Raw genomic sequence first — 57,671 nt, 5'->3', positions numbered from 1 at the left:
ACCGACGGTCATCACGCCGAAGATCATCCAGGACAGCCGCTTCCGTCGAATGAAATAGCCAAATGCAAACACCATCGCTAAAGGGATGATCAACTGGCCAATCATTTCTACCATGTTTGACAAATAAGAGGGGTTTTCAAACGGATGGGCCGAGTTGACGCCAAAAAACCCGCCGCCGTTCGTGCCAACATGCTTGATCGGAACGAAAGCGGCTGCGGGCCCCCGTGATACTTCCACAGTGTTGCCCTCCAGGCTGACAATGGTGTCTTTTCCCTCAAAGGTCATCGGTGTTCCATCAAACGCCAGAATGACGGCAATCACAAAGGAAACCGGCAGCAGTATGCGCGTGCACGACTTCACGAAGAAATCGTAAAAATTACCCAGACTGGATGAGGTCTTCTCCCTGAATGCCCTGAATACGACGGCAGCGGCGGCCATCCCGGTGCCGGCACTGACAAATTGCAGGAACATCAGCCAGAACTGGCCCAGGTAACTCAGACCGGTCTCGCCAGAATAGTGTTGCAGGTTGCAGTTTACCACAAACGATATGACTGTATTGAATGCCAAATCTGCAGACATGCTTGGGTTCCGGTCGGGGTTCAGCGACAAACTACCCTGTGTCATGAGTATCAGCATCCCCAACAGGAACCACACCATATTGATGGTCAGCATCGCCACCATGTGCTGCTTCCAATCCATCGGTAAGCGCGGGTCTATACGACTGGTCCTATAAAATAGTTTTTCAATGGGATTGAAGATCGGGTCGAGTCCTGTTCTTTCCCCGCCGTATACTTTCGCGATGTATTTTCCAAAAGGAATCGCGAGAACGATTGCGGCAATGAACATCACGACAACCCCTATTAATTCGGTATTCATTTTCTCTTAATTTTTAATTTTCTTAATTTTTAATTTAATGTGCATATGTTACTTTGTAATAGGCCAAAAGAAGCAGGGCAACCGCAAAAAGGATAATTGCAATTGCTGCCAGCCAACGTTCTTGTTTAGCTTTGTTCATGGCCATCAAAATTTCTCGGGTCTCAACAGAACATACAGGATGTATGTGAAAACCGCTATCGCCAGTAGAAATAAAAGAATCATGGTTCTTATTTTTAATTAATTTTTACCAACAGCATTAGAAGACTCAGCGTTAGGAAAAGCACTGCCGCAATGATCTTTGCCACCGCCGTAACAACGATTTCCCGTTTCGTCCAATGCTCCTGTTCATTTTTGCCCATTCCAATTTTCCAGTATTGTTTTTAGGTAGGCCTGCCTGAGTTCCTTTGGAAAAAGGGCCATGTGTGCCTTTAGTGAGCCAGGTGATTCCTGGGACGCCAGGACAGACAGGAATTCGTTTTCGATAGCATTTCGGTCGTGCAGGCAACCTCCTGTGTAAAGTAAATTCACGACTTTTAATGCCTCCAGCGCATCCGCGCGTTCGGTAGCGTCACCCACGATTTTCCGCAGAAATAGATCCGCGGCTTCGCGAAGCGCTTTATAATCGTCAACCGGGTCGGTGCCGGTCAACGCTGCGGGTATCCATTCCCGCAGCGTTCTAATGATCTTTGTTTCGCAATCCATGAGTTCAGATGTTTTTGAAAAAATCGATAGCCTTGAAGAACAGCGCAAAACATGCGAGCCCGGCTACCACCAGTAATACTGTTAACATAATGCTTATTGAATAATTGCTGATGACTCTAATAGTAACTCCGACCGCGATGAATACAAGGAAGAAGTACATGAGGCAGTCAAATGGTCTGATCTTCTGGTATGCCTTGACCGTCTTCCTGAGTTCCGCAACAGTCTTCTTCCTTTCCATTACATCCGTTCGTTCAATACCCGGTTCTGCACGGTAAATACCGAATACAGGTTGGCGGGCATATGTTCTCGTATTCGCTCCCAATCCCAGTTTGTGCATTGATTGCGCAGGCCATTGAAAGAACGCACAAACACATTGGCGATGGTTTCCCGTATTGCGCCATCCCCGCGGCCGTACATCCAGCCGACCAGGTTCATGCAGCGCAGGACTTTATCGAGCTGCTTGTCCCTCACCATGTCACGCATGTAGTTAACCACCGCCTGCATCACCCCGGCCACGTTCTCTTTTGAACGGATGTGGCTGATTTCATCCCGGATGTCCGGCAGCTCACTCGCCACAATAAACGAGAATTCTTTCTTATTGATAGTTTCCATATCTTTTAATTTTGCAGTCCCTTATACCAATTGCACACCAATGGTGACAAGCATCTTACAACAAGCTATCAATCAGCGAGAAATATTTTCGGAACCAAAATCAACCAATAAAAAACCCTATCAAAATGATAGGGTGTTTATCAGGATAATAAGATGTTGCGTGGATAACGCTACCGGGGAATAGAAATGGCGTATTCCTCTATTTTGCGGTAAAGCGTTGCGATGCTGACTTCCAGCAAACGGGCGGCTTCTGCCTTGTTGCCCGCGGTGTGATTAAGGACTTTCTGGATCTGCAGTTTTTCTGCCCCGGCCAGCGAGAATGCGGATAGGGATGGTTTTAACGGCGAGGCCTCGGATTGGATAAACTCGTACGGCAAGCTATCGGCATGAAGGATATTGCCGTCGCTCAGGATGATGCTACGTTCGATCACGTTCTTTAATTCGCGGATATTCCCTTTCCATGGATGCGCTTTCAACGCTTGCAAATAACCATCAGAAAGGACTGTTTCTCGCTTATTCAATTTTGCGGTAAACACGCCGACAAAATACTCGGCCAGCATAACGATGTCTTGGGGGCGTTCCCGCAAAGGGGGCAAGTTAATCGTAAAAATAGACAGTCGGTAATAGAGGTCGCTTCTGAAGTGGCCCTGATCGATTTCCGTTTCAAGGTTTCTGTTCGTTGCCGCAACTATGCGCACATCTACCCGCGTGGGGACGGTATCCCCCACCATCAGGAACTCCCCTGTTTCCAGTACACGCAGCAACTTCGCCTGCAAATCATAGGACATCTCGCCGATTTCATCCAGAAAAATCGTCCCTCCATCCGCTTCCGAGAACAACCCTTTCTTATCTTTCGATGCTCCGGTAAAAGCGCCCTCACGGTGGCCGAACAGCTCGCTTTCCAGCAGTTCTCGGCTGAATGCCGAACAATTAACAGCGACAAATGGCTGTCTGCTTCGATTTCCTGCGTGATGGATCGCCTGCGCAAACACCTCTTTCCCGGTTCCGGTTTCGCCGAGCAACAGCACGGTGGTATCCGTTTGGGCCACTTTTTTCCCGAGGTCGATTGCTTCCAGTATCTGTCTCGAGCTACCGATGATGTTGTCAAAGGAGTATCGCTGCCCGACCCGTCGTTCCAATTGTTGCACGCGTTTGGCGAGCAGTACTTTTTCGTAAGCCCGATTGATCAGCGGGATAATCCGGTTATTGTCGTTCCCTTTGGTAATGTAATCGAATGCACCATCTTTGATGGCCTGCACCCCATCCGGAATGTTACCGTAAGCGGTAAGCAGGATAATCTCCGTAAGCGGTTGGATCTGCTTTACCTCGCTGATAAACTCCACGCCGTTTCCATCGGATAGCTTGACGTCGCATAAGACCACTTCGTATTGCGTTTTGGCAAGCTTCTGTCGGGCAATCTTTAATGTGCCTGCCTGTTCAACCTGGAATCCCTCACCCTGCACACCAATAATTCTGGCCAGCAGATTCCGGAGTTTTTCCTCGTCGTCGATCAATAAAAGCCGTTTCATACTTTTACAAAGGTAACGTAATTTTCTCCATTACCGGATTTCGTCCCTCAATAGCAACACCGGTGTCTTCGGTTGGTGGATGATTGCTTTTGCCAGGCTTTTGTGCATTAGCTTTTCGAAGAAACTGCGGCCTCCGACCAGGGTAAGTACCGTCAACGAGGCGTTGTGTCTGCCAAGTATCTCATCCACCAGTGCTATGCTTTCTCGGCCGTGAACTAGTTCACTGTCCAATTGAACCGGAGAAGCCATGCTTCCCAATCGCTCTTTCCAGGCTTCCAGTTTTTGTCTGTCCTCTTCTGTCGGCGGCGTACTTTCCTCATGGATGTGCACGAGGGTGCATTTCCATATCAGATCACCAAACAATGTTACCAGCCACTTAAGGGTTTCATTGTCCGCTTCCTGGTAATCCGTAAAGAAGGTGACTTTTTCCGGTTTGATGTCAACCGCATTCAAAGGCATAATCAGTATCGGTACACTGGCCACTTTCGCCACATCGTAGGTATTGCTCCCAAGCAAACCCATTTTCACGCCGGATGCACCATGTGTACCCATGATAATCAATACGTTCTTGTTCTCAGCGATGAAGCGTTCAACGGCATCGGTGAGGTCTGCTTTCACTATGCCTGTAGAAATCTGGGGGCTGTCTTTATCCAATCCGAGCGCTTCAAGGAAACCGCTCATGCCTTTTTGCGCGCCCGCTTCTGCCCGCTGTTCATCTGTCCGGTTGGCCAGTTCGCTTTGAAAGGCCGAATGAAATGCCATATAGGCGTGCAAAAGATACACTTTGCAAACCATGGTTTCGCTTAATTTCAGTGCGTATTGGGCTGCTTTCACTGCATTAGGTGAGAAATCGGTTGGTACCAATATTACTTTTTCCATGCTGCGCATTTTAATTTATTAAAAACTTCTGTATTTGCTTTTCAACTTCAATTCGGCAATCATCAATCCAGATCATGTGTCCCCAAGGATTTTCAAGTAGGACAAGCTGAGCATGCGGTATATATTCTTTTGCATGTCGGGCATGCTGGACGGCAACACTTGCGTCGTACTTGCTATGCAGGATTAGTGTCGGGCAATCCACCCGGGTTAGTGATTCCTGGTCCACTTCCTGTTTAAGATCGTTGAGAAAACCTCGGCCGGAATCGTAGACACTGAGTGCGGCAGCCAACCGGAAAGCCTCCGGCCGGCTGATAAGATGCCTCGATTGGGTTGAAAACTCCCTGAAAAACAATCTACCAAGTAGCATGGGCGCGTCACTTGCCATGAAGCGTACGAATAGCCACGCAACTGATTGGATAGGCGGACGGAAGAGGCGCTTAGCCAGCCGATATTTCCTGTCTTTCTGCCCAAGCCAGGTTGTGGTTACCGAGGAAGCAAGAATCAGTTTCTGCACGCGGTCATTATTTTTTGCGGCAAAAGCGATCGCTGAAGGCCCTCCGGCGGAAGCCGCATACAAGATGACTCGGTGGATGCTCAACCCGTCTAGCAGCGCCGCCATCAATGTCGCCGTTGCCGCAGCGGATTCATTGTGTTGAAGGGAGGTTTTGCCATAGCCCGGCCGGGATGGTGTAATTAATTCATATTTACTGGGATCAAAGCCCAGGTGATACAGCCGGTCTATCGCGTTGGAATGCCCGCCATGAAAAAACAGTACAGGCTGGCCGCTTCCATAGCGCGTGTATTCAACGGTTCCTTTATCCGTTTCGAAGTATTGCCTAGCTAAGTGGTTCATTCGAGCTTATCCGGTGTTTTCTTGCAATGCGCGATAACAATAAGGCGCCTAGAATTCCCGATAAGAATGAGGCTACCAACACAGAAAATTTTGCCTCAGCCATCAGCAATTCCTGCCCGGTAAAAGAAAGGAGCGCGATGAAGATGGACATTGTGAAGCCTATACCCGCCAAAAACCCGACGCCGATAATATGTGACCATGTTGCTTTTTCGGGCATGGTACATAGCCGCAGTTTGACCGCAAGCCAGGAAATAACGGTTATGCCCACGGGTTTACCGATGGCGAGGCCCAGTATGATGCCCAGCCCAAGTGGCGTAAACAGCCCATGGAACATTTCTTCCTGAAACCTGATATTGGTGTTTGCAAGGGCAAAAATGGGCATGATGACGAAATTCACCGGCTTGACCAGCAGGTGTTCCAGCTTTTCAAGGGGCGACTCCTTAGCATCTGGGGTTGTAGGGAGCGTCATCGCGACCAGCACGCCCGCTATCGTGGCATGTATGCCGGAATGGTGTACGAAGTACCAGATAAAAAGGCCCGGTATCAGGTATAGATAGATGCGTTTCACGCCGAGCCGGTTGAATAGCAGTAACAGTGCGAATAAGCCCACGGCATAGAGCAGGTAGGTGAAATGCAATTCGGAGGTATAGAAAACCGCGATGACCAGTATTGCCACCAGGTCATCCACGATCGCCAATGCGGCCAGAAAAATCTTCAGGGAAGCCGGTACTTTCTTTCCGAGCATGGTGATGATCGCCAAAGCAAATGCGATATCCGTCGCCATCGGTATGCCCCAGCCGGCCGCTGTCGGTGTGCCGGAATTGAAAAGTGTATAGATCGTGGCGGGAACCAGGACACCACCGATCGCTGCCAGAATGGGCAGTGCCGCCTTTTTGGGCGAGGACAGTTCACCCTCTACCAATTCCCGCTTGATTTCCAGGCCTACCATCAGGAAAAAAATGGCCATCAGCCCGTCGTTGATCCATAGCAACACGGAATATCGTAGGTGGAGCTGTTCGGTATGAATACCCCATTCACCCGTCAGGAAACGTTCAAAATGTACACCCAAAGGCGAATTGGCCACCACCAACGAAACAATGACGCAGCACAGAAGGATGATTCCCCCGGCGGAGCCGGATTTGAGGAATTCACGGAATGGACGTAAATTGATGATCGGGTTCATGGGGCTAAATTACCGAATCGAACAGGCAAAAGCAGGATTTCGCTGATTTCTTTATAAAATCTTTATACCTGAGTTCCTAACTTTGCGGCAACATAACCCCTGATTTGACCACGGTGAAAATCCATCCCTTTTGGCAATTTTTGATCGGCACGGCATCGATTGCCTTTCTGGCGCTGGGTTGTTACATGCTCGGCGATTCCATCGATCAATGGGCGGTGGCGCTGATCCTCCTCGCCGCGGTGTCCGTATTGGCTGTACTGTTTGATATCCTGCCTGTACTTGCTGCTGCGCTGTTGAGTGCTCTACTACTCAATATCTTTTTCATCGAGCCTGTTCCGGATTATAAAATCCGGGATACGGAAAGCGTACTCCTGTTTTTCATTTACCTGTTTATCGCGCTGGTCAATGCCGTACTCACGAACCGGCTGCGGAAACAGGAAAAAAAAATACGCGACCGGGAAGAAAAGGAAAAGACCATCAAACTCTATAATACGCTGCTCAACTCGCTTTCCCACGAACTGAAAACTCCCATCGCAACGATTATCGGAAGCGTCGACACCCTGAAGGAAATCGATCCGGAAATCGGCTCCCAACAGCGGATGGAAATTCTGGCTGAAATGGAAATCGCGGGTAACCGGCTCAATAACCAAGTGGAAAACCTGATGAACATGAGCAGGCTGGAAACGGGCACGCTGAAACTGAAGCGGGATTGGTGCGATGTCAATGAACTGATCTTTATGGTCATCCAGAAACTTCCTGCCACAGATACCATCCGTATCCGTTTTGAACCGGATGAATCCCTGCCGTTGGTGAAGCTGGACGGGGGATTAATTGAAACGGCCGTGTATGCATTGGTGCACAATGCTACCCGATACACCCCGAAACAGACGCCAATTGAAATAGTGACCACTTATAATAAAGAAAATAACCTGTTGATCGATGTGCTGGATAGCGGGCGGGGCATCCCCGAACCGGAAATAAGCCACGTATTCGAGAAGTTTTACCGGCTTCCCAATTCCGGAACGGGTGGTTCCGGATTGGGGCTATCCATCGCCAAAGGTTTCGTGGAAGCCCACGGCGGCACTGTTTGTGTGGCCAATCAGGCCCAAGGCGGTGCATTGTTCCGTATTATCCTTCCGGCCGAGGTCTCCAGATTACAGATATAAGCCCATGAACAAACCGACGGTACTGATCATCGACGATGAACCCCAGATACGGAAGCTACTGGAAATCAACCTTTCCAGCAAGGGATATACCGTCAGGCACGCCGAATCCGGAAAAGAAGGATTACTGCTGGCTTCCAGCCACTTTCCGGATGCGATCGTGCTGGATCTCGGATTGCCGGACATGAGCGGCCATGAGGTACTACGGCAGCTCCGTGAATGGTATAACAAGGCCATTGTGATCCTATCCGTACAGAACAGTGAAAACGATATCGTCAGCGCACTGGAAAACGGGGCAAACGACTACCTGACGAAACCATTCCGTGTGGGGGAGCTGCTGGCCAGGCTGCGCTCCGCCATCCGTCACAGCGATTCAAGCGTCGTGGTCCAGACCGTCGAGACGGGAAACCTGGAAATTGACCTCATGGCAAGGGTCGTCAGGCGGGGGGATGAAATCCTGAAACTTACATCGACGGAATACAACCTGCTGGCGCTGCTCGCCCGCAACGAGGGGCGGGTGCTCACGCACCAGTTCCTGCTGAAAGAGGTATGGGGCGTCAGTTTCCAATCGGAAACCCAATATTTACGGGTATTCATCGCCCAGATCAGGAAGAAGATCGAAGATGACCCGAACCGCCCGGCCCATATCATTACCGAAAGCGGCGTCGGTTATCGCTTTCAATAAACCACATAGGGATTCTTATCAGGCATCATGAGACAACATTCACACACCCACCCACTCACGGCAGCAGGGCTGCTTGTGGCACTGGGTATCATCTATGGTGACATCGGTACCTCACCGCTTTACGTTTTCAAGGCAATCGTCGGGCAGGAAGCGATCAGTGCTGACTTGGTATACGGAGGATTGTCCTGTATCTTCTGGACATTGACATTGCAGACCACCATCAAATATGTTATCATTACCCTCCGTGCCGATAACAAGGGTGAAGGGGGCATTCTTTCGCTGTTCTCGTTGGTACGGAAACGGGGGCTTTGGGTCGTTTTCCCGGCTATGCTCGGGGGTGCTGCCCTATTGGCTGACGGAATGATTACACCAGCGATCACGATATCCTCGGCCATTGAGGGGCTGGATATTTTTTTTCCCCACCTGCAGACCGTGCCCATCGTTCTGGTTATCGTCCTTGCGCTATTTTCCCTGCAGCGTTTCGGTACCGCCATTGTCGGCCGGCTGTTCGGACCGATCATGTTGCTCTGGTTTTCGATGCTGGCCGTGTTGGGCCTAGCCCATCTCGCGGGTGATTTTTCGGTATTAAGGGCAATAAGCCCGCATTATGCCATACAGACGATTGCAACCCATCCCAATGCGCTGCTGATCATCGGTGCGGTATTTCTCTGCACCACCGGCGCTGAAGCACTGTATTCCGACCTCGGCCACTGCGGCCTGAAAAACATCCGTATCTCCTGGATATTCGTGAAAGCCTGCCTGCTGCTTAACTATTTCGGGCAGGGTGCCTGGCTGCTCGGCCACGAAGGCGGCATACTTGACGGCAGCAATCCGTTTTATGCGGTGATGCCTGCATGGTTCTTGCCCTACGGTATTTCCACCGCCACCATAGCCGCCGTCATTGCCAGCCAAGCCATGATTTCCGGCGCGTTCACGCTGGTATCCGAGGCCGTGCGGCTGAACCTTTGGCCCAAAGTGCGGATTGTGCATCCCAACATGCTGAAAGGTCAATTGTATGTACCGTCGGCGAACTGGATACTGCTGATGGGCTGTGTACTGGTCATCCTGGTATTCCGTGAATCGGCCCGCATGGAAGCCGCATACGGACTGGCCATCAATATCAGCTTCATTGTTACCACCTTAATGATGACGGTTTTCCTTCTGCAGCGACGTGTGTCAAAGGTCCTAGCTTTCGGCTTCCTCGTAGTCTATCTGCTCATCGAGATTGTCTTTTTCGTGGGCAATGTATCGAAATTCTCACACGGTGGCTGGCTCACCCTGCTGATTACGGCCGTGGTGTTCACGGTGATGCTGTGCTGGTGGTGGGCACGGAAGATCAAGAACCGGCATACCCGGTTCGTGGATATCGGGAAATACCTCCCGATCATCTCCGAAATCGGCGGGGATACCTCCATCCCGCTTTACGCCTCCCAACTCGTCTACCTCACCAGTGCAAATTTCGAGTCAGAGATCGAGGAAAGTATCATCTATTCCATCATCCGGAAAAAGCCCAAACGGGCGGATGTGTACTGGCTGGTACATGTCGATGTGACGGATTCGCCCTACACGGGTGAATATGAAGTGACCCACTTGGTTCCGGGTAAGGTGATCCGGATCGATTTCCGGCTGGGTTTCCGTGACGAACAGCGCATCAGTATATTATTCCGTGAAGTCGTGGAGAATCTTGTCGAAAACGGCGAAGCGGATATTAAGAGTAATTTTGAGACGCTACGCCGACACAAACTGGACGGAGATTTCCGGTTCGTGGTACTGGAGCGTGTGCTGTCCGGATCCTCGGAATTCAACTTTCCGGAACGCATCGTACTCGATGGATACAGCATGTTGCGGACCTTCAGCCTTTCCGAAGAAAAAGGGTTCGGACTGGATTCCAGTTTTGTGACCGTGGAAAGGGTACCGCTGATGGTTCCCAATCAGACCGGAAAGGGCAGGCTGAAACGGGTGAAGTAAATCGGAATATCTCTAAAAAAATAGCGACATGTAATTTGATTGTTTTCACATGGATGTGGGACGACTGTTTGTATTCCGCTTTCCGGTGTTCTTTTTGCTTTGACGCGGTATCGACGGGCGTTGCCTACCGCTTCCGGTGGCTGGCGTTTTCGCACTGCGTTTCCTTCTTTTTTTCTGTTGGGGTGCTGGCGTAAGTTTCTCACCATTTTCTGCGGTTTCCATTTCCGCTTCGATTTTTTGTAATTCATCTACCATCAAGCTTTGTATGTCATGCTTGATTTTGAGGTAATTTTCCCGCACGTCTTCTTCCGTGATGGAAGCAACCTTTGGGATAGGTCTGTAAGCCGCTTCTTCCGCTGCAATGGCGGCATGGTCGTTTTGTATTTCGGCATGGAATATCTTTTGGGGAATCTTTTCTTCGGGATTGTCGGCCACCATGCCTACGAACGTACCGGAAGAAAGCGTCGATATTTTGGATGCGGGGATGGCATAGTCCAACTGCGTGGATTTGGTGAATGTGGTATCGCTGCTGCTCAGGGTACTGCTGGTACGCTCCTGTGCGATTTTGCCGAACGTTTCTGAAAGCGACTTTGCCGTCTCTCCGGTGGCTTGGCCACTGATGATGTTGCCGACTACACTGAATATGACATCGGCTGTTTCCCTGCCGTAATCCCGCTTTACCTGTTCCTGATTCTGGACTGCCAGGGTGATTGCGGCTAAATTTGACCTTGCAGTGGCCAGAAGTCCGTCGATGCCCGAACCCGACGTGCCGCCCACGTAAATCGTGGGAAATTCGTCGAACAATAGGGAACATTTCTGCTGGTCTTTCCTGTTCACCAGCTTAAACATGCGGGAAACATACAACGACAACACCGCCCCGTAAATCTGTATTTTTTGGGGGTTGTTGCCAAGGCAAAGGATTTTGGGGGATTTGGGATTGTTGATGTCGAGCGTGAAATCATTGCCGCTCAATACCCAATACAATTGGGGTGAGGACAAACGTCCAAGTCCGATTTTGGCCGACGCAATCTGCCCCTCAAGTTGCTCTTTTGCCTGATTTTGGTAGGCCAGCAAAAAGGGACTGATTAAAGCCTTTATTTCTTCTTGCCGGCTTAGTACCGCAAAAAGCGGGTCGTAGTCAACCTGCATCAGTTCCAGTGCGTGCGGCAGTGTGCAGTATATGCCGTCCTTGTATTTCCGCAGGTACCAGATGATGGCGGTCAGGAAATTGATTGGTGATTCCACGAAAAAATCCCCGATTTTGGTCGACCAGGACCTGTTGAGGCCGAGCATGATCGTCCGGCTGGCTTCGGTGGCATCGGTGATGTCTGTCATGCTCTGTGGGTCGAGTGGGTTGCATCGGTGTGTTTGGTTCAGGTTGTCAAAGTTAACGATGTAGAATTTTGGGGTTACGTGATATTTCTTCCGGTATTGCAGTAGCTTGTTATAGGTAATGCGTGTGAGGTCTGGATACTTGAAATCGTAGACGAACATCGTAAACCCTTTGCGTATGTGCTGGTCGATGATATGGCGTATCACGAAATATGATTTTCCTGCACCGGGGGTCCCGATCACGAGAAGGCCGCGAAATGGGTTGATAAAATTTAGCCAACTGTCGCGTAACTTGCCTTTGAGACTGTACTTGGCCGGAAGATTTATGGAGTATTCGTTTTCCAGCAGTTTTTCTTCCTGCGGGAAGGTTTCATTGTCCGTATTGAACGGGTCGTTTTGCAGGGCGAATTTGACAAGACGGGATAGGTGGGTGCCGCCCACGAGCGTGAGTAGGTAGCCCGTTGCAACGGTACCGATATAGCAAACGGCAAGGGTATCGGCTTGGAAAGGTAGGCGCAATGTGAGGACGCTGGCGAAGTAGCACACCACGCCAATGGCGATATGGACGGCGATGCCACGCCAACCGACTTTTTCATCTTTGCGGCCTTTTATACCCAATAGGGATATGGCAAGGAAAACCAGTGCTGCGAGCTTGGGTTTGGTCGTACCGTCGAACAGGCCCGTTGTGAGGAGGTTTGCCAAAAGGGTGTCCGCTATTTCCGCTGTGAATCCCCAATACCGGAATACGGGGTAACAGATAAGGTAGGTATGGATACCCAATACCGCTATGCTTATTAACCTGCTGAGGTCTGCGATTTTACGCAGGGATTGGATGTCTTCTCCGGTTTGCATGTTTCAATGGGGTTTGGGTTATCTGGATATTCGTCTGCCCTTTTTCTTCTTCTTTTTGGGGATGCGGGGCGCATAGTCGGGTGTGGTTTTGCCAAGTAGAGTTTCGAGTAGGTCTTTACCGTCGCCCGTTCCATATTTTTGCGGACGGCTCATTTCCAGTGCGGCTTTCAGATAGTTGGTTGGGCTTTTTACATGGTGCAGGAACGTCCCCAGGCGTGGACGTGGCAATGTTGTCTTGGCTTTTGGGATCAGTTTCTGTTTCGTGCCGTTGGGGATGTCCTTGGGGCCGAAAGTGCCGGATATGGATTTGGCACCGTATTCTTTTCCAAGGTCACTGCCATTGAATATGGTTTTGTTTACGTTGTCCACATAGGTGATGCCGTATAGCTGCCCTTGTTCGCTTTGCCGGAAGACCGCATGGATGCCCTGTTTTGCCAATTCGTTGATGAACGTGGGGTCGGTGAATTGGGTGTGGCTTTCCATCGCCTTGTCGATGTGCTGCTTAAGGCTATCTTTGTGTCGCTTGCGATTTTCAGCGTTGCGCTCGAATCGCTTTTCAAGATTGGCCAAGGTGGGTTTCCCGTATAGGGCACTGGCCTTGATGGGAATGCCTATCCGTTTGCCGTTTTCATCGGTAAGTGAGAATTGCAGGCCACCCCTTTCGTACATGCGAGAGCTTTCATTTCCACGGTGTGCCACGACGTTGTACTGGCTGAGCGCGGCATTGAGTTCGGCAAGGCTGGTAAAGCTATATTCTTTCACCACGGCACCCACAACATTGGTGATGGCCCGCTTGGTTTGGGATTTGCCGTAAATGGCCTTTTCAATTTCCACGGGTTTGATGCCATAACCTTGCTCTTGCTCTCGCCCCCGCGCTTTGACGAGTTTGTATTTTTCTTCGATTTCCTGCCTTGCTTCTTCCGACTTGGTACGCCCGATGTTATGGATGTCAATGCGTTTTCCGTTCGGCTGGATGTTTACCGTGGCGATATGGATGTGTGGATGGGCCGCATCGTGGTGGCGGTAGACGATATAGGGTTGGTCGCCAAAGTCGATACGTTCCATGTAGTCGATGGCTATCTGCTGCATTTTTTCGTCGTTGATTTTTTCGGCGGGGTCGAAATTGAGCGATATATGCAGCGTATTGGTTTTTACCCTGCCGTTGAGCATGGTGAGATGCTCGAATCGCTGCTTTTTCTGCTGCATGTCCATATCCGCTATTTCCCCCGCAAAGCCGCTTGCGAGGATGAGCCGTGCCACTCCTTCCTCTACCTTATGCTCGTTATAATGCAGCACACCACCGATGTCTTTTCCGCTTATGATTTTTGCAACCATAGCTTCGCCAGTTTTGAGATGAGTGCAAGGAGTTTATCTATCTTGGGTTCGATGCATTTGTATTCGTCGGTCGTCCTGATGTGATGGAAAATCCGCTCACTGTCGTTTTCACTGAGGTGGAAACGGTGGGTTTGCTGATTGATGTTGATACCGATGGCCTTGATTTCCTTGCGTATCAGTGCCATTTCCTCCATGGGGCCACTGAGCGAGATGTCGCGGTGCAAATAATTAATCCGCTCGCTGGAGAGGATCTTCCTTGCCACTTCGGCGATGCTTTGGCAATCACTTTCCCTGACCAGTTTTTCAAGCCGACGGTAGGTTTTTCCGTCCACCCTTGTACGGATGAAATGTTTCAGTAAACCATCTTGGTCATGTGCTTTTTTTCTTCCCATGTCATTGCCTTTTGGGGGATGTTCCGGACAGTTGCGAGTTCCGAAGCGACTGTCCCGACAATGGGTCGGCAAGAATTTTTGTGGACAAAAATACATCTTGCTCCCCCCACGCGGGGGGCCACCGCTCCCTAACGCAAGTGCCGGAACAGGCTGTTTGTGCATTGCTTTTTGGTCTGCGTATTATGGCAGTTCCGGTGTGTCCGTTAGGTCAATCTTTTCCACATCGGGGAGTGGTATGGATGCGCGGAGTACCTGCCGGATGCGTTGGCGTGGTGTGTCTTTCTTTCGTCTGAATTTGAGTGCGAAACTGTTTGCTGGATGGCGGTTGCCTCTGTTGCGTTTACGTGCGTGGTTGTTCATGGCTATCCTAATTTTGTTGAGTCAAAATTGCGCAGCCGGAATGGGGGAAATTGGGTACTTTTGGGGAGTACCGTGAAAAGTTTGAATATTCCAAGGAGCCAGAGGAAGACCTCTATGTTTTCGTTAAGTCATTATTTTGAGTAAGAAGATCAATCATATTTATGGTTATATTAGTGGCTATAATATATAGGAAAAATGATGCGTTACGAGGAATATATACCGGACTTGGAGTTTAGTAAGCATCCGGTTAATGCAATGACCGCCGTTAGAATTATGCAGTTCATGGATGGCTTGATTAGGAGAGGACCATCTGAATGGATTAGCCTACACTCATTTGTACAGAAATTGTGGTATGCCCAAGTATACTTCGACGAATCATGTTATTTAGCGATAATACATGAGTCTTACCACGCAAGCGGAACGGTTAATGTAGGCAAGGTGGACGACGATGATATGGTCACAAAAGCAAGGCAATTGGTCGATAAAATCGCCTATCCTGATATTCCGCAAATTGTAGAAGCACTTGGAAGCGATTCGTACCTGTTTGACAAGTTCACCTATGTAAGTCGTTTTACTAACAATAGCCTAAGTTTCCATCATATACAGGATGTAATATTAGATTATTTACGAAGATATGTGCATCCAGAAATGTGGCGTAGAAATCAAAGTAGGGTATTGGCAGCAATCCCTACACCGCCTAACTATGACATACAAAAAATTCTAAATAATATCTATGTCATTGAATCTATGAGTGGGATACAAGGCACTTGTTTTCATTTAGCAAACTACGGTTTAGTTACTTGTGAACATACCGTCGTTGATGATAGTTATGTTTTTAAAGCTGATGATTTAAAAAATAAATATCCAGTCAAAATCTTTAAAAAAAATGAAGTTATTGACTTAGCAATAATTCAAGCGGATGGTCTTGCCTTGGAAGACGGTCTACAAATCGGAGATAGCGACAAGGTTAAGTTAAACGACCACATGGCTGTGGCGGGCTTTCCAAATCATAACTATGGCGACACTGGAATCTTTTCACCAGGCCTGATAGTAGGTTTTAGGATGGCATCTTCAATCCGACGTATGCTTGTAAATACTCCTCTTATTGGAGGAAATAGTGGTGGACCAATCATTGGTGAAGGCAATAAGGTCATAGGTGTTGCGGTTACAGGTGCAGATAAAATGGAAAATGCTCCGTTGACAGAAAATCACGGTGTTATTCCTATATCTGCTTTAAATTTACTTTAGCATAGTTTCAAGTCAATCGTCTCCATCTTGATTCAAAATTTGAAACCGTTAACCGACAACTTCGAATGCGTCCTTTAATAGCTCTTGTAAACGCAACGTATATTTCTTGTTTTCAGTTAAACTCAGTAGATTACGAAGTTCTCGACCACTTTTTGTAAGTTGAATTAAGCATACTTGTTTTTCCGAGAAGTTTATTTTGGCTTCAATTCCAGCGTAATTTATAATCTCGACCATTGAATCAGGGAGCTGTCCATAATTCACGCGTAATGCTTCAGCAGATCTAATAAGTCGCAAGCCATCTAAATCGAATAAGTCATCATAGGAAATTTCATAATCTTCCAATGGCCCGATATTCTGAAATGGAAAAACGTTTGGATGAATAATGTAGCAACTTCTGCCATCGTCAATTGATAAATTGCAGAGTCGCTGAAATGAATTGCCTATATCTGATGTTAAAATAGAAAGAAGTTGAAGAGTATAAGGGCTTATACTTCCCGGGTTTACAATTTCCTTTGTAAGAATCTTTGATAATATTTCTTGAACATCTTCCTGTGTTTTTGTTTCCGATAAATTCCAGAATTGGGTTAACCAATCGTTATCTATTGTTCGGGTAGAATCGCTATCAGGATTAATGGTTTGTAGATTCTCGATTGTCTTTTGGGCCACTTGCTGACGGTTTAAATATTGCTTTATTATATTACGGCCAAAATGCTCTAAAGCAACATTAGCTAAGTCATTATCCGTATGAAATAACTTAGTAGCAGATTCGGCAGCAGCATTAATCATTTTGACTTCAGCATTCCCCTTAGCCTTAATGTTTTGCGATATACGTTCAAAATAAGCAACTGGAATTTCTGCACCACTGGAAATTATCTTGCCAAGACCGTTGGCCAAAGCAATAATTGCATTATTTTTTATTATTTCAGGTATAGATACACTTTTTATCAATTCCAAAAGACTTTTGTTAGTCTGCTCAGCCATTATTTCAAGTTTTTGTCCGGTAAAAATGCGAAATACTTTCTTGATAGTATTTATGATACCATAAATAAAATTGTCGCTATGTATATGTTGAATATAAGAAAAACTAATATAGTTAGCTTTTTTACCCATTATTTTGTTTGCGATAATGTATATTTGTATTACTTTCGCTTATTATGAGGGATAGCATTATTAGAACGGCATTTCATACCACCATTTTAAAAACGGCTCATCTTGATCAGGATACTTTTGTGATAGATGAACTTGGACTAAAAAATGGTGCAATTCGCGCGGATATTGCAGTTCTCAACGGAAGCCTTATTGGCTATGAAATCAAAACAGATCGAGATAATTTAAGCCGTCTGATTCCCCAAGTAGGTGTTTACAGTGAAATTTTTGACAAGGCATATATTATAACAGGAAAGCGGCATCTGAATAAAATCTTGGAAAAGGTTCCGAAGTGGTGGGGAATTTATTTGATAGAACAGGAAGACAAGGGATTATATAACTTCAACTGTTTACGTAAATCGGAAGTAAACGATCGTAAAAATGCTTACAGCATGGCTCAATTATTATGGAAAGAGGAAGTAATTAAAATACTGGAAGACTATTTTGATTGTGAACCGAAACAAAGTTGGACAAGGGATAAATTGTATACCCTGCTTGCTGAAAAATGCGATATTAACACCCTTGGCAACATTACGCTTGGTATCCTCAAGAATAGACAGGGGTGGAGAATAAATCGGCAACTACCTTTGTGAAATGATGGTTATTGCCAACCCAGTTCCATACAGTCGGATTCCCAGGTTTAGCATCGCCTAAGTAGCATTTTCTGATATATAAATCTCCTTCAGAATATGATTCTCCGAGATAGTATTCTGAAGTGCAAATTTCTCCAGCCTGTGAAATATACTGTTTAAAATCGTCTGGCTTGCTCAAAGCGGAACCCTTTATAATAAGCCAATTCCCCCCCGTCGTATATCTTATGTTTGCACTCCGTTTCATCTTCCTCGGATCAAATTCAAAATGCCCTGGCGTAACGATGCTATAATCACCAAAATTTATTTTGCGAGCATAGTCAGTCTGGCGCAGCCCTTCTTCAATGTGTCTATATAATTCCCAATCTAACCTTGTTACAATATTCAAACCTTTCTTCAATAAATCAGAACGAGGGAAAGCTCCCCCACATATTGTGAAGGATTTCCAAGCATGGAAGTTGGGAAAGGTTTCAAGTAATGCAATAATCCCTGCTGAAAAATCCATAGGTTGGGAAAAATCGGTAGGTTGGGAAGAATCAGAGCTTGCCAAATCAAAAATGAGGTGGCAACTCTCGCAATTTAACTCTAACCTTTTCAATAACCCATCCAGCTTATTAGCCAATGTAATATCCATTGCATCTTCAATTTTAAGCCTTATGCCAATTTCTTTAATTCCGTGCTTCTTAATAACACTGATTAGACCATTCATAGTTTGGACATTGTCATTAATATGAGCAATAGGCATCGGAAACAACGGTATAAGAAGTTTCTTTGCTATCTGTTCATATATATACTCCAACGGGGTTATTCCATTAACGAATTGCCCTCTCAACTGATAAGTATCAACGAACGAGTTACTTGAACACCATTTTTTTATGAATTTTTTAAGGCAAAAACCATGAAGGTGTTCTTCGAGGGTTTTGGGATTTTTCTTGCTCTCATTGTCGTATTCCAAATTACTAATTTCGAAAAGAGGACATATATGCTTTTTGGTAAATTTATCCAATTTAAAAAGGGCTGTGAATTCCCCCTCTTTTGATTTTAATATTGGTAAATAGAATTCAGGGTTCATAATTCAATAATTTATCGCGTTTATAAAGCACTTTCTCACTTTTCCTTGTCCTATTAATTCATTGAATATAAAAAATGAATTTCTTTCTTTTCTTAACCGACCAGCGATTAGCGCAGGATTAATATTCAAGGAATTAGCCAAATTAATGATTCCTTTCTCCGTAGGGTTAAATCGGATTAACGATTTCTTCCATAAGTCATTTGATATTAGGGCATTCAACGCATAATCATCAGCCTCTTTTTCTATTCCATCGACATTGGCATCGAGATCGTCAAAGATTACATTGACCGTATCATTTAAATGGAGGTATATATGGGCAATTTCGTGGAAAAGTACAAACCAAAAATTATCAAGCCGATCATATCTGAGTGTCATAGCTATAATCGGCGAATCATTTTCAAAGGTCATTGCCGCTCCATCGAGATACGTTCCTTCAAGAGATTGTTCTATGATAAATCTTATTCCGCTTTCTCTTAAATATTCTGCGGCCAATAATGGCCCATTAGCTTCTTTGCTCAATTCTCTGAGTTTACTCAACCAATCTTCATTTATTATATCACTTGCATATTTTCTGGAAACTTTTTGAGTTTTAGCCTTAGATATAACTCTCGCATACCAGGCATCTAACGCAAAATCATTAAATTTTCCGTCCGTCCTAACCGATTTCTTTGTTAAAGCGTGGGGGGTAAATTCCATATCTGCTGACTTGTAGAGATTCTCCAGCAAAGTTTGGGCATGTATCGTCGCATCATTCAGAGAACCGACAAAACCACTAAACCAATTACGTTGATACATCTGTTTGAACGGATAATTCTTTATGTCAAATTTCTCCCGTTGGGGCATATCCGTCAGTTGTACATCCGCACTCACTTTTACTCCTAAAGCCGAAGCTATCTTCAACAGTGTCTTTAGGCTTGCCGAGCTATATCGTTCAGCCTCGTACTTTTGAATCTGCTGCATTTTAACTCCAAGTTTCTCCGCAAGTTCAGCTTGGGTAAGGCCATTAGCAATCCTCGATTTTATTAATGCTAACGGCAAGCCTGAAAGGTCATGGATTTCGGCCATAACCACACGTCCAGCCTTTAAGTCTTCGTATTCCCTTACTTCTTCCAATAAATCATTGAGTTGTGACTCGATTGCTGATTTATACGCTTCAAGTATTTTAGGATGGGTATTTTCCGCATTTTCAGATGCAACGGAAAATGCATCAAGCGCAGTCTGAAAATTTTCAATTTGAGACTTGGAAATCTTATATTGTCTGTCGTTGGTAATCATCATTCCCCCTTATTTTAAGTAATTTTGCAACCTTACTATTCCTTTCCTCATACCAGAAATCTTATCTATCTGAAAAAAATCAAGAAAGGGCTTCCCCGAATTACCCTCTATCATTAACGTTGGAAAAAATTCGCCAAAATATTTTTCCTTCTGCTCTTTTCTTCCGTGCTCGAATGTCAAAAACACAGGATCCAAAATATTCGGGTCTACGTTATCGGTATCCCAACACAGCTCATAATCATTAGGCAGAGGTTTTTCCGTCACATAACTCCCGTCTAAGAAAACTTGGGGACTTCCAGCCTCAAACAAATTTTGGAGTGCGGCCTTTAGTCCATCGAATAAATATATTCTTCTTTCGTTTATTGCAAATCTTCTTTCAATATCAAGAATGCTCGCATCCCAAATGCCCGGCGGTAACACTGGCCATATTAGTCCCGAGCCATGCGTAAAATCAGGAATCATAAACACAATTATTTTGTTGTGTTAACAAAGGTAGTTAACATTTTCCAATTTCTCAAATTAATTTTCTTGTTATCAAGCAAAATATATAATGCAAAAACGCACTTTTACTTTTTACTTTGATTCATCATCTCTATCACATCCTCGTATCGGTAAAACATCAGTCCTCCCACTTTACTAAAACGCAGGGTGCCTTTGCGTCTTAAACTTTGGAGTGTACCGGGCGATATACCCAACAGCTTGCGTACCTCATAGCTTTTTAGCCACTCCTTCTGTTCTTTTGGTTTTTGCGGCCTGTACATCGGCCTACACAATTCAGCGAATAATTCCCGCTTGAATTGCTCCAAATCCTCTTTCGTTACAAATTCTACCGTTGCCATAGTATTGCTTTTTCATGCAATACTGGCGATACGGATTGGTGCGCTTTGGTGACTTTTGGGTACTACCCAAAAATATAATGGGGCAGGACGTTTATTGTTACCCCGTCGCCTGTAACGTTCGCGGGTGCATTTTCCCTTTGAGTGCTTTCATATCGTTGCTCACTTTTTTGACCTTTACTTTTGCGTATATCTGCGTTGTCCGGATACTGCCGTGTCCGAGCATGTGACTTACCGTTTCTATCGGCACGCCGTTTTCGAGTGTCACGGTGGTGGCGAACGTATGCCTTGCTAAATGGTACGTGACCTTTTTGGTTATCTTGGCGGCTTTCGCAAGGATTTTCAAAATACGGTTCATCGTCTGGTTGGTGTAGCGTGGGAATACCGTTCCGTTGTTCAGGGCAGCCGGATGGTTCCAGTATTTTTCCATCAGTTCCACCGCTTCGGGTAGCATCAGGATGTGGAATTTCCTTTCCGTTGATTTCACGGTCTTTTTGCGCACCATCGTTATCCACCATTCTCCGTCTTTGTCCTTTTTAATATCCGCTCTGGTCAAAGCGGTGATTTCGGCATAGGCAAGTCCCGTGTAGCAACTGAACACGAACATATCCCTGACGATGACATGGCTTGGCTGTTCAGCCCTGACATTCCTGAAACGTTCCAATTCGTTCGCGTCGAGGCAATCCCTGTCCTTTGGGATGATGTAGTACTCGTAACCCTCGTAGGGGTTGGCTGGCATCCATCCGTTTTTCAGTGCGATGGTTATTATCTTCCTGAGCCGCTCCATGTGCTTCATCACCGTGTTGTGCGTACATTTCTTCTGCCCTTTTTCGGGTTTCTTTAGACGCAGGTAAAGGTCGAACTCGGCAATGAACCTTGGCGTAAGCCGCGCCAATGAGATATCTTCTCGTTTCATTTTCTTTTGCAGGAACTCCTTGACGAATTTCTTGGTTGAGCGGTAGTTTTTCATCGTACCCTCTTCGAGCGTCGGGCCGATTTCCGTTTCGTGGTAGTTAATGAGCCATAGGAGCGTATGGGCTTCCTCGTCGCCCCCCTCGTATTTGGCCTTTACTTCCTCTGCCGTTGCCGCCTTGTAGCGGTAAACGAGGTCGTCGTAGGCCGAGTTGAGGCCGTTGCGCACCTGGCGCATCTTTTCCCTTGTGTCCACGTCCTCCTGTTCATTGCCGTCAAGCCGCTGCTCTTTCTGGTGCCAAGCCGAAATTGCGACGCGCCTTTTGAGCGACAACTGCGTGGATAGACTGTTGACCGTGATTCGAGCGAAAAGCGGCGCTGTGCCGTTGCTCTCTTTGTCCTTTTTGATGAAAAAGGACACTCCGAAAGTGTTTTGGGTAACCATAGCTTTTACCTTTCTTTTTTCCCTGCCCCCCGGTCGCTGGAATTGACGGGCAAAACCAAAACGCACCAAAAGGCATCAAAATAAATTTAAACAACTGAAAAACAGTTATTTATACCCAAAAAAAGTTAAAGCTACGTATTTGAAACGGGGTTAAGAATAGGGTAAAAACACCTTGCTATCCTTTGCCCCAGACTGATACAGGGTAAAAATAAAAAATCCCCTAAATGATTCATTTAGAGGATTTTTGGTGTCTTTTGACACCCATGTTGTCGGGGTGGCAGGATTCGAACCTACGACCTCCTGCTCCCAAAGCAGGCGCGATACCGGGCTACGCTACACCCCGAACTTTATTTTTTGCCGGTTTAAAGGAGGCCTCGGACTTTCGACCTTCCCGACTCATAGTCGGGACGCGATACCGGGCTACGCTACACCCCCTGTTCCCGTAAGGGTTTGCAAAGGTAAAAATTAAATCTAAATTCCAAAAAACCTTTCAAATTCTTTTTTTAAAAACAACTTCCGTATTCAAAAAATAATCACTAATATTGCAGCTCGATTTTTACGGGATAATAATCGTCATTAATTACTCAAAATCATGGATTTAGTAAAATTTGTAGAAGAGCAAGCGGTAACGAAAAATGAGGTTCCCGCATTTAAGGCTGGGGATACCGTTAGCGTTCACTATAAAATTCGCGAAGGGAATAAAGAGCGTATTCAGATTTATCAAGGTGTTGTCATTCAGCGTAATAGTGTGGGAGTCAACCAAACCTTCACGGTGCGTAAAATTTCCAACGGTGTAGGCGTGGAGCGTATTTTCCCAATTAACTCACCTAATATCGAGAAGATTGAAATAAACAGCTACGGAAAAGTACGTCGTTCAAAATTATATTACTTACGTGGACTTACCGGCAAAGCGGCACGTATTAAATCGAAAAGATTTTAATAATCCTCTTTAGCTTACGATAAAAAGCCGCCTTCAATAGGCGGCTTTTTTTATGCCTAATTTCTTCTTTTCTTTCGTTTCTATCTTGTGCTTGTCGCAGCGATTTAGTGTTGACTTAAACTCCCAACCGTTAGAGGAAGCAGCAGCTGACAGGGGATTACTCCTCCGCCATCCAAGCGTATCCCCGAGAGCATTCAACCGGCGGAAGTATTCATCAGGATCTATATTTTTCTATTTTCGTCTATCAGTAAAACTGTAGGGAAGTAGGGGTTCACTTCCCATTCCGTGGATAACAAGCAGGTGATGGATTGTTACGAAAAGACAATTAGCGTCATCTTTTTTGAATAGCTAAAATTGCCCGTACTTAACAAGTTGCTGACCAGAAGATAATTTTCTGCAAGTATAGATTTATCAGTTGATTCACAATAGGTTGTATGATTTGTATAAAGTTGCTATGCTAACTTTAATTAAATTTTATATTTTATTATTAACCAAATAATTATTGAATTTATATATACTGTTAATTTACACTAAACAAATAAGATTTTATCGGTCTATAAGACGGGTTCGAAGTGTAAAAAAATGTTAAAAAAAGTAAGGTATTCAAATAAATTGCTTTATTTGCACAATTACTAATTATGTATGAGAAGTGCTGGCGGTAGGAATCGAGCCGTCAACCAATTCAAATTAGTCACGGGATCAACTTTTGAGTACGCGAACTACCTATAGTAAGAAATGATTTTTAAAAAGAATGTACTTGCACTGGTTGTGCTGGTTGTGATTGTATTGGGTGCCAGTTTCATTTTTCTTTCGTCTTTTGATACTAAATCCGAAGACCTATCGCCCACGGCACCCCACATTGCTGAGCACGAAGTAAGTGCTAGCTTACTGTACGGTTTACCCATAACAGGATATACCATTGAAACTAGCGCCGTAAAGCGCAACGAGTTCTTGTCAGACATTCTCCAACGGTATCATGTGGACCTTCCAACCATTTCAATCCTAGCAGATAAGTCCAAGTCAATATATGACGTACGTAAGATTGGGGCAGGACACGATTATACAGTTTTTACAGATGCTACAGGTAAAGCCGCATATTTTGTATATCAACCCAATCCAATCGACTATGTGGTATATGATTTAAGGGATAGTATTTCTGTCCGGAAAGCTCAGAAGGCTGTGGACACTAAAATTGAAACAGTGTCAGGTGCCATTCAAAGTTCCTTATATGAGACACTGGAAGCAAATGGTGCTAGTCCTGATTTGGCGGTTCAATTAGCAGAGATATACGGATGGGCCGTTAACTTTTATCGAATCAATCGGGGTGATTGGTTTAAGCTGGTATACGAACGGAAGTACGTTGAAGGTAATCCAATAGGTCCGGGCAGAATTCAATCAGCGGTATTTGGCCACGGCGGAAAAGAATACCGTGCATTTTATTTTGAGCCGAATGATGGGCAACCGGGCGCATATTACGATGAAAACGGGAAGAGCCTCCGACGGACATTCCTGAAGGCACCCTTGAAGTATAGCCGTATATCGTCCCGCTTTACCATGCGGAGGTTTCATCCGGTCCAACGTCGATGGAAGGCTCATCTTGGAACAGATTTCGCTGCACCTCATGGTACGCCGATTGTGGCAACCGCGGCGGGTGTGGTAATTGAGTCTCAATACGGAGGAGGTAATGGGAATTATGTTAAAATTCAACATGATAATGTGTATACTACCCAATACCTGCATATGAGCAAACGGGCGGTGAGAAAAGGACAGCGGGTGTCTCAGGGGCAGGTAATTGGATATGTTGGCAGTACAGGATTGGCAACGGGACCCCATGTATGCTACCGTTTTTGGAAAAACGGTAGGCAGGTAGATGCATTAGCTCAAGTGTTCCCACCGTCTGAGCCGATTAAAAAAGAATATCAAGTGGCTTTTGAACGGGTTTTAAATGAAGGTCAGCAGAAGCTAGCTGCGATCGATGATAAAAAGCAAAGCAGCCTGGAAATCTATGGTGCCTTAGCATTTCGCATCGAGAACCTTTTTGAGTCAGAACCAGATGAGAATCGTATCTTGGAAGGTTTTTCAGCGCAGATACTTTAAAACTAAAACACATTAATAAAACCCCGGTGATTCACATCAGCGGGGTTTCTACTAACTAAACTAAACAACTATATAAAACAAACCATATATAGACCTTTGATTCGAGGACACATTTCTTTCCTGACGCTTCAAAGATATAAATTATTTAGAAAGATTATAAATAAAATTCAATCAATGAATTAATTTGTTGATTATCAATGTGTTTTTTTCTATACGTTTATAGTATAATCTGCTACTACCTGACGCCAGTCTTCACGTTCTGGAATCCCTGGCTTACGTTTGCCAAAGAATTGTGCGATGATATTACCGTCAGCATCGAATGCTTCAAGACTGGTTACAATACCATCTTTCGTTGGTTTTTTAACCAACCAAACACTTTCAATAGCGTCTTCGCGGAGGTGCATGTTGAATTCAGGATCTAGGATATTGAACCAGGGGCCTGTTTGTAGTAATTTCTTCGCTTTTCCGGTATGAATCTGAATGCAACCGCGGCTACCAATAAATACCATGATTTCCAGATCACGTTCCGATACTCCTTCGAGTATTCGCTTTAGTGAAGGAACGGAAATCTGTACGGCATACTCTTTTGGGGCCAATCGCATAGCTTGAAGTCGAGAGACTCCAAATTCGCGTAACATGCCGAAGAAATGATGGGTATCTTTTAGATCCATCCATGCCTGCTGGAAACCGGCGACATTAATCTCGCTGTCCGGACTTTCGGAAATGGATTTGTCTATCTCTTCGGTTTGCAGCGGCACATCTTGTTCGGGGGCCCTGTAGGTTGCAATCAGTGTCTCATAAGCCTGAACATCACTTTGTTCGGTAAGATAAATTTTGTGCACAGCTTTGCCATCTTTGTCAAAGAACTGGAAACTGCGACGGTCACCTTCTTGTACCGAAAAGCCAAAGTGCCAAGCGTTCATAAACAATCGGAGATCGATATCGGGATTGGCCACCAAACCGACGTGACCATTGAAAGAGGCCTTGGTATAAGTGCCTTGCCGTTCATGAACGGCATAGTCATTACGCGTAAGGGCCATAACATGCCCCAATGTGCTGATCTCGTTAAGTATTTCTTTAAACTCAGGTCTTAACCTTATGTTGGAATCGCCTATGGCTACTAAATCTGCCTCAGAAACACCTAATTGTTTAGCAGCATCGCGGATACGTACTTTTGGATTTTCGTTTTTGAATTGTTGGTATTGCTCCTTGAGCGATATCGTTGTATTTTCCATGTTAATGTTATTTACTTATTGTCTGTTCAGATAAAGTCATTGACGGAATTACCAGTGGGCACTTAAATTCATCGTCGTGAAACAGCCGTACCTGAATGTTAAATGCTTCGTGGATATTTTCGCAGGTAATAACCTCCTGTGGTTTTCCAAAGGCGACGCGCTTTCCCTTTTTCAAGATCATTATCTTATCTGCGTAACGCGATGCAAAATTAATGTCATGCAGGATGCTGATTACGCAATAGCCACGGTTGGCAAGGCCTCGGGCTAAGGAAAGAATCTGCTGTTGATAGAGCAAGTCCAGCCCATTGGTAGGTTCGTCCAGGAAAAGCAAGCCCTTGGGCTGGTCATAGATCTGGGCGATGACACGGGCTAGCTGAACCCGTTGCTGCTCGCCCCCCGAAAGGGTGTTATAGTCACGGTTGGCAAACTCGGTTATGCCAGTCTCTTCCATTGCGGTTTTGACGATCCGGAGGTCATCTTCCGTGGGTTTGTGGACGAAATGCGGATATCGACCCATCATGACCAGTTCATGCACTTTGAAAGAAATGGAAAGCGTATTGATCTGTGCCAAAACCGCCCGAAATTTGGCGAGTGCATCTAATTTGTATGTTTCAATGGACCGTTTACGGATATAGATGTCTCCTTTAGTGGGGGAAATCTCCTTACACAAGAGTTTGAGCAGGGTACTTTTTCCGGCCCCGTTGGCACCGATGACAGCCAACATTTCGCCCGGCTGCACATCGAAACTTATATTCTCAACTAGTTTTGCAGCACCAACAGCATAATGTATGTTTCTGACTTCGATCATTTATATTCAAATAACGAATATGCAGGAGATAAAGTTAGTTATTTTTAACGATACTAAATCAATAAATACCTCCACGTTTTCTTCGTTCGATTAAGATGATGTAAATAAATACCGGGGCCCCTATAATGGCGGTCAGTATGCCAATCGGTAATTCGGCTGGAGCGAATAGGGTGCGCGCAACCAGGTCGGCCAAGACCAGTACAGAAGCTCCCAACAAAGCGGATCCAGGTACGACCAGCCGGTGGTCTGCCGAAAATGCCATCCGTAGGATATGTGGAATTACCAGGCCAACAAAGCCAATCATACCGGATATGGCTACTGATGCACCGACCCCCAATGTTGCCATCACGATGATCAGTCTTTTTAATACCGTTACGTTGATGCCCATATGTCCAGCCTGTGATTCGCCCAATGCAAGTGCATTCAGCGACTTGCTAAAAAAAGGTAACACAACCAGCGAAACCGTTGCAAACGGCAGGACACCGGTGAGAGTCTGCCAGCTGGCTCCCCCTAGACTTCCCAATGTCCAAAAGGTAATGTTACGCAACTGGTCATCCGTAGCCATATAAGTCAGCAACCCGGTGAACGACCCCGCCAACGCGTTAATAGCAATGCCTGCCAGCAGCAATGTGGTGATGTCTGCCTTTCCGTTGCCAACTGCTAAGCGGTATACGGCAAATGTAGTAATGCAGGCACCAATAAAAGCGGCAATAGCTAGTGCGTGATAACCCAATGCAGCGGTCATGAAACTGAAGTACCGATGTTCCAAAACGATCATCATTACGGCGAATAGGGAAGCTCCGGAGGAAATTCCAATCAGCCCGGGCTCTGCCAGTGGGTTACGGAACAAGCCTTGCAAGGCGGAGCCCGCGATGGCTAACACACCACCTACAACTGCTCCCAAAAGGACACGTGGCAGACGGATGTTGAGTAATACGGCTTCCTGCTGACGGGTAAAATTGCCGGATGTACTTAATCCGCTATGGTGTGCAATAATGGACCACAGTTCCGAAGCACTTATTTTAACAGCACCTATGCATACGGATAACACGCATGCCCCGAACAGTAATAGTAGGAGTAAAACAAGTATAAGACCGTAGTTTTTCAATGTATTTTCTCTGCTAACTCGATAACTGCCTTGCCCAAACGCGGGCCGAAACCGGTAAGGAATTGACCATCCATTTCAACCACTTTCCTGTTTTTTCCGGCATTCGTCTCACTAATGCCTTGTACCTGCAGCAGTCCATCAATGCCACCCAAGCTGGACAATCCGCTGTCAAACAGTAAGATCACGTCCGGATTTGCGGCAATAACTGCTTCGGACGTTAATGGTTTGAAATCCTCAAATCCCTGTACAGCATTGATCCCGCCCGCTAATTGAATTATTTCATCCAGCTGTGTCCGTTGACCGGCTACCATCATAGTGCCCGTTCCACGGGCGTAAATAAACAGGACTTTGGGCTTGCCTTGTGCGTTAGCAGTCAGGGAATCCACATGTGCAAGATCGGCTTCCAATTCCCGAAGAAGCGAATCGCCTTTTGCCGCTTGCCCAAGGCTATCGGCTACTGTCCGGATTAGCCGTTTGGCGCCTTCCTTAGAATATTCATGCTCAAAGAGTAAAAATTTGGTGCCAGTAGCCTGGATTTGTTCGGCTACCTGGGGTTTTACAACATCAGAAATGCCAACAACCAGGTCCGGATCCAATGCCAACACACCTTCGGCAGAAATATCCCGGTTGTGTCCGATTTTGGGTTTTTGTTGAAGGCGGGCAGGGTAAGTGCTCGCTACATCTACCCCGACAATGTTATCTTCAAACCCCAAGCCAACGAGGATTTCGGAAAGTGTTCCATTCGTGGAGACAATTTTTGTAGAATCCGACAGACCGGATTCCGTTGTATGGGAGATGTTGCAGGCCATAAAGGCAACCGCAAAAAATATGACTCCCGCAATAAGGACGTTAGTATTCATGTAAGTGTCGATATGCATCAAATGCAGCTACCGTATCCGGGCTGCATTTGAATGGAATAAATATATATACGGATCGGTGAAAACTATCCACGTTTTACCAGTTGATATTCCAATTCGGGATATCCGCGCTTGCCGGCATCTTCCGCTGTAAAACTATTGAATTTCAACTTATAAATATTTCCGGCTACATCTTTAATTACATAGTAGCGGTCTTTTTTTGTGCCGGCTTCAACACCTGGTGTCGGTGAAGGAACGGTACGCCAATTTGCACCAATTACATTCTGGTTGCCCGAAAAGGATATGGAAGAGATGTTGGCTTCGCTGAAACTTGCATAAGCGATGTCTGTTTCCTTTACCATGGCACCTTGTACACCATTTAACGTGTTAAGTTTGATAAAATCTGAATTATTATATGGCACGGGGTCCGTGCCCAACATGGTGAAATATATGGTATATCCCCAGGAGAAATCCCATTCCGTTTTTGGCGGTTCTACATTGACAATGCCCCCGGTAAACGAGAAGTGTTTAAAGTTGTATTCACTGTCTTTCTGTATTTCAATGGTTTGGACGTTGGTTGCATCCAATTTCGCATACTGCACTGAATATCCATTCGTGGATTGGCTGATTTTTACTTTCCAGACATTTGCAGGGTCAACCGTAGCACCACCTACGGTGTTTACGATGTACACCGGATTCTCTCCAGTCGAGATCGCATCAATTGCCGTATTGTTGAGGTTTCCGGTGGTGTCGTCAATCAAATCAAATGATCCGATAAATTCATACGTTTCGTAATTTAATCCCAGCGCGAGTTCATTGACATCTACTTTGGCAGGTGTCACCGCATTAATGTCGGTTTCCTGTGTATTTAGGGCAGTAATTGCACCTTTCGAACTATTCAGAATTACCCGAAAATCGTTTCCGCAATAAAAGCCAAGATCCCACGATTCCCGCTTAGCAGAATCTTGCTTAGCTGCGCTGAGATCCACAAAAACGATGTTTTGGGCTGCGCTTCCGCCTACGCCACCGTTGAGCGTAAGTTCGGTGCCTTCAGATGGTGGAATGTCAGGAATTGTCTCCTCGTCGTCCGAGCATGACGTAAAAAAGACTGCTGCACCGATTGCAAAGGCCAGGTATTTGAAAAGATGTGTTTTTGTTTTCATGTTTTTGTTATTTATTTGAGATACAAAATTGCTGACATAACTTATTTGGACCATTGTACGTTGATGCCCAGGAAGAAAGAACGTCCGTAACTGATAGCTGTTGCACCGGGAGCTCCGCCATGTGCATCACCGGTTCCGGGGGACGTATTTCGTATGCGTGTCACGTCGAAGAGGTTTCGTACTCCACCCACCAACGTCAAGTGTTTAATTAATACCTTGTTGACGCTTAAGTCCATCGTATGGTAGGCCTCCGTTGCGGCCTTGAATAATTGATTGTTTCCGTCAATGATATAGTCGTATAGCTTTCCGTTTAGTTTATAAAACGCGTTAATGCCTAAACCCCATTTTGGAATCTGATAGAAGATATTTGCATTTACCTCTGGTTGCCATACAAGGGATGGTACGTCACTCAACGTATTGGATAGATCATCTTCCCGCGATATGTAAGAGAAACCGAAAGTAGCATCCAGGTCTTTCCAAACCAACTTATTTTCCCATGTGATGCCGGCAGTTTTAAAATGATCAATATTGGCGTAGGTATTGATCGAAGGGTCATCCGGTTTCCCCGAAATGGTAATTAGGTTTTCAAAACGGTTAAAAAAACCGCCTAGTGTACTGTTGACCAAGATGCTATGGCCAGTAAGTGGTTCCCATGATAGATAGGCGTTAAAGCTGTGTGAGTATTCAGCCTTTAGGTCTGTATTGCCTTCGATGGAATGATTCGAATCAAAGAATGTGAAATATAATTCGCGTAGTGCAGGTGCCCGGAAACCGCGTGCATAAGCCGCACGTATAGCCCAGTTATTACTGAAGTTGATCTTTGCATTCAATGAAGGAATTACCGGAGGGGCGTTATATACTGAATTTTTAGTGAACCGCAACCCCGGCCGTAAATGCAGCCATAACAACGGATTCCATTCTGACGAAACGAAGAATGCATAATCGGAAATACGCGGCTCGCCTGAGATGCGTTGTCCATTACCCTGTTGACTGTTAATTTCGATACCGGGTTGAAATTGCAATTTATCCGAAAACTGATACTGAACGGTGCCTCTGAAAAATACGGAATTGAATTTGACAAGATCCTGTTGCCCCGCTCCATCGGCTAATTCGGATGTTCCGTTGCGGAAATCGCGGAGGATAGATCGGGTTCGACGCCTATAGTCTTGGTAGGATGCTGATGCAGATAGATTCAGTTGATCTGAAAACTGCCAATCCGATTGCAGGCTGTGGTTATATCGTTTGGTGATATAATTTTGATCAAGCGCCTTATAGTTTGAAGTATTCAACGGGCCTCGTTTAGCAATGTCTTCGTCAAGATAGCTAAGCCGGTAATTTGTGCCGGCTTTGGTGTTTCGATATCCCAGCGCACCAGACAACAACAGCTGATCTTTTGGTGCCCATTCTTTGGCACGGCCTTCTCCGGTTCCTTGGAAACCACCGAAATTATTCTGCGTGCCGCTCGCTGTTGCGCGCCAATGCTGGTTTTGCCAGGTGATCGCAGCATTTCCGTTATGCGTTCCCCTCTTTTGCATGAAACTGTACTCATCTCCTGCTGTTTCTTCCTGTATTCTCGCAGATACTTGTAGATTCTGCTGACCACCCGATTTGGTGATAATATTGATAACACCCGCCAGTGCGTCACTGCCATAAGTCACAGACATTGGGCCTTCCACAATCTCGATGCGTTCAATGGTGTTAACATCAATTTGGCTGAGGCTTTGGCGGATACTGCCGCGGTCGAGCATCGGAATACCATCTACCAGAACTTTGATATTCTGGCCGCTCATATTCATCAATTTGATATCTGTTTCCGCGAGCGCCATATCGTTTGTAAACCGGATACCCAGTTGTGTGTTCAGGATATTTTCTACCGTGGTGGAAGCTCGTAACTGGATCTGCTGTTGAGAAATGGTTCGTACGCGGTAAACTGAGTTTTTGACCGACCTAGGACCAAATTGGCCCGTTACGACGACTTCATCAAGCATTCCGTAGTTTAACGAATCTGTACTCTTAGGATGGACATCTTCTTGCGCTTTCAGCGTAAAGGTCATGAATAACATGCCTGTGAGTATGGCGGACAAGCGAACCATTTATTTAGCCTTATTATAAATAGATGACAAAACTATGTGTTATTAAGACCAATTACAAATAATATCTCGTTTTTTTGTCTATCTCTTTTGTTACCTTTGACCACTTACATACATAATCCGGATAATGCATAACGTTTATCAATTGGAGATTTGTGCTAATTCCGTTACGTCGGCCTTAGCTGCGCAGGACGGAGGAGCTCATCGTGTCGAATTCTGTCAAAACCTAGAAATGGGAGGGACGACACCGTCACCCGGGCAGATCCGGCTCGCACGCCAGCAACTGACCATCGGTATGCACGTGCTGATCCGGCCAAGAGCGGGCGATTTTTTGTATTCCGATACCGAGTTTGAAGAGATGAAAGCGGATGTCCTGTTTTGTAAGGAGGTAGGATGTGATGGTGTGGTAATAGGCTTATTGCATGCGGATGGCCGTATAGATAAAGAGAGGACCACCGAATTAGCTGCAATGGCTCATCCTATGTATGTAACGTTTCACCGAGCCTTCGATGTTTGCAGAGAACCATTTGAAGCGTTGGAATCCATTATTGCGTGCGGCTGTAGACGGCTGCTTACCTCAGGCATGAGAAATACAGCGCAGGAAGGGGCTCAATTGATCAAACAATTGGTTGAACGTGCAGGCGGACGGATTGAAATTATGCCTGGATCGGGTATCAATGCCGATAACATAATGGTAATGGTGCACACAACGGGTGCAACCAGTTTCCATGCATCAGCCAAAGTTGTTCGACACAGTGGTATGAGCTATGTAAATGAAGCAGTAAGTGGAATGGGCAATGAGGCATGGGAAGCCTCAAAAGAAAAAATCCGCCATTTGGCGGATATATTAAAAAATCTATGAAACTTCCGTCGGTCGACAGAGGGTTATTTGTTGGATTCGGCTTCCAGCTTAGCCAATACTTCGTTGTTCTTGACAATTTGGCTTCCGGCAGGCATTTTTGAACGGCTGCCCGTTTCGAGATTGCGGCCAAGCTTCAAAAACTGAACTTGGTTTTTTGCAACAACCTTATTCCTTCTGTCTTTTCTTTTTAAGCGTGTAACTCCCATTTTCTTTATCTTTATTGTTTTTTAAACGAGGTCGGAAGCGGATTCGAACCGCTGTAAAAGGTTTTGCAGACCTCTGCCTAGCCACTCGGCCACCCGACCCTTTTTACAAAGGTCTGCAAAGCTAAGATAAATTATTGACAATCGGAAGAAGAAGAATGCCTATTTGCATATCGGTGTAAAACATTGTATACTTTAGGGTAAGTGTATAATAATGCATACACTTTTCCTCTGTGGAAATTTTTATATTAATTCATTGATAATTAACTATTTGATGCTATTTTTGAAGCTGTGGCGCATATCTTGTAATCTGATTATTGTTTTTTGGATACTATTAAATTGAGTTTAAAAATGAGGAGAATTACTATGAAAAAGTTAGTATTAGCAATAATGGCAGTGGGAATTTCAGTAGGTGCCTTCGCTCAGGGACAACCGATGGGATTTGGGATTAAGGCGGGGGTGAATTTTCCCAAGTACAATTTTTCCGGCGATAACAGTTCGTTTGAAACCAAATCATCTACAAATTTTCACGTTACTGCTTTTTTGGATGCACCCATTGCAACCGATTGGTTCTATATTCAACCCGGTGTGTCGTTGCAGGGAAAAGGTGCTAAGTTTGTAGACAATGATAATTTGGAATGGACGCAGAATACGATGTGGATTGAGGTTCCTGTGAATGCGGTTGCCAAATTTCCGGTTCAAAATGCAGGTAGTTTCTTTATCGGTGCCGGACCGTATGTGGCTTTTGGTATTTCCGGAAAGAATAAATACGATTCCAATTGGGGATCCGCGCAGACTGAATTTGACTTCGGCAAAGACGGTACCTTAAAAGGTACAGATTTTGGCTTGAATTTCATAGGCGGTTTCCAATTGACCAACGGTCTGATGATTCATGGTGGGTACGGCTTAGGTCTTACCGATTTGACTCCCGATGGTGGAGGCGATGCGAAACAAACCAATCGCGTATGGACTGTAGGTTTGGGATTTGCTTTATAAGTGAGATAAACCTTTTTTAAAACAGAAATGGCTCGCCGGATCCGGCGAGCCATTTCTGTTTTAACATGAAATCATCACACTTTGATTTCTACTTCTACACCGCTTGGTAATTCAAGCTTCATCAAAGCATCTACTGTTTTTGAATTGGAACTGTAAATGTCCAACAACCTTTTATAGGCACAGAGTTGGAACTGCTCACGGGCTTTTTTGTTCACGTGCGGTGAACGCAAAACAGTGTACACTTTCTTCTCAGTAGGCAAGGGAATGGGACCGCTTACCACGGCACCTGTAGGTTTTACAGTTTTAACGATTTTCTCGGCAGATTTGTCTACCAAGTTGTAATCGTACGATTTCAATTTGATTCTGATTCGTTGGCTCATGCTATTTGTTTGAAAGTTAAGACTGGCCCGTTAGAGCTATTTACAACGGGCAGTCGTGTTTATTATTCGTGTTAAACGTTTACTTTGCCTTTTGCCTTGGCAATCACCTCATCCTGAATGTTCTTCGGTGCTTCAGCATAATGGTCAAATTCCATCGTAGAGGTAGCACGTCCGGAAGTAATGGTACGCAATTGCGTAACGTAGCCAAACATTTCGGAAAGCGGTACGAGGGCCTTAATCACCTGTGATCCCGCACGTGTATCGATACCTTGCAACTGACCGCGGCGACGGTTCAAGTCACCCATTACATCTCCCATGTTTTCTTCAGGGGTAAGTACTTCGATCTTCATGATAGGCTCCATCAATACAGGACGGCATTTCGGAAGCGCTTCACGGAATGCGGTACGCGCTGCGATTTCGAATGATAAGGAATCGGAGTCAACTGCGTGGAATGAACCGTCGATCAGACGTACTTTCATGCTTGATAACGGATATCCGGCTAGTACGCCGTTGACCATCGAAGCTTCAAAACCCTTTTGTACCGATGGGATGTATTCTTTGGGAATAGCTCCACCTACGATTTCATTCACAAATTGCAGCGGAGACTTAACGACATCCCAATCCGGATCAACCGGTGAGACAACCACTTGGATATCGGCAAATTTACCGCGTCCACCGGTTTGCTTCTTGTATACCTCCCTGTGTTGCGTAGTGCCCGTGATGGATTCCTTGTAGGCCACCTGCGGTGCTCCTTGGTTTACTTCTACCTTGAATTCACGTCTCAAACGGTCAATCAGGATATCAAGGTGCAATTCACCCATTCCGGAAATGACAGTTTGACCGGTTTCCTCATCAGACTGAACACGGAAAGTAGGATCTTCCTCAGCCAATTTGCCAAGAGCAACCCCTAATTTATCAACATCCGCTTGCGTTTTAGGCTCAATGGCCAAACCGATAACCGGCTCAGGAAATACCATGGATTCCAACACGATCGGATTTTTCTCGTCGCAAAGGGTATCACCGGTTTTAATATCCTTAAAGCCTACCACCGCACCGATATCTCCCGCACCGATGTTCGGAATGGGATTCTGCTTATTGGCATGCATTTGGAAAATACGGGAAATCCGTTCCTTGTTGTCCGACCGGCTGTTATATACATAAGAACCTGCCTCCAGATTGCCTGAATATACACGGATGAAGCATAAGCGGCCAACAAAAGGATCGGTAGCAATCTTAAATGCCAAGGCTGCAAACGGTTCTTTTTCGTCCGGTTTCCTGATAATTTCATTGCCGGTTCTAGGATCCGTACCTCCAACAGCTTCTTGATCCACAGGGGAGGGAAGCAATTCCATCACAAAATCCAGCATGGTCTGTACACCTTTGTTCTTGAAAGAAGAACCGCAAACCATGGGAACAATGGAGTTGTCAAGAACGGCCTTACGCAAAGCGTCCAACACTTCCCGTTCGGTAATGGAATTTGGATCATCGAAGAATTTCTCCATCAATGACTCATCGTAGCTAGCTACAGATTCGAGCAATTTTTCGCGCCACTGGGCTACTTCGTCCACCATATCGTCAGGGATGGGGACTTCCGTAAAGGTCATTCCCTTATCTTCTTCATTCCATACAATGCCCCGGTTGTTGATCAAGTCCACTACACCTTTGAAGTTATCTTCGGATCCGATCGGTAACTGCAAGGGAACTGCTTCCGAACCAAGCATTTCCTTAACTTGTTTTACGACGTTAAGAAAATCAGCACCTGAACGGTCCATTTTGTTGACGAATCCGATACGGGGTACCTTATAGTTATCCGCCAGTCGCCAGTTTGTTTCAGATTGGGGTTCTACACCGTCAACGGCTGAGAACAGGAAAACCAATCCATCCAATACCCGGAGAGAACGGTTTACCTCAACGGTGAAATCCACGTGTCCCGGTGTATCGATGATGTTAACATTGTACTTGTTGCCGCGGTAATTCCAGAATACCGTGACTGCTGCTGACGTGATCGTGATGCCGCGTTCTTGTTCCTGCGCCATCCAGTCTGTCGTTGCAGAACCCTCGTGTGTTTCACCGAGTTTGTGATTTACACCGGCATAAAAAAGGATGCGCTCGGTGGTTGTGGTCTTGCCTGCATCGATGTGAGCGGCAATACCAATGTTTCTTGTGTATTTTAAATCTCTTGACATGTTGCTAAAGCTGTTGATTCGCTAAAAAAACACACCGATTTTAGGAGGTAGTTACGTCGTCCTTCAAATCGGTGTGGTTTCATTGGGTTATCTTGCGAAATTTAGAACCTGAAATGCGAGAATGCCTTGTTGGCCTCCGCCATGCGGTGCGTATCTTCTTTCTTCTTTACAGCTGCACCTTCGCCTTTGGAAGCGGAAATGATTTCAGCAGCCAGCTTCTCATACATGGTTTTTTCACCACGTTTGCGCGCAAAGCTGATCAGCCATTTCATGCCCAGCGAAACCTTACGCTCGGGGCGGACTTCCGTAGGTACTTGGAAGTTGGCTCCCCCTACACGACGGGATTTTACTTCGACAGAAGGCATCACATTGTTGAGTGCTTTCTTCCAGGTATCCAAACCATTTTCGCTGGTCCGTTTTTCGACCAGGTCCATCGATTTGTAGAATATGGTATAAGCAAGTGATTTCTTGCCGTCAATCATCATGTTATTGACAAAACGCGTTACCTGAACATCATTAAACTTCGGATCAGGTAAAATGATTCTTTTCTTTGGTTTTGACTTTCTCATCTTATTATCCTCCGTTTAATTATTTTTTGCCTTTTGTCGGAGCAGCCGGCTGTCCGGGTTTCGGACGTTTGGTTCCGTATTTAGAACGGCGTTGGTTACGTCCGGCAACACCCGACGTATCCAACGCACCACGAATGATGTGGTAACGCACACCGGGAAGGTCTTTTACCCGACCACCGCGGATTAATACAATGGAGTGTTCTTGCAAATTGTGGCCTTCGCCAGGGATGTATGCGTTCACCTCTTTTCCGTTGGTAAGGCGCACACGGGCCACTTTACGCATTGCTGAGTTTGGTTTTTTAGGGGTAGTGGTGTACACGCGTGTGCACACGCCTCTTCGCTGTGGACAGCTGTCCAACGCTGGGGACTTACTCTTATCCTCCAGAGCTACTCTACCTTTTCTAACTAATTGTTGAATAGTAGGCATTTACAATTTTAAATTTTACTTTTGTCCTAAATGTATTTTAAGGACGGCAAAGGTAGAGATATTATTTTTGATTATCAAGGGGTTTGCTAGATCTTTCCTATGTTTTTTCGAGAATTATTTCGATATCGGAGTAATATAATGTGGTTTTGCCCTCATAACCGGAATCTGTACCGATGATAATCCATAGAACACCTTGGTGGTCGGTGGTCGCTGAAAATTCGCCGGTTCGCTCAATAAGCGTATATACATAGTCATCCGTGCCGTTGGAAACATCTCCAATTACTTTCATGTCAGTTCCATCGGTGCAGCACTGTTGGATTTTATCAATATTCATCCGATAGAAATTATCCTCGTCCGGAGCGGATAGGGGCTGATCAACGGTAAGGCCTATACCTAAACCTACCGACTCGCCAGGAGCTCCGCCGGCTCCTACACCGCCGCTCTTGGCATCAGACGCGATCTGAAGTGTGAATTTCCCTTTATAAGTGACGTTGGGTTCAAGACCCTGTACCCGTTTGGTGAGGTACATGAAAAGGTCGTCACTGCGGTTCATGCCCGAAATCCGGTAAGCCATCTTGGTTTCATCCAATGGGGGTGGCAACGGTGCGATTCCTTCCGCTAATTCGTAGCTTTCCGCATTTTCGCCGCTGTATTCGGAAAATCCGGCTTGCCAACCGTCTTTACCGTCCGAAAAGTCCGAGTATAGGGTCATGGATTGATCGGACCCTTCGTCTTTCTCGCAAGCTGTAAAAAACAACAAACAGGTCACCGTGTTAAAAAGCAACCGTCGCATAATCGTCCTCCTCTTTATCAGTTTAACAATTGCTGTCCTTAGAAAGGAACGGACAGCCTAAGGGGATTGTTTCGGAAAAAATGTATTTTTTGTAAGGAGTCGGAGGGATTGTTCGCGTCGCTCGTGCCACATACGAAGGCTCCTCAGAGAATAGTTCGAACCCTCTCATCGGGTTCTCGTCCCTCCCTTAAAAAATAAAAAAGGCCCTTTGTAAGGGGCCCTGATACTGTGGAGTCGGAGGGATTCGAACCCTCGTCCAGACATGGTACAATATACGCTTTCTACATGCTTAGCTTCCGTTTCATTGTCGGGAAAGGGAAGGCCGGTCGCTCGCCTATACCGTTTTCCTTAGTTGCTGTTTCTCGCCGATCCGTCGCAACGCCGGATCAGCCAGTTCCGTGATCGATGCCCCGGATGCTACACTACGAAACCAAGCGTGAGCGGGACAAAAGCTGAGCTAATTCTAAATTAGGCAGCTAAGGCGTAGTTATTTTCGCCATTTATAAGTCTGAAAGTTGAGATTAAAGCGCCATACTTCCAACGCGCTGCATGCTTACATAATCGTCTCCATCCTGTCAATTCCGGTCGACCCCATGTTATGAAATAGCTTACAAAGATACGGAATTTTACCATTCATGTCAAGATTCGCTGCCTGTTAATGTAATCGTACAGACACCGCATTTTTATGCGCTTGTAAACCTTCTAACTCAGCTAGAATTTCCACGGTAGGGCCGATATTTCGCAATCCTTCAGCAGTGAGGTGCTGAAATGTGATTTTTTTAACAAAAGCATCCACCGAGACACCTGAGTACGAGCGGGCATAGCCGCTGGTAGGCAAGGTATGGTTGGTGCCGGAAGCATAATCCCCCACACTTTCAGGTGTCAGATGTCCCACGAATACCGATCCGGCGTTGCTGACCTTCCGCAATAGTGGCACCCAGTTGTCCGTTTCAATAATCAGATGCTCAGGGGCATACTGATTACTGAAGGCTATGGCTTCCTCAAGATTCGCGCAGAGTATGGCATATGAGTTCGCAAGGGCTTTTTCCGCTACCGCCGCCCGGGGCAGCAAGGCAAGTTGTGTTTTCAAAGTCACCTGTACCTTGTCAATTAGTTGCTCGTTTGTGCTCACCAATATCGCTTGGCTATCTGCACCATGCTCCGCTTGCGCAAGCAGATCAGCGGCCACATACTCCGGATTGGCCGAGTCGTCTGCAATGACTAGCACTTCCGAAGGGCCCGCAGGCATATCAATACTCACATTGGTCAACCCTTGTAGCAGGCTTTTGGCTTTGGTGACGTATTGGTTGCCGGGCCCGAAAATTTTGTCTACCCTAGGCACACTTTCGGTACCGTAAGCCATCGCAGCCACCGCTTGGGCACCACCTACCAGGTAAATCCGATCGATCTTTAGCAGTTGCAGGCAATAGGCGATATAGCCGTTTATCTTGCCGTCCGCCTGCGGGGGCGAACAAACCACAATTTCCTTGCAGCCTGCGATGCGAGCGGGTACACCAAGCATAAGCAGCGTGCTGGGCAAAACCGCTGACCCACCGGGAATGTATAATCCTACTTTTTCGATTGGACGGGGCTCTCTCCAGCATTTGACACCGGGCATCGTCTCGATGGAGCGTTCCTTGCGTAATTGGGTTTCGTGGAACCGGTAGATGTTGGCAAAGGCTATTTCCAGGGCACGCTGTTGTTCCCTGCCTATAGTTGAGGCTAAAGAAGCGATTTCGTTGGCTTCCAGATAAAGCCGGGTCAACTGTACCCCATCAAATTTTTCTGCATATTTCTTAAGTGCGGCATCCCCATTTGTTTTTACATCTCCGATGATCTCCATCACCAATTGCTCTATGCCGCGTGACGGGTCGGTATTGCGTGCCAAAAGCCGTTCGAAGTCGGTTTCTTGCAGTGTGGAATAGCGGTAGGTCTGTAACATGGCGTCCTTACATGATAATCTTCTCTACGGGCATCACGACAATCCCTTGGGCACCCGCAGCCTTCAGTTTATTGATTTTTTCCCAGAAATCCTGCTCAGATATGACGGTGTGTACGGCAACCCAGTTTTCTTCTGCGAGGGGCACGATGGTAGGGCTTTTAACACCCGGCAACAGCGAAATAATCTCGTCCAGGTTATCGCGTTCGACGTTCAGTACGACGTATTTCGTTTCTGCGGCCCGGAGAACGGACTGGATGCGCTGCATCAATTCCCGGACCACCGGATTGCTATCAATGCCGTTCTTGCTGATTAATATGGCTTCCGATGTCATGACATCGGCAAAGGGTACCAGCCCGTTGCTGCGCAGCGTTCCGCCTGTGGAGACAATGTCAAAAATGGCATGGCTCAGTTCCAGGGCAGGCGAAATTTCGACCGAACCTGAAATCATCCGGATATCAGCAGTAATCTTGTTTTCGGTCAGGAATTTCTGAAGAATAGTAGGATAGGAAGTAGCAATGGCTTTGCCGTTCAAATCAGACAGTTCGCGGATGTCACTACGACTGGGTACTGCGATTTTCAGACTGCATCGGCCAAACCCAAGCCGTTGTAAATAGCGTACCTCGGCTTCGGTTTCCGCAATTACGTTCTCGCCGACAATGCCTAAGTCGGCAATTCCATCCTGTACATATTCGGGAATGTCGTCATCCCGTAAGAAAAGGATTTCCAACGGGAAATTGGATACGGTGGTGATTAGCGAGCTTTTATAATTTTCAAAGTTAAGTCCGCAGTTTTTAAGCAGTTGTACCGACTTTTCATTGAGCCTGCCGGATTTTTGGATGGCTATTTTTAGATTTTTCAAGGAGTTTAATTATAATTATTAATAAAGACTAACATTCGGGATTCTTTGCTTCACGTAGAAACATACAGGTTATCATTCGCCGCAGGGGCGATGATGGAAATGTACGTGATGGAAGAAAGCACTCATGTTTACTATTAATAATCGCATGGTGGAATAATTCGGCAAATATAAAAGGTAAGTGCCGGGAAACAAAAAATATTGGAAATTAATTTATGTATTGATAAATTGTATTAATTCAACAAAAAATGTACTTTGGCTAAATCAAAAAAGGAAGAGACAATTTATGGCGAAGGATTTGACCAAACAACAAGAAGCAGATAATAACAGTACGCAGGTACTCGAAGAAGGTATACAGCATGTCAATAATCCGGTATTGGATCTGCCGGAAATCGTGAAGAACTATTTAGGGCCCGTAGCGGGATACCATCAGGAAAATAATAACTATTACTTTAACGATGGCAGCGCAAGCGTGGAGATAAAGGTGGTCAGCGATGAGATTATACGGGTACGTTTGGCGCCTAAGGGGCAATTTTTAGAGGACTTTTCCTATGCAGTGCCCCAATCCGACCAACACGTTGCCGTCTATAATTTTGAAGAAGACCAACAGGCATATCGCGTAAAGACCAACACCGTTACCTGTGTTATTAATAAGGCAGATTTTTTGGTTTCCTTTACCGATCGCGAAGGGAAGGAGTACAGTAAAGACTATGCGCCCATGCATTGGGAAGAAAATCCCGATTTCGGCGGATATTACGTGTATTCCACCAAGTCGGCAATGGCCAACGAAGCATTTTACGGGTTGGGAGACAAACCTACTCATCTGAATCTCCGTGGAAAGCGGTTTGTTAATTGGAATTCCGATACGTATTCCTTCCAGTTTCATCAGGATCCGTTATATCGCAGTATCCCTTTTTATATTGGCTTGCATGGGGGAGATGCCTATGGTATTTTCTTTGATAACACATTCAAGACTTATTTTGATTTTGCTGCAGAAGCGCATGATCAAACCAGCTTTTGGTCGGAAGGTGGCGAGTTGCAATACTATTATATACATGGGCCGCACATGATGGATGTGGTGAAGCGTTACCACACCTTAACCGGTACGCATTACCTGCCGCCCCTTTGGGCATTGGGATTCCACCAATGCCGATGGAGTTACTATCCTGAAAGCAAGGTGAAAGACTTGGCAAGGAACTTCCGTGAACGTCAGATTCCATGCGATGCCATTTACCTGGATATTGATTACATGGACGGTTACCGGTGCTTTACGTGGAATAAAAAGTATTTTCCTGACCCCAAGAAAATGATCAAGGAGCTGGCAGACGATGGTTTTCGTACCGTAGTAATTATAGATCCGGGGATAAAAGTTGACGAAAACTACTGGGTATTCCGGGAGGGGAAGAAAAATCGCTATTTCTGCCGTAGGGGCGACGACTATTTTATGGAAGGGTATGTGTGGCCGGGTCGTTGCCAATTTCCCGATTTCACGAACGAAGAGGTACGTGAATGGTGGGGAGGGCTATTCAAAGGGTTGGTGGAAGCTGGCGTCGCGGGGGTGTGGAATGACATGAATGAACCTGCTGTATTTGGCAGGGGTACATTCCCCAACGATGTGCGCCACAATTTCGATGGTTACCGTGGGTCGCACCGCAAAGCGCACAACGTCTATGGCATGCAGATGGTCCGCGCTACATATGAAGGATTGAAGAAACTGTTTCAGAAAAAACGCCCATTTACCATTACCCGTGCTGCATACGCCGGCACGCAGCGCTATGCATCGGTATGGACGGGCGATAACGTAGCTACCTGGGAACACCTACGCCTCGGTGCGTTGCAGCTCCAGCGGCTATCAATGTCTGGCATGCCTTTCTGCGGTACGGATATCGGAGGCTTCAGCGGCGAGCCGGATGCTGAATTATTCACCCGCTGGATCCAGTTTGGCGTATTTTCTCCCTTTATGCGCGCGCACTCCGCAGGCGATACCGCCGAACGCGAACCGTGGAGCTTTGGGAAAGAATATGAAGCACTCAATCGCAAATTCATCGAGCTACGATATAAGCTGTTGCCTTACATCTACTCCGTATTTTGGGAACATACTAAATACGGCTTCCCCATCCTCCGGCCAATAACCATGGTTGAACAGTGTTTGGATAGCAATATTCAACGGGAAGAAGAATTTTGCTTCGGAGATAAAATACTGGTATCGCCGGTGTTACATCCCGGACAGCAAAGCAAAATGGTGTACCTGCCTGCGGGGGAGTGGTATGATTACTGGGATGACCGCTTATTGAAGGGAGGACAAGAACATGAAGTGGTTACACTGATCGATAAAATGCCGATATTTATCAAAGCCGGAACTGTGCTGCCAGAATACCCCGTTATGCAGTACGTCAACGAAAAGAAAATAGACTCACTTAAGTTGGTGGTGTATCACACCTCAAAGGAAGCTAATTCCTACCTTTACGAAGACCATGGTGATACCTTTGCATACGAGCAACAAATCTATCTGGAGAAGAAATTCGTCGTAAAAGGAACTGCCAATGGCTTGAACATCAATCAGTATGAAGAGGGATTGCATTCGGAAAAATACGATACGTACGATCTGCACCTTGTCGCCCTGCCTTTCAAAGTGAAGGAGGTAAAAGTAGACGATACGCCAGTTTCCGCTGAATCAGATGCCAAGGGAAGGTATATACTGAAAGTACCAAAGGATTTCCGGAACATACAGATCAGCGGGTAGTTGGCCGGATCTGTGGATGCCATTGTTGACCAATTATAAATTAAATTGTTATGAAGGGTTCGGTAGAAGTCTATTCGTTATTCACGGATTTTGATGTAAGCCTCTTCCAAGCGGGCAGGCATTTCAAACTATATGAGAAGTTTGGATCGCATACCTTCCTTCGGAACGGCAATGGAGGAACCTACTTCGCGGTGTGGGCTCCTAATGCCGAATCCGTTTCAGTCGTTGGCAATTTCAACGGTTGGAATCCGTACTCCCATACCTTATACGTCCGATGGGATGGATCGGGTATATGGGAAGGATATATCGCCGGTGTGGGCGTGGGCGAACTTTATAAATACCACATCCGTTCTTATCAGGGCGAAGTACTCGAAAAAGGCGATCCGTTTGCGCTGCAATGGGAACGTGCTCCAAGAACCGCTTCCATCGTCTCCACGACCTGGTATGAATGGGCCGACGACGAATGGATGCGTGCACGGCATGAGTACAATGCACTTAATAAACCCCTTTCGGTTTATGAAATGCACGTAGGCTCCTGGATACGTGATCCGGATAACCCCCAGCAATTGTTAACTTACCGGGATATTGCGGGGCGTTTGGTTGAATACATAAAAGAAACCGGCTTTACCCATGTGGAACTGCTTCCGATTATGGAGCATCCCTATTACCCGTCGTGGGGATATCAGATTACAGGATATTTTGCCGCGTCATCGCGTTACGGTTCTCCCCAAGATCTGATGTACCTGATCGAACAATTACACCTGAATGGCATAGGGGTATTGCTGGATTGGGTGCCATCGCACTTTCCGGGGGATGCACACGGCCTGTTCCGGTTTGATGGAACTCACCTATATGAACATGCCGATCCCCGACAAGGTTATCATCCCGATTGGAGTTCCTACATCTTCAATTACGGACGGAATGAGGTCCGGTCCTTCCTTATCAGCAATGCATTGTTTTGGCTGGAGAGATATCATGCAGACGGCCTTCGGGTAGATGCTGTGGCTTCCATGCTTTACCTGGATTATTCGCGCAACGAAGGGGAGTGGGTACCGAACGAATACGGTGGCCGTGAAAATTTGCAGGCAATTGGCTTCCTTAAGGAATTAAACGAGGCGGTTTACAGTCATTTTCCCGATGTGCAAACCATTGCTGAGGAATCTACTTCATGGCCGGGAGTGAGCCGCCCGACGTTCAGCGGCGGACTGGGGTTTGGGATGAAATGGATGATGGGATGGATGCACGACACGTTACAATACTTCAGTCGTGATCCGCTGTATCGGCAGCATCACCATGGGCAGCTTACATTCAGTATGCTGTACGCATTCCACGAGAACTTTATGTTGCCGCTGTCGCACGACGAAGTGGTGCACGGAAAGGGATCAATGGTTCATAAAATGCCGGGTGACGAATGGCAGCGGTTTGCAAACCTGCGGTCGCTCTATTTATATATGTACACACATCCCGGTACGAAACTGCTATTCATGGGATGTGAATTCGGGCAAACCGCCGAGTGGGACTATAATAAGTCGCTGGACTGGCATCTGATGCAATACGCACCACACCACGGAATGTTTACGTTTATTAAAGCACTTAACCACCTGTACCGGAACGAACCGGCGCTTTATGAACACAGCTTTAGTCCGGAGGGCTTTGAATGGATAGAAGAAGGAGATGCTTCCAATTCCGTGGTGGCTTACGCAAGAAAAGGGATAGACGCTGGGAATGATCTATTAATTATCTTAAATTTAACACCCATAGTACGTTATTTTTACCGATGCGGAGTACCTTCACCGGGTGAGTGGGAGGTTTTGCTCAATTCGGACGATGGTGATTATTTTGGTAGCGGCGTCGAGCAGCAGACGGTACAGGCCGAACCAGTCCGCTGGATGAATAAAGACTGGTCGGCTCAATTTACGTTGCCCCCGCTGGCAGGCCTAGTGTTAAAAAAAAGGAAACGCAATGCCGAATGAACCGAAACATATCATACATTTAAGCGCAGAATGCTACCCGGTAGCCAAAGTGGGAGGGCTTGGCGATGTCTTGGGAGCACTACCGAAGTATCTTCAGCAAGCAGGTTTGCGTACTTGGGTGGTCATGCCTTGGTACAATAGACCCTTTGTGCAATCGCATGAATTCGAACGGGTTTATGCCGGAAATTTCCATCAGGGATCAAGGCCTTTGGAGGTGGAAGTGTACCGGGAAAAGGAAGATACCCTGGGATTTGGATTATATCTGGTCAAAATACCGGGATTGGTCGATCGCGAGGAACCCTATGGGTATACGGACGAAAGTGAACAATTCATGGCGTTCCAGCACGGGTTTCTGCATTGGATCACCGAAGCGGATATTGTACCTGATGTGATACATTGCCACGATCATCACACGGGGCTCATTCCCTTTCTGATGTATCATTGCGACCGTTTTGCAGGCTTAAAGAACGTGCCAACGGTGGGTACTGTACACAATGGGCAATACCAGGGGTGGATGGATTGGAATAAGGCGATCCTATTACCTCCGTTTGATACATGGAAGTGGGGGCTATTGGACTGGGACCGGGTCATTAATCCGTTGGGGGCATTGATTAAATGCTGCACCAGGTTTACAGCAGTATCTACGGGTTATCTCGACGAATTGATCCTACAGGCTAACGGTTTGGAACGGCTGTTTGCAATGGAACGGGCCAAAGGCGTGGGCATTGTCAACGGAATTGACACAACGGTGTGGAATCCTGCCCAGGATACGATGCTACCTCACCACTACCGGGTGTCCAACGTACAGTCCGGAAAGCGCAAAAACAAGGAGTTTTTGTGTGACGCCTATGGCTTAGACCCCCAAAAGCCATTGTTTGCATACATCGGTCGGTTTGCCGGTGAGAAAGGTGCCGATCTTTTGCCGGATATTATTGAAAACTTATTGGGCGATGCGACTGTTGATTTAAATATAATGGTTCTTGGCTCGGGGGACCCGCAGGTTCAGGCGAGCATTGCCTATCTTGCCGAAAAGTATCCGGGGAAATTGGGTGCCTATATCGGCTACCAAGAGGAATTGTCCCATCGCATTTATGCCGCGGCAGATTTCCTGCTGATGCCATCCAGGGTGGAGCCCTGCGGGCTTAATCAGCTTTATTCGATGCGTTACGGTACCATTCCGATTGTCCGGAGTACAGGTGGCCTCAGAGATACCGTGATCGACATCGCCGAACAAAAAGGGTACGGCATCACATTTCTCAACGCATATGTTGCGGATGCGGTTGAAGCCGTCCACCGTGCGCTATCCTTGTATCACGATAAACAACGGATGCAACAACTTCGAAAGCATGTCATGAAGCTCGATTTTTCGTGGGATAAATCGGCAATCAAATACATGGAACTTTATCAAAATATAACCCAATAAATTATGATTAAGCACAACGTGATTTCGGTCGTATTAGGAGGGGGTAAGGGCACACGCCTTTATCCGTTGACACACAAACGTTCTAAACCGGCAGTACCCATTGCCGGCAAGTATCGGCTCGTGGATATTCCGATTTCGAACTGTCTCAATTCGGGTTACAACCGGATCTATGTATTGACGCAGTACAATTCCGCTTCCCTGAATTCCCATATCAAGAATACCTATAACTTCAGCGTGTTCAGCAAGGGCTTTGTCGATATCCTTGCCGCTGAGCAAACCGCAGAAGGTGAAAGATGGTATCAGGGGACCGCCGATGCCGTACGGCATATGCAACGGTACCTGGCACACCACGACTACGACCATCTGCTCATCCTTTCGGGCGACCAGCTTTACCAGATCGATTTTCAGGAAATGATAGAACAGCACATTACTACCGGTGCGGATATATCCATCGCCACCATTCCTGTAAATGCGAAGGATGCGACTTCGTTCGGCATACTGAAATCGGACGACGAGGCAAACATCACCGCCTTTACTGAAAAACCGTCTTCAGACCGCCTTGCGGGATGGGAATCGGAAGTGAGCGATGAAATGAAAGCAGAAGGACGGGTATACTTGGCATCCATGGGGATCTATGTATTCAACAAAGGTGTGTTGTCGAAGATGCTCGAAGAGCACAAGGGAATGGATTTCGGTAAGGAGCTGATTCCCGATTCCATCGGTAAGTATAAGGTGCATAGTTATGAGTACCACGGGTATTGGACCGATATCGGAACAATCGATTCGTTTTTCGAAGCCAATATCGGTCTCACGGACGATATCCCCAAGTTCAACCTCTTCGATAAACATACCATTTTCACCCGCGGACGTATGTTGCCCCCCTCAAAGGTTTCGGGTACAATATTGGATAAGGTCGTCCTCGCCGACGGATGCATCGTGGCAGCGGAGCGCATCGAGCGGTCCATCATCGGTATCCGTTCTCGTGTCGGTCAGGGTACCGTCATCAAGAGTACCTATATGATGGGATGCGATTTTTACCAGACACTTGAGGAAATTGCACAGATCAAGGAGGAGGGTGGAATATTAGTAGGAGTAGGGGAAGACTGCTACATTGAGAATGCAATCCTAGACAAAAATTGCAGCATCGGGAACAATGTGCGGATCAAGGGCGGTGCACACCTGGAAGACGGGGATTTCGAGACGCATTCAATTTATGACGGAGTCATTATTGTTAAGAAACGAGCGATAATACCGCCGGGTACGGAAATCGGTTAATGTCTTATGAGGCATACATGAATGAATATTTCCCCGGATTTATCTAAGTTTGCCGCATGGCAAGTAACGATACCATTGTAGCATTGGCTACCGCTACCGGAAGCGGCGCCATTGCTGTCATCCGTCTTTCCGGTCCGGAGTCAATACCCATTGTCAACCGGATTTTCAAGGGAAAGAATTTGGCGGAGCAGGCCTCACATACAGTGCATTTCGGCACTATAAGGAATGGTGACGAGGTGTTGGATGAGGTATTGGTTTCGTTATTTATTGCCCCGCATTCCTACACCCGAGAGGACGTAGTAGAAATCTCCACTCACAATTCGCGCTATATCATCGAGCGGATCATCGAGTTGCTGATCCATAACGGTGCGCGCGCAGCTCGCCCCGGTGAGTTTACGCTACGGGCGTTCCTCAATGGGCAGATGGACCTTTCCCAAGCAGAGGCAGTAGCTGATCTGATCGCTTCCACTTCGGCTGCATCGCACCGGGTGGCTATGCAGCAGATGCGCGGTGGTTTTTCGGATGTGCTGAAACAGCTTCGCGAGCAGCTGATTCAGTTTGCATCGTTGATCGAGCTTGAACTCGATTTTTCGGAGGAAGATGTTGAATTTGCCAACCGTTCTCAGCTTGAAGCACTCATCTTGGAGATAAACGGTGTTATCCGGAAGCTTATCGCCTCGTTTGAACAGGGTAATGTATTGAAAAACGGTGTTCCCGTGGTGATAGCCGGCCGGCCCAATGTCGGTAAATCCACGCTGCTCAATACACTGCTCAACGAGGAACGGGCTATCGTTTCCGACATCGCAGGTACCACGCGCGATACCATTGAAGATGAAATAAATATCCATGGCGTTGCATTCCGCTTCATCGACACGGCAGGTATCCGGGATACTCTCGACATCATCGAGGCCAAAGGCGTGGAACGTACACGCGAGAAGATGCGGCAGGCACGCCTGATCGTATACCTTGCCGACCCGCAGCAGGATGATCTGGAAGAAATAAAGAGCCAGATCGCCGAAGTAGCCCAGTTGGATGTGCCGTACGTAACGGTGGTGAACAAGATGGATTTACTGAAACCGGAACACATAGATGCACTTCGTGTCATTGCCCCGTTGTTTATATCCGCCAAAAACAATGTGGGAGTTGAAGAATTGAAGCAGGAACTGCTGCATAAGGTAAATCTGCATAACCTCGATGCGGGCGACGTTTTGGTAAGCAATGTGAGACATGTGGAAGCATTGCGCAAAACGGAAGATGCATTGCAGCGGGTACTTCAGGGAATTAATGGTTCCGTTACGTCTGATTTCCTGGCACTGGATATCCGCCAGGCACTGCACCACCTTGGTGAGATCACCGGATCGGTGTCTACCGATGACTTGTTAGATAATATCTTCTCGAAATTCTGTATCGGAAAGTAGGTTCGGATAATCATCAATCGAAATCCATAAGATATAGGGATTAATGTTTTAAAAATCAATTTATTATATAAGTAGTGAGCGACAGCAATAATTATCGGCGTAGTGAGAAAATCGTCAGGGAGCTCGAAAAGAAATACGGACTCATGGAAGTGATCGATAGCAAACAATCGAAGCAGAGAGCTTCGACGAAGGACGAAATTGAAATGATACTCCGTACCGGAAGCGCCTCAATGAAAATGCTGTTACAGGAAAAAGTGGCTGCGGCCATCGAATCATCAAAGGACATGAACGATTTTATTGGCACGCTGCGTACGGATGGCATCGACTTATTATTCAATCAAGCCCGTACCGGGTGGGTTTCCGGCATTACCTATTTTATGGACGGATTTATGGTAACAGGTCGATCATTGGGGCAACAATTTAAATGGAGCGCATTAATAAAGGAGATATGCTATGAGCAAGCTCAACATGGCGAGGCAATTAACCAAGCAAACAGCCGAACAAAAGCAAAATACGGAGAAAGAGCAACGGGAAGAACCGCTGACCATCGACAAGGCATTGGCGGAACTGTTCACCAGGATACTGGAAAATCAAAAGGTGTTGAACCGATTTCAGCACGACATAGCGAACGTCATCAACAAGCGACTTCCAAATTCAGGAGGGGTGGATCAGCGGCTGGCGAAGATGGAGGAGACACTTTTGGAGATTACCCGCGCAATACCGGAATACAGCAAACAACAACGGAAAACGAGAAATCTTTTGATGGCGATATTTTTCCTGAGCACGATTCCGTTTTTCACACTGGTGGCAGCACTTGGTTTGATGGCTTGGCTATCGAGATAACGCCCGATGAAGATGACGAGCGGCTCAAGCGAAAGAAGCGGGGATTAGGACGTTAAACAGCCTATTTATGCGTATATTTGCCATATCCTAACAATGAAGATTACCATCATTTCCGATACCCACGGCCAGCACCGGTCACTGAAATTGCCAAAAGGCGATATGCTCATCCACGCTGGTGACGTAAGCAAGCGGGGGCATCCAGTTGAGATCGAAGATTTTTTGGATTGGTTCAGCAAGCAGAAATTCACATTCAAAGTATTCATCGCTGGCAACCACGATTTCTTTTTCGAGCAGGCGCACCCACGGATTATCGAGCAGATGATACCCAAAGGCGTTGTTTATCTAAATGATTCCAGTTGTGAAATCGAAGGACTGAAGCTATGGGGGTCGCCCATCACCCCGTGGTTCAACAATTGGGCATTCAACCGGGAGCGGGGAGCGGAGATTAAACCGCATTGGGATCTGATACCCATAGACACCGATATCCTCATTACCCACGGGCCGCCTTTTGGCATTTTGGATGAGACCGTTTATAGCAAACGAACAGGCTGTGAGGAATTATTGCTTAAAGTTTATCAAGTGAAACCCAAGCTCCATGTTTTTGGGCATATCCATGAGGATTACGGGCAGTACACAAAAGGTGATACCACTTTCGTGAACGCCAGCGTGCTGGATGACCGTTACCAATTGATGCATCAGCCAGTGCTACTAAATCTGGAAAGGAAAGCCAAAATACACCACAAAATGTCTGTAAAAGAAAAATCGATTCAGTGACATTCGTATTTTCTCTATCATAAGATGTTGCAATCACCCCGGACTAAGTTACTACAATGCTTCAAAAATCGTTGGCACTTAGATTCATATCGACGGGCTTCATCCCAATCAAAGGCTGCCCATCCAAGATACCTCGTATTATTTACCGATTTTGTCAATTCCTCAAAAAGTTCTTTGTCTTCATTTGTGGTCCTCGGAAAAATGTCATTTGGAAATGTCCAGAAACTGGAACATAAACTGTATAAATGTTTGAGATTGTGATTGTATGGTTTATAGCCGTAGAAATACTCCAATAATCCCAAGCATGCTTGTTCGATGGCCTGGTTATATAGAAATACCCTAATACTTACTTCATCGGAATTATCAATTCCACAACCTCCGTTATAGAAACCGCTGGCATTATCTTCTCGAACAAACCATTTTGTCCGCGCTTTATCTTGCTCTTCTTCCGTACGGATGCCGTTCTGCTCATGGAAATTCCAATCCGGTGTGTGATGTTCCTTACAAAAGAGCGGCTCGGTATATCGCAAAGCCTGATGAAAGAATGGATTATTTTTATTTAGCTGCTTTTGTATCTGCTCTTTTGTAAACGAAAGTAAGAGTATAGATACTCCATCCGTTTGATTGATGGATGCTTGAGCATTGCCAACCTGTTCTCGGATGTCGTTTTCACTGACAATAAGAAGGTCGAAATAGAAATCGCAAACGCCATCATCTACCTGTTCATTGATCCCTTCCATCACAAATGATCTTGTACGTCGCCCAAACAGGTAAATTCCACAAAGGTCGTCAAGCGTCTCCTTTAAGCTATCTGTAATATACTTCAATTTTACATTAGCAACATGTTCTGTAACGGAAGAATCCGTTGGGTTAGCATCCGCTTCAATAACCTCATTTAATGAATCTTCTTGACTTTCCGACACCATTGTCTCTCGGGAGTTGTCTGTAAAAGAATGGTGTTTGAAATCCGTTATGGATTGCTGAAACAACGTATCCGTAAGTTCCATAAAGGTTTCCATCCTATTTTCCAATTGAAGCAGGGTGTCCATATCGGCGTCAAAATCGTCTTCGTAGCGTGCCGCCCGATATACATCTTCCAAAAAACGAAGAAGGGTTTCATCTTCGGGCTTGCCTTCTTTGAATATTGTTGCCAATGAGGGAGCCATCCGGACAAGATAGCGTTGGTGGGACCGGATTGAATGTGTCGCGCGTTCCTTTCCCATGACCATAATCTCCATGCAGCGATACCTCAATTCAAATACCTGATGCAGCATAAATCCCGCATGCGACAGCGAATTCCGTTCCTTGAAATAGTAGTATCCCTCTTTAAATTCATTTATCTTATGGTTTTCCCGATCAAACAATTCGTTGACCGACGCCAACGTGCTTTCCTGGGAATGCCCTTCCGGGTACAGGTCAAAGGTTGACGCCGGATTTTGATAGACCAGTTTATCTGGATGGCAGGTCATGTGCAAGTACAGGTTACCGTCGATTAGCTTACTTTTGACCTGAAAAGCAACCAGTGTGACATGATGGAATTTCGGAAAGTCCTTCAAGGACATTTTAATCTGCGGATCCAGCTCACCAACCGATTTGTGTTCCTTGTTCGACAGCAGAATGACCAACTCATAGAAAGGAACGTCAACAGCATAATAGGTATTCAGGAATATCCGGTCGATATGGTATTTACTCGCCAAAATCAAAATAATCTTATCCAAATCAGTCTGATCGTTTTTGTCTATAATTTCCATAACTTAAAGATTTTTAGTGCTATTTTCGATTTTCTTCTCGCTTGTCACTTCTTCTTCGCTGGATACACCCGGATAGATGATCCCATCCGGTTTTGTTCGCCGCTTGCAAAGGTCTAACACAATTAAGGTCAGTATATCCAAGGTTTTAAGCAGGCGATCCCGGGTCTTAAAGTTTTCTTCGCCCAAACAGGTTGTATCCTTTGCGTCCAAATAGCGAATCATTCTACTTTCGACGGAGTACATTTCATCATGCACCTCCACGCCGTAATACAATTTTGACAGGGTCTTGGCCAATTTCTCTCTTTCCTTAAAACTTAGACTTTTAGGGCGCCAGTACTCCATGTCCTTTTCTGGTATTGGACATCGCAGAAAATTGAAACTATTCGGATCCAGCCAGTCTTCCGGAAAATAGTCCGTTTGTAATAGCAACCATCCGGTTTGTAGCAACCAACGTAAATGAAATCGCAAATCGTCGGTCTTCATGGTGAGGCCTTTACGTTGATGAGAACAACCGGCATACAACTCTAAAATATCCTGCCGCAGAACATCATAATTTATCTCATATAAGACGGTGTCAATTAATTCAAGTGGGCTCGCATCCCTATAGGATTCATAAGGCGTGTTGAAAAAATCTTCGTACAAATGCCTGTTCGGTGGAGGATAGTCGATTTCAGCCCAGTGGTAGCCTATGATACAGGCCTCATGGAGTGCCAGCAATCTTTCATACGTTTCCAATGGCGCATTGTCTACCTGCCAATCGAACAAAGTTTCGTCACCTTCCAGGCAGGATTTCCAGTCCTCCAGTAGGTTTAGCCAGGAAGACAAGTCCATTTCGGCAAAGAAATTCTCGAAGGCTATCGTAAAGTTTTGGGCTTCCTCTCGGGTAAGTTTTGCGAACGGCTCCCTAAAATGTGCAAGGTGATGATTCAGCTTTTGATCCTCCCTTGGCCGGTATTTTTCCAGACAACGATATGGGTTAGGCAACCATTTAATGTCAATCCAATCTTCCTTATATCCCAATCGCTTTTTGTGATGCAAAAAGTAGTGACTGCCTTTCACCATCAATACGATATTTGCCAGTGTATCTGACAATCGTTGTTTTTCATGATCTTCTTTTTTACGCTTCGATGTGATTGCTACAAGCAACTGCCATAATTTTTCATTGAAAGACTCGAAGCTATCGTACCGAAAGGATTCAAATATCCCACCTTTCAATAGATACCAAGGTGTTTCATATTCATCTTCCGGATTTGTTAAATATGCGTTATCCATCATTCAATTTTTATTGGTTAATACTGGATTCGTTTGAAACTTGGTTGATCAGAGGCTTAATCGAACAACCTTCATCAATATGAAGCAACCGCATTCCCGGATTTCCTTTATAGCGCAATTTGCTTTTGCTGAATAAGTTTGCTTCCAGCTCTTCCTCGGCCCAAACTGTCGCTTGGCTGTTACCGTGTAAATGGACGTGAACTTCCGACGCATTGAGTTCGCTGCCAACGTATATGCCATGTTGGTGAACCATTATACGGGACACGAGCGAATTACCGCGTATTTTTGCCGATCCTCCTTTAATGACCGTAATATCGGTTGCGATCGCATTTATGTTTAAAACGATTTGTCCGTTTTCAACAATGGCACTCAGTTTTTCCACCTGAAATTCGTTTTTGGTTGTAACGTATGCTTTATCGATAACATGAATGCCGTTTAGGTCTGTGCATGTAACCCGTATTTTGGGGTAGCTATCGTTTAACAATAAGAAGCCATAATGCATGGGCTTGGTTTGGATGATTAGTTCTCCATTATCCACATGGTAATCAATCCACTCGGCGATGTCGTCCGGCTCATCCACATAGATGGCACACGAAGTACCTTGAAGCAAAGAGACCTCGCACCGGGTAAGGATGCGGATGGCACGAAAAGAAGTCAAATTGTTCATAGTTTCTCACATTAATATTTTTCAAGCTCAGAAATATCACCCGGCCGTCTATTTTTTTCAAACCAACGTTTGAACCAATGCTGCATATACATATGATTATTTTTCCAAAACAGCTTCTTGTCCTCGTGATCCATACCATCTATGGTTTCGTATATTTTTCGCTCAGCCTTTAGTTCATCAAACATCTTCTTGATCTGATTTTTAGTATACAGAGGCTGGCCGTATTTGCAAGCGAGAAAAAACTTCTTTGCAGTTTTCCGTTGCTTAATTGTAGCTGAGTTATGATGGGAATAACTTAACATCCACATAAAATCGTTTAACAGTTTTTCTACCTTTACATCCAGTAAGGCACACAACATTCTGAGATTTGATGGAATATCCAATTTTACCTCTCTAACTTTACTGGAATACATTTCATCGATTTCAGCATACTTGTGATACATGTCTACGGTGATAATCTTGGCTTTTTTCTTTTTCATGCCTTGTCGTATTTTGGTTATACATTCAAAGGTCAAGAACCACAAAAGCATATTCAAACCTATTGACCGCATAAATTATCCCGCAAACGGCATATCTTATTCGTGAAATATTCCGTATTTTCGGCGGTGGTAGCCATTTAGTCCGCTACTTTTGTCGCATCATTTTTATCATTATGGAAAGAACACAACAAGTACACGAAGGACGAAATATCAAGCGGTTCAGGGAAATGCTGGGCATGAAGCAGGAAACCCTTGCTTATGAATTGGGAGCAGACTGGACACAAAAGAAAATATCCCAACTGGAAGCCAAGGAAAAAATCGAAGACGATATACTGGAGCAGGTGGCAAAAATTTTGAAAGTAAGCCCAGAGGCTATCCAACGATTTGATGAAGAGAATGCTTTAAATATTATTTCCAATACCTTCACCAGCCACGACACGTCAACCCTTAACGCTATCAACCATAATTGTACATTCAACCCCCTCGACAAGCTTGTCGAAGCTTATGAAGAAAACAAAAAGCTCTACGAGCGACTTATTGAAGCTGAAAAGGAAAAGGTTGCTTATTTAGAGCGATTGATGTCAGCAAACAAAGAATAAAGCGATATCTATTGAGACAATTTGTTTTGTAATTGTCTCTCATCGAAATATATAAACCATCCTAAATGGATTCCCGTTCCGGTTTCCCGTATTTTCTAATACGCTTCGTTGATTAATTTTGATTGACGCGGTGGCGGTTATTTATGCTGCGTTATAGGCCAGATTAATTGTATCTCACAAAATGAGATGATAACCGGATTTTTGCGTATCTTGTGAGACAATTTCAATAAGCTGAACAATGAACCGAATCAAAGAGGTCTTGCAGGAAAAAGGTATCACGCAAACATGGTTGGCGGATCAATTGGGTAAAAGTTATAACATGGTGAATGCATATGTGCAGAATCGGCAGCAGCCGAGGTTGGAGGTGCTATTTGAGATTGCGCGGATTTTGGGGGTGGATGTGAGAGAATTGTTGAAAGTTGAGTGACGTGACTATTGTGAATATGGAGCAAGTGCTAAAAGGAAGCCAGATTTCGAAAGAATACTCAGATTTTAACTTTTGGGTCTTTGATTATTATTGTGAAAGAAATTACATAGGCGAGTCCGGTTGTCTTGCGATCGATGAATACGATTATATTGAATCTGGTTTTAATGGCGTATTTTTCCCTGAGATTTATGTGATACTCCCCAAATACTGGACAACTGCATAAATGTTTAAATTAGCAGTTGAGAATGAAGAAATCAAGAAGAAAGTTTA

Annotated in this window: 54 protein-coding genes, 2 tRNA genes and 1 other RNA gene (1 of these 57 running past the window's edge); 18 read left to right on the top strand and 39 right to left on the bottom strand. The window is 45.7% G+C overall.

Annotation, left to right across the window (positions count from 1 at the left end; translation table 11 throughout):
* From kdpA to nhaA, 8 genes are all read right to left on the bottom strand, one after another.
* Positions 1-876, bottom strand: the 5' portion of a protein-coding gene (gene kdpA / locus IEX60_RS19510; RefSeq protein ID WP_188753089.1) for a potassium-transporting ATPase subunit KdpA. It extends 810 nt beyond the left edge of the window; only the first 876 of its 1,686 coding nucleotides appear in the window; its start codon is at positions 874-876; its stop codon lies beyond the left edge, outside the window.
* Between the two features lie 144 nt (positions 877-1,020).
* Positions 1,021-1,098: a potassium-transporting ATPase subunit F gene (locus IEX60_RS25190; protein WP_188507220.1), complete on the bottom strand. Its 78-nt coding sequence runs from the start codon at positions 1,096-1,098 to the stop codon at positions 1,021-1,023.
* Positions 1,099-1,221: 123 nt separating this feature from the next.
* Positions 1,222-1,578, bottom strand: coding sequence for a DUF7674 family protein (locus IEX60_RS19500; RefSeq protein ID WP_188753088.1), 357 nt, complete (start codon positions 1,576-1,578; stop codon positions 1,222-1,224).
* Between the two features lie 237 nt (positions 1,579-1,815).
* Entirely contained in the window at positions 1,816-2,190 is a 375-nt protein-coding gene (locus IEX60_RS19495; RefSeq protein WP_188753087.1) for a DUF7674 family protein, read from the bottom strand.
* Between the two features lie 170 nt (positions 2,191-2,360).
* Positions 2,361-3,719: a sigma-54-dependent transcriptional regulator gene (locus IEX60_RS19490; protein ID WP_188753086.1), complete on the bottom strand. Its 1,359-nt coding sequence runs from the start codon at positions 3,717-3,719 to the stop codon at positions 2,361-2,363.
* 30 nt (positions 3,720-3,749) lie between these two features.
* Positions 3,750-4,598 carry a universal stress protein gene (locus IEX60_RS19485; RefSeq protein ID WP_188753085.1) on the bottom strand — a complete coding sequence of 283 codons (849 nt, stop codon included), beginning with the start codon at positions 4,596-4,598 and terminating at the stop codon, positions 3,750-3,752.
* A 10-nt stretch (positions 4,599-4,608) separates the two neighbouring features.
* Positions 4,609-5,451, bottom strand: coding sequence for an alpha/beta fold hydrolase (locus IEX60_RS19480; RefSeq protein ID WP_188753084.1), 843 nt, complete (start codon positions 5,449-5,451; stop codon positions 4,609-4,611).
* The gene (gene nhaA / locus IEX60_RS19475; RefSeq protein WP_188753083.1) at positions 5,435-6,634 is read right to left on the bottom strand and encodes a Na+/H+ antiporter NhaA; all 1,200 of its coding nucleotides are present in this window, start codon (positions 6,632-6,634) and stop codon (positions 5,435-5,437) included. Before nhaA ends, IEX60_RS19480 begins: the two co-directional genes overlap by 17 nt.
* 113 nt (positions 6,635-6,747) lie before the next feature.
* Between nhaA and IEX60_RS19470 the strand changes: the two genes are divergently transcribed.
* From IEX60_RS19470 to IEX60_RS19460, 3 genes are read left to right on the top strand one after another with little or no spacing between them, the layout of a single operon-like run.
* Positions 6,748-7,800, top strand: a complete 1,053-nt coding sequence (locus tag IEX60_RS19470; protein ID WP_229717663.1) for a sensor histidine kinase — start codon at positions 6,748-6,750, stop codon at positions 7,798-7,800.
* Positions 7,801-7,804: 4 nt separating this feature from the next.
* Positions 7,805-8,482 (top strand): response regulator, encoded by a 678-nt coding sequence (locus IEX60_RS19465; RefSeq protein ID WP_188753082.1) that lies wholly within the window; start codon positions 7,805-7,807, stop codon positions 8,480-8,482.
* A gap of 27 nt (positions 8,483-8,509) precedes the next feature.
* Entirely contained in the window at positions 8,510-10,450 is a 1,941-nt protein-coding gene (locus IEX60_RS19460; protein WP_188753081.1) for a KUP/HAK/KT family potassium transporter, read from the top strand.
* Between the two features lie 45 nt (positions 10,451-10,495).
* Here the strand turns inward: IEX60_RS19460 and mobC are convergent, their stop codons facing one another.
* The 4 genes from mobC to IEX60_RS19440 all read right to left on the bottom strand — a co-directional run bounded on the left by mobC (position 10,496) and on the right by IEX60_RS19440 (position 14,721).
* Positions 10,496-12,634 carry a conjugal transfer protein MobC gene (mobC, locus tag IEX60_RS19455; RefSeq protein WP_188753080.1) on the bottom strand — a complete coding sequence of 713 codons (2,139 nt, stop codon included), beginning with the start codon at positions 12,632-12,634 and terminating at the stop codon, positions 10,496-10,498.
* 18 nt (positions 12,635-12,652) lie between these two features.
* Positions 12,653-13,969 carry a relaxase/mobilization nuclease domain-containing protein gene (locus IEX60_RS19450; RefSeq protein WP_188753079.1) on the bottom strand — a complete coding sequence of 439 codons (1,317 nt, stop codon included), beginning with the start codon at positions 13,967-13,969 and terminating at the stop codon, positions 12,653-12,655.
* Positions 13,951-14,361, bottom strand: a complete 411-nt coding sequence (locus IEX60_RS19445) for a mobilization protein (protein WP_188753078.1) — start codon at positions 14,359-14,361, stop codon at positions 13,951-13,953. Before IEX60_RS19445 ends, IEX60_RS19450 begins: the two co-directional genes overlap by 19 nt.
* Before the next feature lie 180 nt (positions 14,362-14,541).
* Positions 14,542-14,721, bottom strand: coding sequence for a hypothetical protein (locus IEX60_RS19440; RefSeq protein WP_188753077.1), 180 nt, complete (start codon positions 14,719-14,721; stop codon positions 14,542-14,544).
* Between the two features lie 195 nt (positions 14,722-14,916).
* On the opposite strand from IEX60_RS19440, the gene IEX60_RS19435 reads away from it, so the two are divergent.
* Positions 14,917-15,969 (top strand): S1 family peptidase, encoded by a 1,053-nt coding sequence (locus tag IEX60_RS19435; protein WP_188753076.1) that lies wholly within the window; start codon positions 14,917-14,919, stop codon positions 15,967-15,969.
* A gap of 48 nt (positions 15,970-16,017) precedes the next feature.
* On the opposite strand, the gene IEX60_RS19430 is transcribed toward IEX60_RS19435, so the two are convergent.
* Positions 16,018-17,079: a DUF2806 domain-containing protein gene (locus tag IEX60_RS19430; protein ID WP_188753075.1), complete on the bottom strand. Its 1,062-nt coding sequence runs from the start codon at positions 17,077-17,079 to the stop codon at positions 16,018-16,020.
* 44 nt (positions 17,080-17,123) lie between these two features.
* Between IEX60_RS19430 and IEX60_RS19425 the strand changes: the two genes are divergently transcribed.
* Complete coding sequence (locus IEX60_RS19425; RefSeq protein WP_188753074.1) at positions 17,124-17,708, top strand: sce7726 family protein; 585 nt, start codon at positions 17,124-17,126, stop codon at positions 17,706-17,708.
* Here IEX60_RS19425 and IEX60_RS19420 read toward each other — a convergent pair.
* The 6 genes from IEX60_RS19420 to IEX60_RS19395 form a co-directional block, all read right to left on the bottom strand.
* Positions 17,662-18,777: a beta family protein gene (locus IEX60_RS19420; RefSeq protein ID WP_188753073.1), complete on the bottom strand. Its 1,116-nt coding sequence runs from the start codon at positions 18,775-18,777 to the stop codon at positions 17,662-17,664. The genes IEX60_RS19425 and IEX60_RS19420 overlap by 47 nt on opposite strands.
* Before the next feature lie 3 nt (positions 18,778-18,780).
* The gene (locus tag IEX60_RS19415) at positions 18,781-20,055 is read right to left on the bottom strand and encodes an XRE family transcriptional regulator (protein WP_188753072.1); all 1,275 of its coding nucleotides are present in this window, start codon (positions 20,053-20,055) and stop codon (positions 18,781-18,783) included.
* A gap of 6 nt (positions 20,056-20,061) precedes the next feature.
* Positions 20,062-20,514, bottom strand: a complete 453-nt coding sequence (locus IEX60_RS19410; protein ID WP_188753071.1) for a DUF6932 family protein — start codon at positions 20,512-20,514, stop codon at positions 20,062-20,064.
* Between the two features lie 104 nt (positions 20,515-20,618).
* Entirely contained in the window at positions 20,619-20,891 is a 273-nt protein-coding gene (locus IEX60_RS19405; protein WP_188753070.1) for a helix-turn-helix domain-containing protein, read from the bottom strand.
* Positions 20,892-20,988: 97 nt separating this feature from the next.
* The gene (locus IEX60_RS19400; RefSeq protein WP_188753069.1) at positions 20,989-22,245 is read right to left on the bottom strand and encodes a site-specific integrase; all 1,257 of its coding nucleotides are present in this window, start codon (positions 22,243-22,245) and stop codon (positions 20,989-20,991) included.
* 269 nt (positions 22,246-22,514) lie between these two features.
* Positions 22,515-22,588, bottom strand: a tRNA-Pro gene (locus tag IEX60_RS19395).
* A gap of 249 nt (positions 22,589-22,837) precedes the next feature.
* Here IEX60_RS19395 and rplS point away from each other — a divergent pair.
* Together rplS and IEX60_RS19385 are read left to right on the top strand one after the other, a co-directional pair.
* Positions 22,838-23,185 carry a 50S ribosomal protein L19 gene (gene rplS / locus IEX60_RS19390; protein WP_188753068.1) on the top strand — a complete coding sequence of 116 codons (348 nt, stop codon included), beginning with the start codon at positions 22,838-22,840 and terminating at the stop codon, positions 23,183-23,185.
* A gap of 735 nt (positions 23,186-23,920) precedes the next feature.
* The gene (locus tag IEX60_RS19385) at positions 23,921-25,282 is read left to right on the top strand and encodes a M23 family metallopeptidase (protein ID WP_188753067.1); all 1,362 of its coding nucleotides are present in this window, start codon (positions 23,921-23,923) and stop codon (positions 25,280-25,282) included.
* Between the two features lie 209 nt (positions 25,283-25,491).
* Here the strand turns inward: IEX60_RS19385 and IEX60_RS19380 are convergent, their stop codons facing one another.
* From IEX60_RS19380 to IEX60_RS19355, 6 genes are all read right to left on the bottom strand, one after another.
* Positions 25,492-26,517, bottom strand: coding sequence for a hemin-degrading factor (locus IEX60_RS19380; protein ID WP_188753066.1), 1,026 nt, complete (start codon positions 26,515-26,517; stop codon positions 25,492-25,494).
* A gap of 7 nt (positions 26,518-26,524) precedes the next feature.
* Positions 26,525-27,325: a heme ABC transporter ATP-binding protein gene (locus tag IEX60_RS19375; RefSeq protein ID WP_188753065.1), complete on the bottom strand. Its 801-nt coding sequence runs from the start codon at positions 27,323-27,325 to the stop codon at positions 26,525-26,527.
* Between the two features lie 58 nt (positions 27,326-27,383).
* The gene (locus tag IEX60_RS19370) at positions 27,384-28,433 is read right to left on the bottom strand and encodes a FecCD family ABC transporter permease (RefSeq protein ID WP_229717657.1); all 1,050 of its coding nucleotides are present in this window, start codon (positions 28,431-28,433) and stop codon (positions 27,384-27,386) included.
* Positions 28,430-29,293, bottom strand: a complete 864-nt coding sequence (locus tag IEX60_RS19365) for a heme/hemin ABC transporter substrate-binding protein (protein ID WP_188753064.1) — start codon at positions 29,291-29,293, stop codon at positions 28,430-28,432. Before IEX60_RS19365 ends, IEX60_RS19370 begins: the two co-directional genes overlap by 4 nt.
* Positions 29,294-29,376: 83 nt before the next feature.
* Complete coding sequence (locus tag IEX60_RS19360) at positions 29,377-30,453, bottom strand: HmuY family protein (RefSeq protein ID WP_188753063.1); 1,077 nt, start codon at positions 30,451-30,453, stop codon at positions 29,377-29,379.
* A 41-nt stretch (positions 30,454-30,494) separates the two neighbouring features.
* A complete protein-coding gene (locus tag IEX60_RS19355; RefSeq protein ID WP_229717656.1) occupies positions 30,495-32,546 on the bottom strand; it encodes a TonB-dependent receptor plug domain-containing protein in 2,052 nt (683 codons plus the stop codon).
* A gap of 124 nt (positions 32,547-32,670) precedes the next feature.
* Here IEX60_RS19355 and IEX60_RS19350 point away from each other — a divergent pair, with 124 nt between their 5' ends.
* Positions 32,671-33,405 (top strand): copper homeostasis protein CutC, encoded by a 735-nt coding sequence (locus IEX60_RS19350; protein WP_188753062.1) that lies wholly within the window; start codon positions 32,671-32,673, stop codon positions 33,403-33,405.
* Between the two features lie 23 nt (positions 33,406-33,428).
* Here IEX60_RS19350 and IEX60_RS19345 read toward each other — a convergent pair whose 3' ends face one another.
* Entirely contained in the window at positions 33,429-33,611 is a 183-nt protein-coding gene (locus tag IEX60_RS19345; RefSeq protein ID WP_188753061.1) for a spore protein, read from the bottom strand.
* Positions 33,612-33,639: 28 nt separating this feature from the next.
* A tRNA-Cys gene (locus IEX60_RS19340) sits at positions 33,640-33,710 on the bottom strand.
* A gap of 264 nt (positions 33,711-33,974) precedes the next feature.
* Here IEX60_RS19340 and IEX60_RS19335 point away from each other — a divergent pair.
* A complete protein-coding gene (locus tag IEX60_RS19335) occupies positions 33,975-34,604 on the top strand; it encodes a porin family protein (protein WP_188753060.1) in 630 nt (209 codons plus the stop codon).
* A 74-nt stretch (positions 34,605-34,678) separates the two neighbouring features.
* Here IEX60_RS19335 and rpsJ read toward each other — a convergent pair whose 3' ends face one another.
* The 8 genes from rpsJ to hisG form a co-directional block, all read right to left on the bottom strand.
* Complete coding sequence (rpsJ, locus tag IEX60_RS19330; protein WP_090632042.1) at positions 34,679-34,984, bottom strand: 30S ribosomal protein S10; 306 nt, start codon at positions 34,982-34,984, stop codon at positions 34,679-34,681.
* Between the two features lie 71 nt (positions 34,985-35,055).
* Positions 35,056-37,170, bottom strand: coding sequence for an elongation factor G (gene fusA / locus IEX60_RS19325; protein ID WP_188753059.1), 2,115 nt, complete (start codon positions 37,168-37,170; stop codon positions 35,056-35,058).
* Positions 37,171-37,271: 101 nt separating this feature from the next.
* Positions 37,272-37,739 carry a 30S ribosomal protein S7 gene (rpsG, locus tag IEX60_RS19320; RefSeq protein ID WP_188753058.1) on the bottom strand — a complete coding sequence of 156 codons (468 nt, stop codon included), beginning with the start codon at positions 37,737-37,739 and terminating at the stop codon, positions 37,272-37,274.
* 19 nt (positions 37,740-37,758) lie between these two features.
* On the bottom strand, positions 37,759-38,166 hold the full coding sequence (rpsL, locus tag IEX60_RS19315; protein WP_188753057.1) for a 30S ribosomal protein S12: 408 nt from the start codon (positions 38,164-38,166) through the stop codon (positions 37,759-37,761).
* Positions 38,167-38,263: 97 nt separating this feature from the next.
* Entirely contained in the window at positions 38,264-38,959 is a 696-nt protein-coding gene (locus IEX60_RS19310; RefSeq protein ID WP_188753056.1) for a hypothetical protein, read from the bottom strand.
* A gap of 226 nt (positions 38,960-39,185) precedes the next feature.
* Positions 39,186-39,552: a transfer-messenger RNA gene (ssrA, locus tag IEX60_RS19305) on the bottom strand.
* 62 nt (positions 39,553-39,614) lie between these two features.
* Positions 39,615-40,901 (bottom strand): histidinol dehydrogenase, encoded by a 1,287-nt coding sequence (gene hisD, locus IEX60_RS19300; RefSeq protein ID WP_188753055.1) that lies wholly within the window; start codon positions 40,899-40,901, stop codon positions 39,615-39,617.
* A gap of 7 nt (positions 40,902-40,908) precedes the next feature.
* Positions 40,909-41,760, bottom strand: a complete 852-nt coding sequence (gene hisG, locus IEX60_RS19295) for an ATP phosphoribosyltransferase (protein WP_188753054.1) — start codon at positions 41,758-41,760, stop codon at positions 40,909-40,911.
* Positions 41,761-42,043: 283 nt separating this feature from the next.
* On the opposite strand from hisG, the gene IEX60_RS19290 reads away from it, so the two are divergent.
* The 7 genes from IEX60_RS19290 (at position 42,044) to IEX60_RS19260 (ending at position 52,206) form a co-directional block, all read left to right on the top strand.
* On the top strand, positions 42,044-44,500 hold the full coding sequence (locus IEX60_RS19290; RefSeq protein WP_188753053.1) for a glycoside hydrolase family 31 protein: 2,457 nt from the start codon (positions 42,044-42,046) through the stop codon (positions 44,498-44,500).
* A 50-nt stretch (positions 44,501-44,550) separates the two neighbouring features.
* Positions 44,551-46,473 (top strand): 1,4-alpha-glucan branching protein GlgB, encoded by a 1,923-nt coding sequence (gene glgB / locus IEX60_RS19285; protein WP_188753052.1) that lies wholly within the window; start codon positions 44,551-44,553, stop codon positions 46,471-46,473.
* On the top strand, positions 46,463-47,896 hold the full coding sequence (locus IEX60_RS19280; RefSeq protein ID WP_188753051.1) for a glycogen synthase: 1,434 nt from the start codon (positions 46,463-46,465) through the stop codon (positions 47,894-47,896). Before glgB ends, IEX60_RS19280 begins: the two co-directional genes overlap by 11 nt.
* Positions 47,897-47,902: 6 nt before the next feature.
* Positions 47,903-49,171 (top strand): glucose-1-phosphate adenylyltransferase, encoded by a 1,269-nt coding sequence (locus IEX60_RS19275; protein WP_188753129.1) that lies wholly within the window; start codon positions 47,903-47,905, stop codon positions 49,169-49,171.
* A 56-nt stretch (positions 49,172-49,227) separates the two neighbouring features.
* Positions 49,228-50,589, top strand: a complete 1,362-nt coding sequence (mnmE, locus tag IEX60_RS19270) for a tRNA uridine-5-carboxymethylaminomethyl(34) synthesis GTPase MnmE (protein WP_188753050.1) — start codon at positions 49,228-49,230, stop codon at positions 50,587-50,589.
* Positions 50,590-50,732: 143 nt separating this feature from the next.
* The gene (locus tag IEX60_RS19265; RefSeq protein ID WP_229717655.1) at positions 50,733-51,488 is read left to right on the top strand and encodes a hypothetical protein; all 756 of its coding nucleotides are present in this window, start codon (positions 50,733-50,735) and stop codon (positions 51,486-51,488) included.
* Positions 51,489-51,525: 37 nt separating this feature from the next.
* Positions 51,526-52,206: a metallophosphatase domain-containing protein gene (locus IEX60_RS19260; RefSeq protein ID WP_188753048.1), complete on the top strand. Its 681-nt coding sequence runs from the start codon at positions 51,526-51,528 to the stop codon at positions 52,204-52,206.
* Between the two features lie 17 nt (positions 52,207-52,223).
* Here the strand turns inward: IEX60_RS19260 and IEX60_RS19255 are convergent, their stop codons facing one another.
* From IEX60_RS19255 to IEX60_RS19240, 4 genes are read right to left on the bottom strand one after another with little or no spacing between them, the layout of a single operon-like run.
* A complete protein-coding gene (locus IEX60_RS19255; RefSeq protein WP_188753047.1) occupies positions 52,224-53,957 on the bottom strand; it encodes a HEPN domain-containing protein in 1,734 nt (577 codons plus the stop codon).
* A 3-nt stretch (positions 53,958-53,960) separates the two neighbouring features.
* Positions 53,961-55,232 carry a hypothetical protein gene (locus tag IEX60_RS19250; RefSeq protein ID WP_188753046.1) on the bottom strand — a complete coding sequence of 424 codons (1,272 nt, stop codon included), beginning with the start codon at positions 55,230-55,232 and terminating at the stop codon, positions 53,961-53,963.
* 7 nt (positions 55,233-55,239) lie between these two features.
* Positions 55,240-55,896 carry a GIN domain-containing protein gene (locus IEX60_RS19245; RefSeq protein ID WP_188753045.1) on the bottom strand — a complete coding sequence of 219 codons (657 nt, stop codon included), beginning with the start codon at positions 55,894-55,896 and terminating at the stop codon, positions 55,240-55,242.
* 11 nt (positions 55,897-55,907) lie between these two features.
* On the bottom strand, positions 55,908-56,375 hold the full coding sequence (locus tag IEX60_RS19240; protein WP_188753044.1) for a hypothetical protein: 468 nt from the start codon (positions 56,373-56,375) through the stop codon (positions 55,908-55,910).
* A gap of 173 nt (positions 56,376-56,548) precedes the next feature.
* Between IEX60_RS19240 and IEX60_RS19235 the strand changes: the two genes are divergently transcribed.
* Positions 56,549-56,974 carry a helix-turn-helix transcriptional regulator gene (locus tag IEX60_RS19235; protein ID WP_188753043.1) on the top strand — a complete coding sequence of 142 codons (426 nt, stop codon included), beginning with the start codon at positions 56,549-56,551 and terminating at the stop codon, positions 56,972-56,974.
* 238 nt (positions 56,975-57,212) lie between these two features.
* Positions 57,213-57,401, top strand: coding sequence for a helix-turn-helix transcriptional regulator (locus IEX60_RS19230; RefSeq protein WP_188753042.1), 189 nt, complete (start codon positions 57,213-57,215; stop codon positions 57,399-57,401).
* Positions 57,402-57,671 lie beyond the last annotated feature (270 nt).

The sequence above is a fragment of the Parapedobacter defluvii genome, assembly GCF_014642075.1.
GTDB lineage: Bacteria > Bacteroidota > Bacteroidia > Sphingobacteriales > Sphingobacteriaceae > Parapedobacter > Parapedobacter defluvii.
This window is presented reverse-complemented; position numbering and strand designations above follow the sequence as displayed.

Excerpts from the sequence above, each read along its gene's own strand:
- IEX60_RS25190 (WP_188507220.1), bottom strand. The coding sequence starts at position 1,098 with ATGATTCTTTTATTTCTACTGGCGATAGCGGTTTTCACATACATCCTG.
- IEX60_RS19500 (WP_188753088.1), bottom strand. The coding sequence starts at position 1,578 with ATGGATTGCGAAACAAAGATCATTAGAACGCTGCGGGAATGGATACCC.
- IEX60_RS19495 (WP_188753087.1), bottom strand. The coding sequence starts at position 2,190 with ATGGAAACTATCAATAAGAAAGAATTCTCGTTTATTGTGGCGAGTGAG.
- IEX60_RS19490 (WP_188753086.1), bottom strand. The coding sequence starts at position 3,719 with ATGAAACGGCTTTTATTGATCGACGACGAGGAAAAACTCCGGAATCTG.
- IEX60_RS19485 (WP_188753085.1), bottom strand. The coding sequence starts at position 4,598 with ATGGAAAAAGTAATATTGGTACCAACCGATTTCTCACCTAATGCAGTG.
- IEX60_RS19480 (WP_188753084.1), bottom strand. The coding sequence starts at position 5,451 with ATGAACCACTTAGCTAGGCAATACTTCGAAACGGATAAAGGAACCGTT.
- nhaA (WP_188753083.1), bottom strand. The coding sequence starts at position 6,634 with ATGAACCCGATCATCAATTTACGTCCATTCCGTGAATTCCTCAAATCC.
- IEX60_RS19465 (WP_188753082.1), top strand. The coding sequence starts at position 7,805 with ATGAACAAACCGACGGTACTGATCATCGACGATGAACCCCAGATACGG.
- IEX60_RS19460 (WP_188753081.1), top strand. The coding sequence starts at position 8,510 with ATGAGACAACATTCACACACCCACCCACTCACGGCAGCAGGGCTGCTT.
- mobC (WP_188753080.1), bottom strand. The coding sequence starts at position 12,634 with ATGCAAACCGGAGAAGACATCCAATCCCTGCGTAAAATCGCAGACCTC.
- IEX60_RS19450 (WP_188753079.1), bottom strand. The coding sequence starts at position 13,969 with ATGGTTGCAAAAATCATAAGCGGAAAAGACATCGGTGGTGTGCTGCAT.
- IEX60_RS19445 (WP_188753078.1), bottom strand. The coding sequence starts at position 14,361 with ATGGGAAGAAAAAAAGCACATGACCAAGATGGTTTACTGAAACATTTC.
- IEX60_RS19440 (WP_188753077.1), bottom strand. The coding sequence starts at position 14,721 with ATGAACAACCACGCACGTAAACGCAACAGAGGCAACCGCCATCCAGCA.
- IEX60_RS19435 (WP_188753076.1), top strand. The coding sequence starts at position 14,917 with ATGATGCGTTACGAGGAATATATACCGGACTTGGAGTTTAGTAAGCAT.
- IEX60_RS19430 (WP_188753075.1), bottom strand. The coding sequence starts at position 17,079 with ATGGGTAAAAAAGCTAACTATATTAGTTTTTCTTATATTCAACATATA.
- IEX60_RS19425 (WP_188753074.1), top strand. The coding sequence starts at position 17,124 with ATGAGGGATAGCATTATTAGAACGGCATTTCATACCACCATTTTAAAA.
- IEX60_RS19420 (WP_188753073.1), bottom strand. The coding sequence starts at position 18,777 with ATGAACCCTGAATTCTATTTACCAATATTAAAATCAAAAGAGGGGGAA.
- IEX60_RS19415 (WP_188753072.1), bottom strand. The coding sequence starts at position 20,055 with ATGATGATTACCAACGACAGACAATATAAGATTTCCAAGTCTCAAATT.
- IEX60_RS19410 (WP_188753071.1), bottom strand. The coding sequence starts at position 20,514 with ATGATTCCTGATTTTACGCATGGCTCGGGACTAATATGGCCAGTGTTA.
- IEX60_RS19405 (WP_188753070.1), bottom strand. The coding sequence starts at position 20,891 with ATGGCAACGGTAGAATTTGTAACGAAAGAGGATTTGGAGCAATTCAAG.
- IEX60_RS19400 (WP_188753069.1), bottom strand. The coding sequence starts at position 22,245 with ATGGTTACCCAAAACACTTTCGGAGTGTCCTTTTTCATCAAAAAGGAC.
- rplS (WP_188753068.1), top strand. The coding sequence starts at position 22,838 with ATGGATTTAGTAAAATTTGTAGAAGAGCAAGCGGTAACGAAAAATGAG.
- IEX60_RS19385 (WP_188753067.1), top strand. The coding sequence starts at position 23,921 with ATGATTTTTAAAAAGAATGTACTTGCACTGGTTGTGCTGGTTGTGATT.
- IEX60_RS19380 (WP_188753066.1), bottom strand. The coding sequence starts at position 26,517 with ATGGAAAATACAACGATATCGCTCAAGGAGCAATACCAACAATTCAAA.
- IEX60_RS19375 (WP_188753065.1), bottom strand. The coding sequence starts at position 27,325 with ATGATCGAAGTCAGAAACATACATTATGCTGTTGGTGCTGCAAAACTA.
- IEX60_RS19365 (WP_188753064.1), bottom strand. The coding sequence starts at position 29,293 with ATGAATACTAACGTCCTTATTGCGGGAGTCATATTTTTTGCGGTTGCC.
- IEX60_RS19360 (WP_188753063.1), bottom strand. The coding sequence starts at position 30,453 with ATGAAAACAAAAACACATCTTTTCAAATACCTGGCCTTTGCAATCGGT.
- IEX60_RS19355 (WP_229717656.1), bottom strand. The coding sequence starts at position 32,546 with ATGGTTCGCTTGTCCGCCATACTCACAGGCATGTTATTCATGACCTTT.
- IEX60_RS19350 (WP_188753062.1), top strand. The coding sequence starts at position 32,671 with ATGCATAACGTTTATCAATTGGAGATTTGTGCTAATTCCGTTACGTCG.
- IEX60_RS19345 (WP_188753061.1), bottom strand. The coding sequence starts at position 33,611 with ATGGGAGTTACACGCTTAAAAAGAAAAGACAGAAGGAATAAGGTTGTT.
- IEX60_RS19335 (WP_188753060.1), top strand. The coding sequence starts at position 33,975 with ATGAAAAAGTTAGTATTAGCAATAATGGCAGTGGGAATTTCAGTAGGT.
- rpsJ (WP_090632042.1), bottom strand. The coding sequence starts at position 34,984 with ATGAGCCAACGAATCAGAATCAAATTGAAATCGTACGATTACAACTTG.
- fusA (WP_188753059.1), bottom strand. The coding sequence starts at position 37,170 with ATGTCAAGAGATTTAAAATACACAAGAAACATTGGTATTGCCGCTCAC.
- rpsG (WP_188753058.1), bottom strand. The coding sequence starts at position 37,739 with ATGAGAAAGTCAAAACCAAAGAAAAGAATCATTTTACCTGATCCGAAG.
- rpsL (WP_188753057.1), bottom strand. The coding sequence starts at position 38,166 with ATGCCTACTATTCAACAATTAGTTAGAAAAGGTAGAGTAGCTCTGGAG.
- IEX60_RS19310 (WP_188753056.1), bottom strand. The coding sequence starts at position 38,959 with ATGCGACGGTTGCTTTTTAACACGGTGACCTGTTTGTTGTTTTTTACA.
- hisD (WP_188753055.1), bottom strand. The coding sequence starts at position 40,901 with ATGTTACAGACCTACCGCTATTCCACACTGCAAGAAACCGACTTCGAA.
- IEX60_RS19290 (WP_188753053.1), top strand. The coding sequence starts at position 42,044 with ATGGCGAAGGATTTGACCAAACAACAAGAAGCAGATAATAACAGTACG.
- glgB (WP_188753052.1), top strand. The coding sequence starts at position 44,551 with ATGAAGGGTTCGGTAGAAGTCTATTCGTTATTCACGGATTTTGATGTA.
- IEX60_RS19280 (WP_188753051.1), top strand. The coding sequence starts at position 46,463 with ATGCCGAATGAACCGAAACATATCATACATTTAAGCGCAGAATGCTAC.
- mnmE (WP_188753050.1), top strand. The coding sequence starts at position 49,228 with ATGGCAAGTAACGATACCATTGTAGCATTGGCTACCGCTACCGGAAGC.
- IEX60_RS19265 (WP_229717655.1), top strand. The coding sequence starts at position 50,733 with ATGGAAGTGATCGATAGCAAACAATCGAAGCAGAGAGCTTCGACGAAG.
- IEX60_RS19260 (WP_188753048.1), top strand. The coding sequence starts at position 51,526 with ATGAAGATTACCATCATTTCCGATACCCACGGCCAGCACCGGTCACTG.
- IEX60_RS19255 (WP_188753047.1), bottom strand. The coding sequence starts at position 53,957 with ATGGAAATTATAGACAAAAACGATCAGACTGATTTGGATAAGATTATT.
- IEX60_RS19250 (WP_188753046.1), bottom strand. The coding sequence starts at position 55,232 with ATGATGGATAACGCATATTTAACAAATCCGGAAGATGAATATGAAACA.
- IEX60_RS19245 (WP_188753045.1), bottom strand. The coding sequence starts at position 55,896 with ATGAACAATTTGACTTCTTTTCGTGCCATCCGCATCCTTACCCGGTGC.
- IEX60_RS19240 (WP_188753044.1), bottom strand. The coding sequence starts at position 56,375 with ATGAAAAAGAAAAAAGCCAAGATTATCACCGTAGACATGTATCACAAG.
- IEX60_RS19235 (WP_188753043.1), top strand. The coding sequence starts at position 56,549 with ATGGAAAGAACACAACAAGTACACGAAGGACGAAATATCAAGCGGTTC.
- IEX60_RS19230 (WP_188753042.1), top strand. The coding sequence starts at position 57,213 with ATGAACCGAATCAAAGAGGTCTTGCAGGAAAAAGGTATCACGCAAACA.